The sequence below is a fragment of the Pseudomonas sp. SIMBA_067 genome, assembly GCF_046534675.1.
Lineage (GTDB): Bacteria > Pseudomonadota > Gammaproteobacteria > Pseudomonadales > Pseudomonadaceae > Aquipseudomonas > Aquipseudomonas putida.
The window spans coordinates 1-57,671 of the sequence record NZ_JAWRYH010000016.1 but is presented as its reverse complement, the minus strand read 5'-3'; the positions used below and the strand labels follow the sequence as shown (position 1 = coordinate 57,671).

The following is a 57,671-nucleotide window of genomic DNA, read 5'->3' as shown; positions in this document are numbered from 1 at the left end:
TGGGAGTTTCCGAATATGAAGGCCAACCGTGCGAGGGTCGGCAAAGCCGAGGCATTGCAGCAAGCGCAGGTTGCCCATTACCGCGGTGCGGCGCTGAGCGCGCTCAAGGACGTGCGCCAGGCCCTTGCCCGCTATGACGGTGAGCGGCAGCGGTTGCAGGCGCTGGATGCCGCCCTGACGCACAGCCAGCGCGGTTATGCCATGGCCCAGGGCAACTACCGCGCCGGTACCGTGGACGGGCTGGCCTTGCTCGACAGCGAGCGAGAACTGATCCGCCTGCGGGCCAGCCACGTAGAAGCCCGAGGGCGCCTGGCGCAGGCGCAGGTCAACCTGTTCCGCGCCCTGGGCGGGCGGTGGTAGCTCAGGTAACAACAAATGGGGCTGCTTAGCGGCCCCAGAAATCAAGCATGGAAACCGAACATGAATGTCGCCGTAGAACAAACCGCACCAGCCGAAACTGAACAGCGGGCCAAAGCCAGATCCCGTCGCCGACTGGCCTACACCGCCAGCGGCAGCCTGGCAGCAATCGTCCTGCTGGCCTTCACCAGCTACTGGCTCACCACCGGCCGCTACCTGGAAACCACCGACGATGCCTACGTCCGCGCCGACTGGGTGGCCCTGAGCCCACGCGTGGCCGGTTACGTGGCCGAGGTCGCAGTGGCTGACGACCAGCCCGTGAGAGCCGGCGATGTACTGGTACGCCTGCAAAGCCGCGATTACCGCGCCCGCCTTGACCAGGCCCAGGCAGGTGTGGCCGAGGCGCAGGCGACACTGGTGGCCGCCCAGGCCCGCCAGCAGGTGGCCAGCGAGCGTATCAACCAGCAACAACAAGCCATCCTGCAGGCTGAAGCTGCCATGCGCAGTGCCACTGCCGAGCAGCGGCGCAGTGACTTGGACATGCAACGCTACCGTGGCCTTGTGCGAGACGACGCCGCGACCGTGCAGCGCCTGGAAACCGCCAGCGCCCATGCCACCCAGGCGCAAGCCGCGCTGCAAGGTGCCCAGGCCGCGCTGCGCCAACAACGGTCACAACTGGCCATGGCCAAGGCCCGGTCAGCCCAGGCTGACGCCGAACTGCAACAGCGCGCGGCAGCGTTGACCCGCGCGCAGGCCCGCCAACAGTTGGCCGAGCAGGACGAACAGGACACCGTGATCCGCGCACCGATCACGGGCGTGGTCGGCCAACGCCGCGTACGCGCCGGCCAGTACGTGGTGCCGGGCCAGCCACTGCTGGCCGTGGTGCCCCTGCAGCAGGCCTATGTGGTGGCCAACTTCAAGGAAACCCAGTTGGCCAACATGCGCCCGGGGCAGCCTGTAGAAATCCGCGTCGACAGCTTCGCCAGCCAGCCACTGCGCGGCCATGTGGCCAGCTTCTCGCCGGCCTCTGGCAATGTCTTCGCATTGCTGCCGTCGGACAATGCCACCGGCAACTTCACCAAGATTGTCCAGCGCTTCCCGGTGCGCATTCTGCTGGACACACCGCTGGATAGCCCGCAGGTACTGCCCGGCATGTCGGTGGTGAGCACGGTCGACACCCGCCCCGCTGAGGTGGCCGATGCGCACTGAACAAACGGTCACGCTGCGCGCCTGGGTAGCGGTGCTCGGCGGTTTGCTCGGCTGCTTCATGGCCGGCATGAACGTGCATGTCACCAGCGCCGCTTTGCCGGAAATCCGCGGCTCGCTGGGTGCCAGCTTCGAGGAAGGCTCATGGATTTCCACCGCCTACCTGGTGGCGGAAATCGTGATGATTCCGCTGACGGCCTGGCTGGTGGAGGTGTTCTCGCTGCGCCGGGTGATGTGGACCGGCTCACTCATATTCCTGATAGCTTCGGTGGCCTGTTCCTGGGCGCCCAATCTGGAGGCGATGATTGCCATCCGGGTGATCCAGGGTGCTGCGGGCGCGGTGCTGATTCCCCTGTCGTTCCAGCTGATCATCACCGAACTGCCGGCCAGCAAGATGGCCATGGGCATGGCGCTGTTCAGCCTGGCCAACAGCGTGGCGCAGGCGGCCGGGCCCTCGATTGGTGGCTGGCTGACCGATGCCTATTCGTGGCGCTGGATCTTTTATCTGCAACTGTTCCCCGGCATTGCACTGCTGTTCGCCATCGCCTGGTCGATCGAGGCCAAGCCCATGAAGCTTGAGCTGCTACGCAAAGGTGACTGGCTGGGTATCGCCGCCATGGTGATCGGCCTGGGTGGCTTGCAGATCGTGCTGGAAGAAGGCGGCCGGCTGGACTGGTTCGGCTCGCCATTCATCGTTGCCATGAGCGGGGTCGCCGCCATTGCCCTGGTGGTGTTCGTGGTGACCCAGCTGTTCGGCCAGCGCGCGTTCATCAACCTGCGCTTGCTCGGGCGCTACAACTTCGGCGTCGCCAGCGTGGCCATGTTCATATTTGGCGCCGCCACGTTCGGCCTGGTATTTCTGGTGCCCAACTACCTGTCGCAGCTGCAGGGTTTCAGCGCGCACGATGTCGGCGTGGCGCTGATCGCCTATGGCGTGGTGCAGCTGCTGCTGGCGCCGTTGATGCCCCGGCTGATGGGCTGGACCAGCGCCAAGTTCATGGTCGCCAGCGGCTTTCTGATCATGGCCCTGGGCTGCTGGCTGGGGGCTAGCCTGAGCGCTGACAGTGCCGACAACGTGATCATCCCGTCCACGGTGGTGCGCGGTATTGGCCAGCCATTCATCATGGTGGCGTTGTCGGTGCTGGCGGTGGCCGGGCTGGACAAGCGTGAAGCCGGCTCGGCCTCGGCGGTGTTCTCCATGCTGCGCAACCTGGGGGGTGCCATCGGCACGGCCGGGTTGACGCAACTGGTGGCCACCCGTGAGCGCTTTCACAGTGAGCGTATTCACGAGCAGGTGACAGTGTTCGAGCCTGGCATGCAAGAGCGCATCAACCAGACAGTGCAGAGCTGGTTGCCGCACCAGCAGCAGCTGCTGGAGGGGTTGGCGGCGACCATTCGGCGGGAGGCTTACCTGATGGCTTACAGTGATGCGTTCTACCTGGCGTGCCTGGCGTTGGTCGGGTGTGCAGTAGCGGCATTGCTGTTACGGTCAAAACACCAATTGTGATGCCGACACATCTCCCTGTAGGAGCAGCCTTGTGCTGCGAAGAGGCCATTACTGCCAAAGAAACGTGTTGGCCATGCCGGCCTCTTCGCAGCACAAGGCTGCTCCTACAAGGGGCATGCGCTTAGAGTGCCGCACCCGGCGCGAGGCCCGGCACCGCACGCATTTCGGCGGTGCCGAACCTGTCCCTGCCGCTGCTACACTGCCAACCGATGAATTTGCGAGACAGACCAGAGGTATGAACCCGACGCGCTACTCCACCGTGGCAAAGGACTTGATGGAAGGCATCGCCAACGGCCGCTACCCGGTGGGCAGCCTGCTGCCGACCGAGTTCGAGCTGTGCGACCTTTACAATGTGAGCCGGCACACGGTGCGCGCCGCGATCGACCAGCTGCTCAACCAGGGGCTGGTGTCACGGCGCAAGCGCGTGGGCACCCGGGTAGAAGCCCGCAGCCCGCGCGGCGGCTACTCGCAGTCGCTGGCCAGCGTGGCCGACCTGGCCCACCTGGCCGAAACCCAGCAGCGGGAAATCCAGGACGTCCGCCATTTCGTCGCCGACCTGAGCGAAGCGGCGCGGCTGGGGCTGGTACCGGGCGAGCATTACTTCTGCGTGTCGAGCATTCGCGTCGACCGCCTGCACAATGCCGCGCCGCTGTGCTGGACCGATGTGTACGCCCAGCGCGACTATGCCGAGGTCATCGAACGGGCCCGCGAGCACCCCGACCAGCTGATTGCGGGGTTGATCGAGCAGCACTATGGCCGGGCGATCGCGGTGGTCGACCAGCAGGTGCGGGCAGTGCTGCTGACCGCAGAAATGGCCCGGGCGCTGAAGGCCGAAGCGGGTTCACCGGGGTTGAAGATCATCCGCCATTACCGCGAGGAAAACGGTGATCTGATGGCGGTTTCCGAAACCGTGCACCCGGATGACCGCTTTACCCTGGTGACCCAGATGCGCCGGGATCGCTCGCCCACCTGATCCGTCCCAAAGGCGCGCGCAAATCCCTGTAGGAGCAGCCTTGTGCTGCGAAGAGGCCATTACTGCCAAAGAAATGTGTTGACCATGCCGGCCTCTTCGCAGCACAAGGCTGCTCCTACAGCGTCCCCAATTGCCTTTCGGCTTCGATCAACTGCTGCCCCCGCACCGTGGTCACCCGGTGATCGCGCGCCAGCCAGGCATAGATGGTCGGTAGCACGAACAAGGTAAACAAGGTCCCCACCAGCATCCCGCACACAATCACCACCCCCAGTCCGAAGCGGCTGTTGGCCCCGGCGCCGCTGGCGAACAGCAGTGGCAGCACGCCGAAGGTCATCGCTGCGGTGGTCATCAGCACCGGCCGCAAACGTATCTGCGCAGCACGAACAATGGCGGCAGCACGGTCGAGGTTGTCGCGCACCTGGATCTCGTTGGCGAACTCCACCATCAGGATGCCGTGCTTGCTGATCAGGCCGATCAGCGTCACCAGCCCAATCTGCGTGTAGATGTTCAACGTGGCCCAGCCCAGCGCCAGCGGCAGCAGTGCACCGCAGATCGACAGTGGCACGGTTACCAGGATGATCAGCGGGTCGACCAGGCTTTCGTACTGTGCCGCCAGCACCAGGTAGATCACCACCAGCGCAGCAAGAAACGCCCACATCAAGGCAAAGCCCTCCTGCACATACTGGCGCGATTCCGATTGCCAGTCGTGGCTGAAGCCCGGCGGCAGTTCACCGGTGAGCTGTTCGAGAAAGGCCACGGCGTTACCCATCGACACCCCCGGCGCCGGGATGGCCTGCAGGGTACTGGCGTTCTGCTGATCGAATTGCAGCAGGCGGTTGGGCGCCACTTCGATTTCCAGGTGCACCACCGTGGCCAGCGGCACCAGGCTGCCATCTTCGGCGCGCACGTATTGACGGTTCAGCGCCGCAGGGCTCAGGCGCTGGTCCTGGATACTCTGAGGGATCACGTCGTAGGAACGCCCGAACAGGGCAAAGCGGTTGAGGTACTGCTCGCCCACCAGCACACCCAGCGACTCGCCAATGGCCTGCATGCTGATGCCCAGGCTAGCCGCCTTGGCCCGGTCGACGCGCACCTTGACCACCGGGTTGTTGTAGTCGAGGTCGCTGTCCACCACGGCGAACAGGCCGCTGTCGCGGGCGCGCTGCTTGAGCACCTCCATGGTCTGGTACAGCTCGGGATAATCCCGGGCGCTGCGCAGCACCATCTGCACCGGCAGGCCGCCACTGGAGCCCGGCAGCGAAGCGACCTGGAAGGCAAAGATACTGCTGCCTTCGATATCCGCCACGGCCTGCTGCAACTGCGCCTGCACCTGTGCGGCGGACCGCTCGCGCGCCTCCCAGGCGCTGAGGTTGATACCCCCGAAACTGGCGGCCGGGCCGTCGGTGCCGTTGATGATCCAGGTGTCGGTGGTTTCGGCGATGGACTTCATCACCTGGTCAAGCTTCAGCGCAAAGCGTTCCGCATATTCGAGGCTGGCATGCTGCGGCGACTTGATGGCGGTCAGCACCGCTGCCTGGTCCTCGGGCGGCGCCAGCTCGCGTTGGGGCAGCAGGTAAAGCCAGGGCAGGCTCAAACACACCAGCAGCGCCACGCCACCGCCGATCCAGCGATGTGACAAGGTGTAGGCCAGCACCCGCCCATAGGTACCCGTCAACGCAGCAAACAACCGATCCGCCCTATTGGCCATCGCGCCATGCTGCTGCCCGGGTTGCAACAGTAACGAGCTCATCACCGGCGACAGGGTTAGCGCCACGATGCCGGATACGATCACCGCGCCCGCCAAAGTCAGGGCGAATTCGCGGAACAGCGTACCGGTCAGCCCGCCCATCAGCCCGATCGGCGCATACACCGCTGCCAGGGTCAGGGTCATGGCGATCACCGGCCCGGCAATTTCCCGTGCCCCGGCCAATGCTGCAGCGACCGGCGACCTGCCCTCTTCGATATGCCGGTGCACGTTCTCCACCACCACGATGGCATCGTCCACCACCAGGCCGATGGCCAGCACCATCGCCAGCAAGGTCAGCAGGTTGAGGCTGAAGCCAAACAGCAGCATCAGGCCTGCGGCACCGAGCATCGACAGCGGGATGGCGACCACCGCGATCAGCACGCTGCGCAACGAACCCAGGCACAGCCAGATCACCAGCACCACGATCAGCATCGCCTCCACCAGGGTGCGCAGCACCTCATGGATCGAAGCATCGATGAAGCGCGCCGTCTCGTAGGCCAGCGCCACCTTCACCCCGGGCGGCAGGGTCTGCTGGATCTGCGGCAGCAGTTGGCGAATGCCCTCGACGATCACCAGCGGGTTACCGGTCGGCGTGGGGAACAGCCCCAGGTGCACGGCCGGCTTGCCGTCCATGGTGGCGCTGGTCTGGGTGGCAGCCGCACTCAGCTCGACAGTGCCGACATCGCGCAGGCGCACCAGGTCGGTGCCATCGTTGCGGATGATCAGCTCACGGAAGTCCTCGACCCGGGACAGGTCGGTGTCCACCTGGATATCGGCCAGCACATACTGCCCACGCACCTGGCCCGGCGTCGCCTGGTAGTTGTTGGCCCGCACCGCCTGCGCCACGTCCGCTGCGGTCACCCCGCGCCCGGCCATCTGATCGCTGTCCAGCCACAGGCGCATGGCCAGGCGCTGCCCGCCGAACGACTGCACCTTGGCCACGCCGTCGATGCCTGAGAACTGCGGTTCCACCACCCGCGACAGGTAATCGCTCAGCTCCGGTATCGACAGGCTGTCACTGGCAAAACCCACATAGGCCACGGCGGTGGAGTCGCCTGCCGACAGCTCCACCACCGGGTCGTAGGCCTTTTCCGGCAGGCGGTAGCGCACCTGGTTGACCTTGGCCATGGTCTCGGCCAGCGCCTGGGTCGAATCGCGGTTGAGCACCATGCGCAAGGTGATCAGGCTGCGCCCCTGCTGCGACGACGAGGACAGGTAGTCGATGCCCTCCACCGACGACACCGCCTGGGTGATCGGCTGGGTCACGAAGCCCTGCATCAGCTCGGCCGAGGCGCCGGGGTACTCGGTGCTGATGGTAATGGTCGAGCTTGCCAGCAACGGGTACTGACGGATCGGCAACTTGCCCATGGCAAACAGCCCCATCAGGATGATCAGGCTGCTGACCACCAGCGCCAGCACCGGGCGGCGCACGAAGAGGTCGGTAAACTTCATGGCTGCCCCCCTCCGAGGTTGGCCTGCAAGCTGTCCTGCGCCACCGGCTCGACCGACATGCCGTCGCTCAGTTTCAACTGGCCAGACACCACCACCCGGTCACCGGGCGCCAAGCCGGACGTAACCTCCACCCGCCCCTGCCAGCGCTCACCAGTGGTTACCCGTACCCTGCTGACCCGGGTACCATGCGCCGCGTCCTGAGTGGCAACGAATACTGTCTGGCCATAGGCGGCGTAGGTGATCGCCGTTTCTGGCACAGCCAATACAGTCGAAGGCTGCACAGCATCCAGGCGCACGCCAGCGTACATGCCCGGCTGCAACTGCCCGTCCGGGTTTGGCAAGGCTGCCTGCACCTGCACCAGGCGCGCCTTGCTGACCACCGGATCGACCGCCACCACCCGGGCCTGGAAGCCTCGCCCGCGCACGGCGTCCACCGTCAGTGCCAGCACTTGCCCGGCATGCACTTCGGGGGCGGCCTGCTCGCCCAAGGCGAAATTCACATGCAACTGGCTGATGTCGGCCAGGCTGACGATGGCCTCGCCGGCGCCCAGATACTGGCCCTGATGCACCCGGCGAATACCCAACTTGCCGGCAAACGGTGCGCGAATGGCCTTCTGCGCAATCAGCGCCTCGACATGCTGCAGCTCACCGCTGGCCACGTCCACGGCGGTGGCGGCGTTGTCCAGCAGCTCTTGCGACACGGCATTCATCGCCCGCAGCTTGCGGCTGCGCTGCAGCACCACTTGCGCGTTACGCAATTTCGCCCGCAACTGCACCCGCTGGGCCTGCTCCGGCGCGTCGTTGAGCTGCACCAGCAACTGCCCGGCAGTGACCGCCTGCCCCGACTCGAAGGCGATGCGGGTAATGCGCCCCGCCGTCTCGGCCGCCACCTGCACCTGGTTGACCGCTTCCAGCTCCCCCGAAGCAAAGTTCTGCCGCGCCAGCTGCACCTGCTCGGCCGTGGCCAGCGCCACCTTGGTCGCCGGCCACGCCGCCGCAGCGGGCGGCGCCGACCCACTACCCACCAACGCATAGGCAGCGGCCAGCACACCGGCAACAGCGCCGGCCCAGGCCAGTAACGTCCTTTTGTTCATGCACAGCTCCGATCAGAGGAAAGCGGTTGCGGGGAAGATCGGGCAGGACTATAAGAGCTCAACTTAACTTGAGGTCAACAGGCATGGCAGCGGACAACACGCGGATGCTCACAGTGGGTGAAGTGGCCAGACGCAGCGGCGTGGCGGTGTCTGCGCTGCACTTCTACGAGACCAAGGGGCTGATCGCCAGCGTCCGCACGGCTGGCAACCAGCGGCGCTATCCCTCGCTGGTGCTGCGTACACTGGCGATCATCAAGGTGGCGCAGCGCACGGGTATTCCGCTGGAGGAAATCAAGCAGGCATTTAGCCGCTATGCGCCCAACAGCAAGCTTACGGCGGCGCAATGGGGCGAGATGTCTACCGCCTGGCGCGAAGACCTGAACGCCCGCATCCGCACGCTACAGGCGCTGCGCGACAGCCTGGACAACTGCATTGGTTGCGGTTGCCTGTCACTGGAAGACTGCCCGCTGCGCAACCCCGAGGATGTGCTGGGCAAGGAAGGTACCGGGGCGCGGATCCTCGAGAACAAAGCCCGCTAGCCTCGCGCTCTCGAGCCATGTGCAACCCTTCGCAAAAGCGCGTGGCCTGCAGGTTGCAAGCAGACGCTTGGAACCATTGCGGCCCTTCACCGCCCTAACCCTGTGCTGTTAACCCAAAGCCGATCACAGGAAGGAACTAAGCCATCATGAAACGTGAACAGATCGAAGGTGTTGCAGAGAACCTCGCAGGCAAGGCACAAAGCGCTGTAGGCCGTCTGGTCGAAGACCCGGCGCTGGAAGCCGAAGGCGATGCGCGTCAGGCCGCAGGCCAGGTGACCAAGACCTACGGCGACACCCTGGATACGGTGTCTTCGTTCGTCAAGGAAAAGCCCTTCGCCGCACTGGCCATCACCGCCGCCGTCACACTGGTGGTTTCTCGCCTGCTGCGCCGCTGAACCACGGCGCCTCAGGCGGCTCAGGGCCGGAGATATCGTCCGGCCTGTGCCATCACCAGATGGCAATATCGTAGGTCAGGTACAGGCGATTGCTGTCTCGGCCGCGGGCGAAATCTGATCGATACACATAGTTTCGCAGCTTCACGCCCAACCCTTTCAGCGGTCCGCCCTGCACCACGTAGGCAATCTCGGCGTCACGCTCCCACTCCTTGATGCCCTCGCCAGCTGAACGGCCATTGTCCCCACTCAGGTACCGCGTCATGAAGGTCAGCCCCGGTACCCCGGCCACAGCGAAGTTGTACCCGTAGCTGGCCATCCATGTTTTCTCTTCCTCCTCGATGAATTTGCCGATGCCGACGTTGCTGAACGAATACACGGTCGCACCGCTGATGTACGGCAAGCCGGCTTCGCCATCGAGCACCTGGTAACCGGCACCCACAGAATGACCGGAATGCGCATACGCCACCTGGCCGCTGAACATGTGGTTGTCGATGCCGCCGCCGTAGGCCGCCCCGCTGTCGCGGCTTTTGAAGTAGCGCAGGTCGGTGGTCAGTACCCCGCCGGCCAACGGCAGGTCATGGACCAGCCCGGCAAAATCCTGGCGATAGAAGTTCGCCAGCTGGCCATGGTAGACACTCAGGCGCAATTGTTTGCTCACGGCATAATCGGCACCTGCAAAGCTGAAGTCACCCGATTTGCCGCCCCCATATCCGTCCAGATAGATACCGGTGCTGTCGGACGAGTCACGCTGCTTGAAGCGGTCCAGGTGCCCCGCCGTCAGGGCCAGCCCATCGATATCCGTGCTGGTCAGCTGCGTGCCCTGGTACGTCTGCGGCAACAGCCGTGCATCGTTGTAGACCAGCACGGGTGTCTTTGGCAGCAAGGTACCGTGCTTGACCACAGTCTGGCCCAGGCGTGCCTTGGCCGTGGCCCCAGCACTGGCAAACTCCTGCGCCGCACGGCCATCGTCGTGCACCGGCAGAAGCCCCGTGCCACTGCGCCCACGACCGGAATCGAGGCGCAAGCCTAGCAGCCCCAGCGCATCGAGCCCCACGCCCACCGTACCTTCGGTAAACCCTGACTGGTAGTCGAGCAGAAAGCCTTGCGCCCATTCCACCCGTTCGCTTTTGGCGGTGGCGGCAGCGCGGGCGCTCATACCGTGCTCGTCACGGAAATTCTCGTTGAAATACACATTGCGCAACTGCAGCTTGAGCTTGCTGTCGTCGACAAAACCGGAAGCGCCGGCAACAGGCAGCCAGCCGCAAAGCAGGCCACAGGTGGCCCCACGGAACACAGCTTGGGACATGATCTGTACTCTATTGTTATTTTCTGAGTGAGCGGGAGCCCGGGCGCCTGGCAACGCCCGGTAATGCTTAGACGAAGAAGGACAAGGCGCCCGTTAACAACGCCAGTGCTGTGATCACCAACGAGGTGAGCACGGCCCATTTCACGGTGGCCTTCTGGAAGTCACCGATATCGCGGTCGACCATGCCCACCAGCAACAAGGTGGAAGCCACCAGAGGGCTCATCAGGTGCACAGGCTGCCCCAGCACCGAGGCGCGGGCAATTTCCACCGGGTCGATGCCGTACGCGGCAGCGGCGTTTGCCAGGATCGGCACAACGCCGAAGTAGTACGCGTCGTTGGACAGCACGAAGGTAAGCGGCATGCTGGTCAGCGCCACCACCAGCGGGAACCAGTGGCTCCAGCTTTCCGGAATCCAGTCCACCAGGGTCTGCGCCAACGCATCGACCATCTTGGTACCCGAGAAAATACCGGCGAATATGCCTGCGGCGAACACCAGCAGCACCACGGTCATGGCGTTGCCCGAATGGGCGAGGATGCGCTCTTTCTGCACGTCCAACTGCGGATAGTTGATCATCAGTGCCGCGACGAAACCGATCATGAACAGGATGGCCGCGTGCATCAGCCCCAGCACCAGCGCGGTCATCACGGCGATCACCAGCACCAGGTTCACATAGGCAAGGCGCGGGCGCTTGTGTGGGCTGTCACCGAGGATTTCCTTGATGTAGCAGTTGCCCCCTCCGGACTCCAGCGCAATATTGCCGATACGCCGGCGCTCGGTGCGGCCAAGCAAGTAGGCAGTGAACACTACCCACAATGCCCCGCCGATGACGGTGGGCAACATCGGAATGAAGTATTCGGTCGCATCCAGCCCGAGGGCGGCAATGGCGCGGGTGGCGGGGCCGCCCCAAGGGCTCATGCCACTCATGATACTCAACGACAGCATCGACACGGTGGCCAGGATCATCGGGTTCATGCCGATACGCTTGTACAGCGGCAGCATGGCGGCGCAGGTAATCATGTAGGTCGTGGTGCCATCACCGTCCAGCGCCACCAGCAGCGACAGCAGTGCGGTGCCGATGGCGATCTTGACCGGGTCGCCGTTTACCCGCTTGAGGATCTTGCGGATCAGCGGGTCGAACAGGCCAGCGTCGATCATCAAGCCGAAGAACAAGATGGCAAACAACAGAAGCGCGGCAGACGGTGCGACCATTTTCAGCCCATCGAGCATCATCTTGCCCAGGTCTGGCGCGAAGCCGCCAACCAGGGCGAAAACAATCGGAACGACGGTCAGTGCAACGATTGGGGACAGGCGTTTACTCATGATCAGGTAGGTGAACGTCACCACCATGATCAGGCCCAAGAGTGCGAGCATGGTTTGTTCTCTTGTTTTTATAGTCTATGTGGCCACCTGCAGCGCAGACAGCCCCCAACCCCACCCGGCAGTGCCTGGTGGGGGCCTTGTCAAAAGCGTGAAGGGGTCGGTGTTCAGCCGTGGCGGCGCGGTTCGGCGACCCAGTCGGCAGGTTCAACCACGGTGCTGGCCACCGGCTCGCCGTTCAGGCGGCTATGAAGCGTCTGGCGGTCACAGGCATTTTCCGACAGCGAAACCACCACCGTAGCCACTGCGTTGCTGGCAAGACTCGTCAGTGCACGGGCTTCCGACATGAAGCGATCGACGCCGATCAGCAGGGCCAGGCCGGCCAGGGGAATGTCGTGGATAACGGTAAGGGTCGAGGCCAAGGCCACAAAACCGCTGCCGGTGACACCTGCCGCGCCTTTGGAAGACAACAGCATGATGGCCAGCATGGTCACCACCTGGCCCAGGCTCAGGTCGATGTTGCAGGCCTGTGCGATGAAAACGGCTGCCAATGACAGGTAGATGGCAGTACCGTCAAGGTTGAAAGAATAGCCGGTGGGCAGCACCAGGCCGACCACGCCTTTCTTGCAGCCAAGCTTCTCGAGCTTCTCGAGCATGCGCGGCAACACAGGCTCGGTGGAGGACGTGCCAAGCACCACCAGGAACTCTTCGCGGAAATAGCGCAGAAGCTTCCACAGGCTGAAGCCATGGGCCCGGCAGATACCACCGAGCACCACCAGAACGAAGAATGCGCAGGCGATGTACAACGTCCCCACCAGCTTGGCCAGCGCGCCGAGGGAAGTAATACCGTACTGGCCTACGGTGAATGCCAGTGCGCCGAAAGCGCCGATCGGGGCAAAGCGCATCAGGTAGCCGAAGATGCGGAACACCATGGTCGAAGCCGATTCCAGCACATCCAGTACCGGCTTGCCCTTTTCGCCCATCGACGACAGCGCGAAACCGCTGAGCACGGCGATGAACAGTACCGGCAAGACCTCTCCCTTGTTGAAGGCACCGACGAAGGTGTCCGGGATGATGTGCATGAAGAAGTCCACCACGCTCAGCTTGGCGGCCGAGGCGGTGTACTGGCTCAGGCCCGCAGTACTCAGGGTGGCAGGGTCGATGTTCATGCCACTCCCTGGCTTGAACAGGTATACCGCCGCCAGTCCGATCACCAGGCTCACCACCGTCAGGCCCAGGAACAGCAGCAACGTCTTGCTCATCAGGCGCCCCAGCGAACGCTTGTCGGTCATCCCCGCGATGCCGGTGACGATGGTGCAGAACACCACCGGCGCAATCATCATCTTGATCAGCTTGATAAACGCATCACCCAGCGGCTTGAGGGCCACGGCCTGTTGCGCCCAGAAGTGGCCGACTACCACGCCCAGCAGTACGGCGCAGAGGATCTGGAAATACAGCGATTTGGCGAGTTTCATGGGGCATCACCATTGTTGAAATTGTGCGGATGCGCTTGTTACGAATGTGCGGATCTGGATCGACGCCTCGGGCTACCCGGCCAACCTGCGGAATGTAGGGGCGTAGACGAACCCTGAGAAGAGCCGCCGGGCGGTTCGTACTACCGAGGCCTGGATCGTCTGGCCATCGGCACCGCTGCGCGTCAGGGCGATATCGATGCCGCCACTGGGGTGCTCGAGGCGGACTTCGGTCAGCTGCTGCGCGTCTTCGCCCAGCAGGTCGGCAATCACCGTGCCGGGGCTGACGCAGGCAGTCGCCAGCCCCACTGCGCCAGTGATCGCCAGGGCGCGATGGCAGTTGTGCGGCATGAAATAGCGAACCTGCAGCGTGCCGTCATAGCGAGGCTTGGACACCAGCACTGGCTTGGGGATGACCATGCCACTGACATCGCCCAGGCCCATGGCCTTGCCGGCCTTCAAGCGCAATGCTTCAAGGCGTTCGAGCAGTTCGCTGTTGGCGTCCAGCTGGGCCGGGGTTTCCGAGCCGGTGACACCCAGCTGGCTGGCCTCCACCACCATCATCGGCATGGCCATATCGATGCAGGTCACCGGGACACCATCGATCAGGTCCTTGGCCTGGCCGGTAGGAAACAGCTTGCCAGTCTTGCTGCCGACTGCGTCCAGGAAAGTGAGGTGCACCGGGGCGGCAGTGCCGGGTACGCCGTCGATGGCGGTACGGCCTTCGTAGCGCACAATACCGCCTGGGGTTTCTACCAGCGAATTGACGAAGGTACCGGTGTTCAGGTTGCGAATACGGACCAGGGTCTTCCCTTCCTTGCCTTTGACCAACCCCTGTTCGATGGCGAACGGGCCAACGGCACACAGCATGTTGCCGCAGTTGGGGGCAGTGTCGACCCGCCGCTGTGCAACCATCACCTGCACGAACAGGTAGTCGACGTCGGCGTCGGCGTGCAAAGACGGGCTGATGATCGCCACCTTGCTGGTCTGCGGGCTGCCGCCACCGATGCCATCGATTTCAAGCTCGTGGCCGGAGCCCATCAGGTTGATCAGCAACTCGTCACGTTCGACTACATTGGCAGGCAGGTCCCAGGCGTGGAAGAACGGCCCTTTAGAGGTACCACCGCGCATGAGTACGCAAGGAATTCGCTGCATGATTTTGCACCCTTGTTGATCAATGGACATCATTGATGCTGTGAGCAAAAGAGTGACAGGCATGGATAAATCAATCCAATGCAAATATCGTAGCCATTATTGCGATTCAAACATTAATCATGCACGTCCACAGTAGCGGGCTTTCTTATGGAATATGAGCTGCAAGACATCAGATCTTTCGTGAAAATCGCCGAACTCGGTAGTTTCCACGAGGCCGCCGAGGCGCTTCACCTGTCCCAGCCGGCATTGAGTCGGCGGATCAAGAAGCTTGAGGAAGGCCTGGGCACCTCGCTACTGGAGCGCACCACCCGCCGGGTCAGCCTGACCAGCGTGGGGCGCGACTTCCTGCCCAAGGCCAGGCGCCTGCTGGATGATTTTGAAGACTCCATCCTCAGCATCCGCGAGCTGGCCGAGCGCCAGACCGGCCAGGTCACACTCGCCTGCATCCCCACCGCAGCGTTCTACTTCCTGCCGTCGGTGATCCGCGATTACAACGAGCAGTACCCGAAAATCCGCATTCGCCTGCTGGACCTTAGTGCCAACGACGGGCTCGAAGCCGTGTTGCGCGGCGAGGCCGACTTCGGCATCAACATGATGAGCGGCCAGCACCCGGACATCGAGTTTGTCACGCTGGTGCAGGAGCACTTTGTACTGGCCTGCCGGCGTGACCACCCACTGGCGAACCGCGCCTCCGTTACCTGGACAGAGCTGGCGGATTACCGCCTGATCGGCGTCGGCCGCCTGAGCGGCAACCGCATGCTGCTGGACCATGCGTTGTCCGGGCTCAACCTGCGGCCCAAATGGTTCTACGAAGTGCAACACCTGTCGACGTCGCTGGGCATGGTCGAGGCCGGGCTGGGCGTGTCGGCCATGCCCAGCCTGGCCATGCCCAACGCTGATCACCCAACGCTGGTGAGCGTGCCGTTGATCGAGCCGCAAGTCACACGCACCCTGGGGCTGGTGTACCGGCGCGGCGCGTCGTTGTCGCCTGCGGCGGAGAAGTTCGTTTCGATCCTGCTGCAGCAGTGGCCCAACCGTTGAGTCGCCGCTGCGCAGGCAGGCGAGGTCAGGCGTCCTTGCCGAGTACCAGGTGGTCAAAATGCTCGATGTGCTCATCCAGGTTGTCTTCGAGCATCATCCGGTACTGCTCGCAGAAGTACTTCAGAATCTCCTCCCGGGCTGCCGCCAGTTCCGCGCCGCTCTTGAAGCTGCGGGCGCTCATCCAGGCGCTGAAACGCGTTGCGCCGAAGGTCAGCGAGGCACTCACCTTGCCCAGGTCTTCGAATTTTTCAATCTGCTGGTTGGCCAGGTCGATGTGCGCATCGGCGCGGTCATAAAAGGCCTGATCGGTAGCTTGGGTCATTGCGGTTCACCTTGTAACGGAAGCCCAAGCCTTGCATGGCGGCGCGCATACGTGCAAGGCTGAAAAAGGATCACCCATAACGAAAAGGAAGCAAAGCACCTTATGCTTGGAATCACACGTATCCATCGCTATTTGCGCCCACTGCCTGCAAAACCGACTGCAGCCAGTGGGCGTGACCTCAAGGCCAAACCAGCCGCCCGCCTCGCCTCAAAGGTTGCAAACCTCCTCTGCACTCCCCGCTCCGCCCCACCTTACTTCTGCGTTACCCCTGAGCGCCCCCCTGTCGACCGTGTGCCCCCGACCTGACTGCCACCGCTGCAGCTCACACACCGAATTCGCCTGTTACAGGCGGGATGTCTGACGCAACAACAAGGGGCAACACCCAATGCTTTTCTTTCACGGTAAACGCATTTTCAGCGCCATCTTCGATATGGATGGCACCCTCTTCGACACCGAGCGCCTGCGCTTCAAGACACTGAAACAAGCCTCTCTGGAGATCTTCGGCACAGCGCTGAGCGAGGACACATTGATAGGCTCGCTTGGCCTGAGCGCGACCAAGGCCGAAGCCCTTGCCAAGGCACATAACGGTGAAGACTTCCCCTACGCCGAGATCCGCAAACGTGCGGATGAACTTGAGCTGGAGTACGTGCGCAATCACGGCGTACCCATCAAGGCCGGCTTGCTGGAAGTGCTCGAGCGCCTGCGCAAGTCGGGCTTGACCATGGCAGTGGCCACCTCCAGCCGCCGTGCCATTGCCGAGGAATACCTGATCAATGCCAATGTGCTGAAGTATTTCGACATCACTGTCTGTGGCGATGAAGTCAGCCAGGGCAAACCCCATCCCGAGATTTTCCTGAAAGCCGCCCGCGCGCTCAATTGCGAACCCGATCAGTGCTTCATGGTCGAGGATTCAGAGAACGGCATGCTGTCGGCCATCCGTGCCGAAGGCCAGGCGATCCTGATCGAAGACATCAAGTCGCCCGCTGCCGAGATCAAGGCTGGCGCGCTCAAAGCCTACCGCAGCATGCATGAGTTTCTCGCCGACCTTAGCGAGTGCGTACCTGACTTGGGCATGCCGGCATTGAGCGAGCCATTCCCGGCTTCGTTGAACCAGTTCAGCGTGGGCATTCATGGCTTCGGCGCCATCGGCGGTGGTTACCTGACACAGGTGTTTTCCCATTGGGATGGCTACACCCGGCCCCGTGAAATCATCGCCGCGACCCGCTCGCGCATGCTGCGCGAAAGCGTCAATGCCTTCGGCCGTTACAGCGTGCGCTACGGGGCCACTTCGTTCGACCAGACCCTCGACAATGTGCGCATGATCGACCTGGACGATGACGACGCAGTCATCGGCATGTACACCACGGCCGAAATTATCGGCCTGAGCCTGCCCGAGCAGGCCATCCGCAACCAGGCGAAGGTGATTGCCAAGGGGCTGCTGCAACGTTTCGAACGACGTGGCCGTGAGCTGACGTTGCTGATCGTGCTGAACAAGGTGGGCGGCGCCGCGTTTGTGCGCCGCCATGTGCAGGCAGAGCTGGCATTGCTGTGTCCGCCGGCAATTGGCAAGCAGGTGCTGGAAAAGACCCATTTCGCCGAAACAGTCGTCAGCCGCATCGTCTCCAAGCTCAGCAACGACGCACTGGTGCGTCAACTGCGCATCAAGTCGCAGATGTTCCAGAACAGCCTGGAAGACGAACCGGCAGTCGCCACCAAGGCATCGACGCCCGTGCCTGAATACGAGCGACTGATCGGGCGCTTCAGGCCTTTTGCCCAGCCCAGCAGTGCGATGAGCCAGCTGCACCTGATCCTGTTCAACAGCGAACCCGACATGCCGCTGTATGTAGAGCACGGCAGCGAGCTGCTCGAACGCCTGCGCCAGGTGAAGACGGTGCCTGACATCACCCAGATCCAGGTCATCAAGAACCGCCTGTGGAACGGCCCACATGCCATCGTTGCCTGGTACGCGAGCCTGCTGGGCCATGACTCGGTGGGCCAGGGTATGGGCGACGCGCGTGTCAGCGAACTGGCCGAACGGCTGATTCGCCAGGAAGTCGGGCCGGCACTGGTGGCGGAGTACCCGCACATGGCAGAAGTGGTCAGCCGTTTTGCCGATACCTTCCTGGAGCGCTGTGCAACTTCGTTCAAAGACCCTTGTGCCCGGGTGGGGCGCGACCCGTTGCGCAAGCTTCAGCGCAACGAACGCATCCTCAGCAGCATCGACCTTGCACGCAAGCATGGTATTGAAACCCCGTCGCTGGCGTTTGGCGCGGCACTGGCCATTCACCATGCCCTGCACTGCAAAGACGACAAGGCGCTGGAAGCACAGGCCATCAGGCGGGTTTACAGGGAAAACGACGCCAGTGTGGAGGCCGTGCTTACTCATGAAGTTGATTGCAACGGCAAGCGTTTTCCAGGGCTGGACCCGATCAGGGACACGCAGCTGATCACTGCCATTTCAGATGCTTTCCGGCAGTACCCGCCAAGGGATGTGGCAAGCAGGCTGGGCGACCTTTGCATAGGCGCATGAGGTACTGCATTAGCCTGAAGCCTGCGCGGTGAATGGCACCGGCTCCGCCGGTGTTCGCGGCTAAAGCCGCGCCCACAGTGATCGCGCCAGCTTTCAAGTGTTGTGCAAGACAGTTGTCCCCACAGGTACTGCCTGAAGCCTGCGCGACTACCCGCGAAGGATTTGCTATCAGAACGTACCACGCATGCCTGCCGGCCTTCACCGTGGGAATGACACAACGCTTGCAAATGACACAAGGTGTCATTAATATCGCCATGTGTCCTGGCAGCGCCACTACGACGATCAGCCAGTACCCGCCCTTTTCCACGCAGGTACCGCCCATGACGACCACCATGCACACCCCCAAGGACCAGTTGGTCAAACTCGCCCAGCAGCAGATGCTGACGGCCCTGGCCGACAACACCTACACGGCCCGGCAAAAACTTGCCCTTACCTGCCGCATCCTGTTCGACGGCGGCCACGACTCTGGCCTTGCCGGGCAGATCACCGCACGTGCGCAGGAGCCTGGCACCTACTACACCCAGCAACTGGGCCTGGGCTTCGATGAAATCGCCGCCTCCAACCTGCTGGTGGTGGACGAAGACCTCACCGTGCTGCAAGGCCGCGGCATGGCCAACCCGGCCAACCGTTTCCACAGCTGGCTGTACCGCGCCCGCCCCGATGTCAACTGCATCATCCACACCCACCCGCTGCACAGCGCCGCCCTGTCGATGCTGGAGGTGCCGCTGGCCATCTCGCACATGGACCTGTGCCCGCTATTTGACGATTGCGCATTCCTCAAGGAATGGCCAGGGGTGCCGGTGGGCAACGAGGAAGGTGAAATCATCGCGAAGGCGATCGGTGACAAGCGTGCGATCCTGCTTTCGCACCACGGCCTGTTGATTGCCGGTGGCTCGATCGAGGAAGCCTGCGTACTTGCCCTGCTGTTCGAGCGCGCAGCAAAGATGCAACTGCTGGCCATGGGCGCCGGTGACATCCGCCCCATCCCCGAAGCACTGGGCAAAGAAGCCCACGACTGGATCTCCACCCCCAAACGTCACGGCGCCGCGTTCAGCTACTACGCACGCCGGGCCTTGCGTGCCCACGGCGACTGCCTGGGCTGATCGAAGCTGTACTCTTTCCTCAACAACGGCAGAGGTGCCTGGTCATGTCTACACCTGTAATTCGCGGCGTTATCGGTTACACCATCACTCCCTTCACGGCTGACGGCACGCTCGACCTGGATGCCCTGGGCACGTCCATCGATAGCCTGATCGCAAACGGCGTGCACGCCATCGCACCGCTGGGCAGCACTGGCGAGGGCGCCTACCTGTCCGACAGCGAATGGGAAACCGTGGTGCGCTTCAGCCAGGCACGCATTGCCGGGCGCGTGCCCAGTGTGGTCAGCGTTTCCGACCTGACCACCGCCCGTACCGTGCAGCGCGCGCGCCTGGCGCAAGCCTGCGGCGCCACGGCAGTGATGGTGCTGCCCATTTCCTACTGGAAGCTCACCGAAGCCGAAGTGATCGCCCACTACAAGGCCGTCGGCGCGGCCATCGACATCCCGATCATGCTCTACAACAACCCAGGCACCAGCGGCACTGACCTGTCGGTTGAACTGATCCTGCGCATCCTCGGCGAGGTGCCCAATGTGACCATGGTCAAGGAAAGCACTGGTGACATTCAGCGCATGCACCGCCTGTACAAGGCCACCGATGGCCAGGTGGCGTTCTACAACGGCTGCAACCCGCTGACCCTGGAGGCGCTGGTGGCCGGCGCCACAGGCTGGTGCACCGCCGCACCCAACCTGATCCCGGCACTGAACCTGGCGCTGTGGGATGCCGTGCAGCAAGGCGACCTGGCCGAAGCCCGCGCGCTGTTCTACCGCCAGTACGAGCTGCTGGAGTACATCACCCGCCGCGGCCTGCCCACCACCATCAAGGCCGGCCTGAAAATGCTCGGCCAGGATGTCGGCGCCCCACGCCTGCCCCTGCAGCCGCTGGATGCCCAGGGCAGCACTTACCTGAAAGGCCTGCTGGCCGAACTGGCCAATTAACCGTGAAACCCGCCCGGCGGCATAACGCTGCCGGGCATCGTTTTTTGCAGGATCAGCCTGGTGCTGCGCCTGTACCTGACTTTTGACCAGAGGCAACCATGGACGCGCCTGCACACACACCTTCAACGCCATTACGGCTGACAGACATCCTCCACCCCGTGGTGGCGGGGCTCGTTTCAGTCATCGTCAACTATGGCGGCACCTTCATCCTGGTGTTCCAGGCCGCCAAGGTTGCCGGGCTGAGCCCGGAGCTGACTTCATCCTGGGTCTGGGCCGTGTCGATCGGTGTCGGCCTCAGCGGCCTGGTGCTGTCCTGGTACAGCCGCGAACCGGTGATCACCGCCTGGTCCACGCCGGCAGCCGCATTTTTGGTCACGGCCCTGGCCACCGTGCCTTACAGCGAAGCCATCGGTGCCTACTTGTTGTCGGCCGCCGGCTTCGTGGTGCTAGGGCTGACCGGGTGCTTCGAGCGCCTGGTGCGGGTCATCCCCGGAGGCGTTGCGGCAGGATTGCTGGCGGGTATCCTGCTGCAGTTCGGCATCGGCGCCTTTGCCGGCCTGTCGGTCGACCCGGCCCTGGCAGGGCTGCTGATTGTGGCCTACGTGGCCTTCAAACGCTTCACCGCCCGCTACGCCGTGGTGGGCATTCTGATACTGGGGCTGGGCTACCTGCTGCTGCAGGGGCAAGCAGGCCTGGCGACGCTGCGCCTGGAGTTCGCCGCACCGGTGTTCACGGCGCCCACCTTCTCCCTCAACGCTGCCCTCAGCGTGGCCCTGCCCTTGTTCCTGATCACCCTCACCGGCCAGTACATGCCCGGCATGCTGGTGCTGCGCAACGACGGCTTCAAGACCAGCGCCAACCCGATTGTCGCGGTCACCGGCCTGGGCTCGTTGCTGATGGCGCCATTCGGCTCACACGCCTTCAACATCGCCGCCATCACCGCGGCCATCTGCACCGGCAAGGAAGCCCATGAAGACCCGGGCAAGCGCTGGGTGGCGGGGATTGCTGCCGGTGCCTGCTACATCCTCGTGGGGGTGTTCGGGGTCACCCTGGCGAGTGTATTCATGGCCCTGCCGGGTACCTTCATCACCACCCTGGCCGGCCTGGCCCTGCTGGGCACCATCGGAGGCAGCCTGGCCAGTGCAATGGCCGATGCCCGCTCGCGCGAAGCCGCACTGATCACCTTCCTGGCGGCGGCGGCCAACATCAGCCTGTTCGGCATTGGCGGAGCCTTCTGGGGGCTGGTCATTGGCCTGCTGGCCTATGCCGTGCTGAACGGGCGCCTGCCTCGCGTCAACCGCTCACCCCGGTAAAAGCTTGCCCCCCCTACCCTGCGCCATGTGCCCACGCCGTTCGACAGGTATCGACATGCCCCACGCTGGCCCCAAGCTACTTACACAGATTGCTGCAGTGCACCTCGTCAGCCATGTGCACATCATGCTGATCCCGGCATTGCTGCCCGTCCTCCCCGGCCTGCTGGGCGTGGGGTTTGTCGAGCTTGGCGTAGCCTTGGCGGTGTTCAACATCGTCTCTGCCCTGGTGCAGGCACCGCTGGGCTATGCCGTCGACCACTACGGCGCGCGCAAGGTGCTCAAGGCAGGGTTGTTGCTGGGCAGCCTCAGTTTCCTGCTGCTGGCGGTCAGCCCCGGCTATCCGGTGTTGCTGGTAACGATGGCCATGGCGGGCCTCGCCAATGGCGTTTACCACCCTGCCGATTACGCGTTGCTGGCCAACGGCATCGAGCAAGGCCGCCTGGGGCGCTCGTTTTCGATCCATACGTTCGCCGGTTTCCTCGGTTCGGCGGTAACGCCAGCGGTGTTTCTCGGCATTGCCGCCGCGTTCGGTACACAGGCAGCCTTGGCAGCGGGTGCAGTGGTGGGTGTTGCCGCTCTGCTGCTGATCTCGGTGCCAGGCAGCGGTGTCTATCAGGTATCCGGGCATGACCGCACAAGTGGCGCTGGGGCTGCCGCTGCGCCGGGCCGCGTGCGCTTGCTCACGCCGATGATCGGCGTGTTGACGGTGCTGTTCATCCTGCTGAACCTGAGTACCAGTGCCATCGAGAAGTTCTCCGTAGCCGCCCTGGTCCAGGGCCAAGGCCTGACCCTGGCCTGGGCGAACACGGCGCTCACGGCTTTTCTGCTGTGCAGTGCAGTGGGCGTTTTGTGCGGCGGGGCCTTGGCTGACCGCACCCGCCGCCATGGCCTGGTGGCCGCCATGGCCTTTGCCCTGGCGGCGGCGCTGACGACGCTGGTGGCGCTGGGGCTGGTGCAGGGCTGGGCATTGGTGGTGGTGCTCGGGGCCATCGGCTTGCTGACCGGGGTCATCGCACCATCGCGGGACATGCTGGTCAAGGCAGCAGCACCACGTGGTGCCGAGGGCAAAACCTTCGGGCTGGTCTCGACCGGCTTCAATATCGGCGGCGCCATCGGGCCGGTTGCGTTCGGCTGGATGCTCGACCAGCGCCTGCCTGAGGGCATCTTCATCGCTTCGGTGGTGTTCATGCTGCTGACCGTGCTGCTGACCCTGGCGCAGGAGGCATATTTCGCCAGTAAGCGTCGCCAGCTGGCTTAGACCCTAGGGCTGCTTTGCAGCCCATTCGCCGGCAAGCCAGCTCCCACAGGACTCCACACTTCTTGAGTGCGGCGCGATCCATGTGGGAGCCGGCTTGCCGGCGATGAGGCCGGTTCAGGTTGATAAAGCTACCGGTTCGGATGCACCACTCGACCGCCTGCCGCTGGCCGATTGATGAACAGCACATCCAGCACACTGTTACGCAACCCCTTCAGCGCATTCCAGTTCGCCGAAGCGTGCACATACCTGTCACGCAACAACCGCTGCTCATCCTCGGTCAGCCGCAGCTGCTCACATTCACCCAGGGCAAACGCATGCAACTTGCGGCTGATCTCCAGCAATTCAAACGGCAACCCATGCTCAGCCTGCCCGCCCAACGGCCCAAACGGCACCCCCGCACGCACCGCCAGCGCGCGCATGACACTCAGGTAAACCCGTGAAAGCTGCCCCGCCACCTGCCGCTCCCGGTACACCGCCGCATACACCTGCTTTTGCGCCTCATCCGGCCGCCCACCGGCAATCGCTTCTTCCCAGGTAATCACCCGCGCGCCAAGGCCGCCAAACGCCGACGCCACCAAGGCGCTGACTGTGCTGTACACGCGGGTCTGTTCAGCGCGGATGCGCAGCGGCACACGCTGTGACTGCGGTTTGCACAGCAGTACCTGCTCTTGCGTACTGTTCGGGTAACCACCACCAATATTCGAATGCACACCCGGCAACACGATGTCGTGACCACTGCTCACCAATGGGAAGTTGTGCCGCTGCTCATCCCCGGCCACCAATTGCACCACGTGCCGGGCAATACCCTCACCCAGGCCCAGGCGCAAGCCGCCATGGCGGTCGTCGGCAGGGTCGAAATCTCCCTGCAACGGCGCAACGATCGCCGCCACGGTGTCGAACAGGCCTATGAAATTGATCGTGATGCCGCAAGCGACGGCCAGCACCCGGCCCCCGTCAGCGTGCAGCAGATTCGCCAAGTGACGCACCGCGGCGGCACCGCGGCTGAAGCCGAACAGGTCGAACTCGACCCCCTCGAGTATTGCGAGCGGATGGGCGTGCGCCCAATCCAGCAGCTGGCCGGCGATACCCTCCAATGCCTCGGTGACTCGCGCTTCGACGCCGGTGCGCCCGCGCCCGGTGGCCGAGGCATACGCATGATCCTCAGCGCCCTCCAAGGTGCCCACCCCTTCGACATAACGGCTGAGAAACGCCATGGCGCCGTCGCCGCTCGGCCCCTCTGCCGGATAAAGCGCGTGCAACAGGGCCACATTGCTCAAGGCGTTGGTGTAACTGGCGCCCTTGCCGGCGTTCGACTCTGTGGGCATCACATTGTGCTGGTTATTACCGGTGCCATCGAAAAACACGCCAAATCTCAAGATCATCGTTGTGCGCCTGCTTGCGTCAAAAACACAAGCAGGCGCCAGGGCGCCGACGCTGAACATCAGCCTATGGCCAGCCATTTGCAGGACAATTCTGTACTTGCATGGCCCAAGGCTGGATAAATTTCCAAGCCGCCATTGGTCGCCACCCCCCCGGATGGATTAAAGTATCACCCCTTGCCAGGGCAGCTGCCTCCAGCCCCGCCTGCGGCCCCATACCAGGAACCGTCACCGATGGAACACCGTGAAGCGCTGACCGCGCTGCGCACCTTTCTTTCTTCGCAGATCCTAGGCCAGGAGAAACTGGTCGAACGGCTGTTGATCGTGCTGCTGGCCGACGGCCACATGCTGGTCGAAGGTGCCCCGGGCCTGGCCAAGACCAAGGCCATCAAAGAACTCGCCGAAGGCATCGAGGCGCAGTTCCATCGCATCCAGTTCACCCCAGACCTGCTCCCGGCCGACATCACCGGTACCGAAATCTACCGCCCGGAAACCGGCAGCTTCGTGTTCCAGCAGGGGCCGATCTTCCATAACCTGGTACTGGCCGACGAAATCAACCGCGCCCCGGCCAAGGTGCAGTCGGCACTGCTCGAAGCCATGGCCGAACGCCAGGTCAGCGTGGGCCGCAGCACCTACGACTTGTCGCCGCTGTTCCTGGTCATGGCCACGCAGAACCCGATCGAGCAGGAAGGTACCTACCCCCTGCCCGAAGCCCAGCTCGACCGCTTCCTGATGCACGTAAAAATCGGCTTCCCCGACGCAGCCGTGGAGCGGCGTATCCTGGCGCAGGCCCGTGGCGAAGCGCTGGGCGGCGAAACCAAGCCCGAGCGCCGGGTCAGCCAGCAGGCCATCTTTGCCGCGCGCAAGGAAATCCTAGGCCTGTACATGGCCGACGCGGTGGAGGAATACCTGGTGCAGCTGGTGATGGCTACCCGCACCCCGGCCAAGTTCGACACCGAGCTGGCCGACTGGATCGCGTACGGCGCCAGCCCACGCGGTTCCATCTCGCTGGACCGCTGTGCGCGTGCCCACGCCTGGCTGGCCGGGCGTGACTTCGTCAGCCCAGAAGACATCCAGGCCGTGCTGTTCGACGTGCTGCGCCACCGCATCATCCTCTCGTTCGAGGCCGAGGCGGCGGGGATCGACCAGGACCGCGTGGTCCAGCGCATCCTCGACGTCGTCGCCGTTGCCTGAGCCCATGCCCACCGCGCAGCTGGCCGAACCCGGCATCCGCATCGGCCTTGCCGAACTGATCGACATGCGCCACCGCGTGCGCGAAATCCAGCTGTTTTCCAAGCCCGGTCAACGCAGCCCGCTGGTGGGCCTGCACCACTCCAAGCTGCGTGGACGCGGAGTGGACTTCGACCAGGTGCGCGTGTACCAGGCCGGCGACGATGTGCGCAACATCGACTGGCGGGTCACTGCACGCACTCAGGAACCGCACACCAAGCTGTTCCACGAAGAGCGCGAGCGGCCAATCTTCATCCTTGTCGAACAAAGCCAGCGGCTGTTCTTCGGTTCGGGCCTGCTGTTCAAGTCGGTACTGGCGGCCCAGGCCGCGGCCCTGTTCGGCTGGGCCGCACTGGGGCACAACGACCGCATCGGCGGGCTGGTATTCGGCGACAACGACCCCCACGAAATCAAGCCTCGGCGCAGCAAGCAGAGCCTGCTGCAACTGCTCAACCGCCTGGCCAAGGTCAACCAGTCGCTGCATACCGAAGCCGTGCCGCAGGCTGACAGCCTTGGCCTGGCCTTGCGCCGGGCCCGCGAAGTACTGCGCCCGGGCAGCCTGGCCATTGTCATCTGTGACGAGCGTTCGTTGAGCGCACAGTGCGAACAGCACCTGGCCATGCTCTCGCGTCACTGCGACCTGCTGCTATTGCCCGTATCCGATCCGCTCGACCACGCCCTGCCCGCCGCCGGCCTGTTACGCTTCGCCCAGCGCGGTGCGCAGCTGGAGCTCGACACCCTGGACGCCAACCTGCGCCAGGCTTATCGCAAGCAGGCCGAGGCACGCATCGAGCGCTGGGAGCTGATGGCCCAGAAGCTGCGCGTCGTGCTGATGCCACTTAGCACCCAAAGCGACATGATCGAGCAGTTGCGCGAATACCTGAACGCCCAGCGGCCAAGGAGCGCGTCATGAACCCGCTCGACCAGTTGCATCCGCTGATCGACCCTACGCCTGTCGGCCTGTGGCCGCCGGCACCCGGCTGGTGGCTGCTGCTGGCCGTGCTGCCATTGCTGGGTTGGGGGCTGTGGCGGCTGCGCCGCTGGCGCCCGGGCAAACGCCGCATCGTGCGCGCCGAACAACCCCTGGACCCGGTGCGTGTGGAAGCCCTGGCCGAGCTGGCACGCCTGCCGCGCCCGTACGACGGCGCCCCGGCCGGCGCCTGGCTGCAACAGATCAATGCCCTGCTCAAACGCCTGTGCCGCAGCCATTATCCGGGTGCCAACAGCCACACCCTCAACGGCCGCCAGTGGCTGGCATTTCTCGACAACCGCTGCCCGGCCGCCGGCCTGACCCGCTGGATGGTGCTGGTCGAGGGCGCCTACAAGCCCGAGTGCAAGCTCGACGACAAGGCCATTGTCGGGCTCAGCCAGGCCGTCGAAACCTGGATCCGCAAGCATGTTTGAACTGGCCTGGCCGTGGGTCTTCGCCCTGTTGCCGCTGCCTTGGCTGGCGCGCCTGCTGTTGCCAGCCGCCGACAGCGGGGAGCCGGTGCTCAAGGTAGGCTTCCTCAACGAACTGGAAAGCCTGGCCGGGCGCCGCGCACGCCTCAACTTGCCCACCTGGCGCCAGCAGGCGCCGTTCGTGGTCATCTGGCTGTTGCTGCTATGCGCCGCCGCCCGCCCGCAATGGCTGGGCGAACCGGTACCGGTAGCTGCCAGTGGCCGCGACCTGCTGGTGGCGGTGGACGTGTCCGGGTCGATGGACTTCCCCGACATGCAGTGGCAAAACGAAGAGATCAGCCGCCTCGACCTGGTCAAGGCACTGATGGGCGACTTTCTGCAAGACCGTGAAGGCGACCGCGTGGGCCTGATCCTGTTCGGCAGCCAGGCGTACCTGCAGGCGCCACTCACCTTCGACCGGCGCACCGTGCGCACATTCCTGATCGAGGCGCAGATCGGCATCGCCGGTAAAAACACCGCTATCGGCGACGCCATCGGCCTGGCGGTCAAGCGCCTGCGCCAACGGCCGGCCCAAAGCCGGGTGCTGGTGCTGATCACCGACGGCGCCAACAACGGCGGGCAAATCCACCCGCTGACCGCTGCTCGCCTGGCCGCCCAGGAAGGGGTACGCATCTACACCATCGGCATTGGCGCCAACCCCGACGCCAGTGGCACCCCCGGCCTGCTTGGCCTCAATCCCAGCCTGGACCTGGATGAGGCCTCACTCAAGGAAATCGCCGACATCACCCACGGTGCCTATTTCCGTGCCCATGACGGTGCCGAGCTGGACGCCATCGGCGACGCCCTCGATCAGTTGGAGCCAGTAGCACAGCAACCGACCCAGGCACGCACGGCCCAGGCCCTGTACGCCTGGCCCCTGGCCCTGGCCCTGCTGCTCAGCGTGCTGCTGGTGGTGGCCGTGCAATGGCCCGACAACCTGCTGCAACGGCTGATGCGCAAGCCGCGGTTCCTGCAGCCACACCCGGAATGGCGCCAGCGCCTGAAGCGCCTGCGTCTGAGGAGGCGGCGATGATCGATCTTTGGCCCCAATGGCTGCGCCCGCTGTGGTTGCTGGCCGTGCCCCTGCTCGGCTGGCTGCTGTACAAGCTGTGGCACAGGCGCAAGCGCGCCGGGCGCTGGCAGATGATCTTGCCGCCCGCCTTCCATGGCGTATTGCTGGGCGGTGGCAGCGGCAGCACCAGCAAGCTGCCGTGGATAGCACTGGGCCTGGCCTGGGCGCTGGTGGTCCTGGCCCTGCTCGGGCCCAGCTGGCAACGCGTGGAAGAAAGCCGCCAACGCCCGGCCGACCCGCTGGTGATCTTGCTGGAGCTGACCCCACAGATGCTCGCCGAAGACAGCCCGCCCAACCGCCTGGAGCAGGCCCGGCGCAAGGTCCTCGACCTGCTCGAACACCGCCGCGACAGCCAGACCGCGCTGGTGGTGTACGCCGGCTCGGCGCACACCCTGGTGCCGCTGTCCGATGACCTGGCCACCACCCGGAACCTGCTGGAGTCCATCGACCCGTCGATCATGCCAAAACCCGGCCAGCGCGCCGACCTGGCCGTGCAAAAGGGCCTGGCCCTGCTGGCCCAGAGTGGCCTGGGCCAAGGCCGCTTGCTGCTGATCGGCTCGTCGCTGAGCGCCCCGGAACGCCAAGGCATCAGCCAGGCACTCGGCCGCCAGGGCCCGAGCCTGCTGATGCTGGGTATCGGCAGCCGCGAAGGCGCCCCGGTGCGCCGGGCCAGCGGCGAATACCTCAAGGACGACCAGGGCGGTATCTTGCTGCCTCGGCTGGACAGCGCCAGCCTCAAGGGCTTCATCAGCGGCACTGGCGGGCGCTACCGGCATGCCCGCATCGACGACCTCGACCTGCGCGGCCTTGGCCTGTTCGACAACCCCCGCACCGCGCGCAATGACGGCCAGACCCTGCAACTGGACAGCTGGGCCGATCAGGGTTACTGGCTGCTGATCCCGTTGTTGCTGCTGGCCGCCTGCGCCGGCCGTCGTGGCTGGCTGTTCTGCCTGCCACTGCTGCTGGCCTTGCCACAGCCCAGCCAGGCCTTCGAGTTCAACGACCTGTGGCTGCGCCCCGACCAGCAAGGCCAGCGCCTGCTGGAGCAAAACCGCCCGGCCAGCGCCGCACGCCACTTCCAGGACCCGCAGTGGCGCGGCATGGCCCTGTACCAGGCTGGCGACTATGCAGGTGCCGCCGAGGCGTTTTCCCAAGGCGATACCGCCGCCGCCCACTACAATCGAGGCAATGCCCTTGCCCGCAGCGGTGAACTGGAAGCCGCCCTGGACGCCTACGAGCAAGCCCTGGAGCGCCAGCCAGACCTGCAACCCGCGCTGGACAACCAGGCGCTGGTGCAACAAATGCTGCAACAGCGCGAGGCCAAGGCTGAAGAGCAGCCGGCCAACGGCGATGCCCAAGGTACCCCCGGCAGCGAAACCGAGGGCAACAGCAGCTCGGCCAGCAGCCCCGCCCAAGGCACGCCCGGCAGCGACGAACAAGCCAACGCCGAACAGCCCGGTGAAAGCAGCAATAACAGCCAGGCCGCGCCCGGCAACCAGGCGGGTGCTGACGACGACGTCATCCAGCCGCCACAGCGCCCGGTATCGACCAACCTCGACACCGAACAGCGCCAGGCCCTGGAACAATGGCTGCGAGAGATCCCCGATAACCCGGCGGAGCTGCTGCGGCGCAAATTCTGGTATGAACAGCAATTGCATCAGGAAACCCCACGATGAGTCGCTTCGGCGTCTTTCTGCTCACCCTGCTATGGGCCGTGCTGGCCCAGGCCGAGCCGCTGCTGCAAGCCAGCGTTGACCGCACCCGCCTGGAAGCTGGCGAGAGCCTGGAGCTGACCCTGGAAAGCCAGGACGTCACCCAGTTCGGCAAGCCCGACCTGCAAGCCCTGGAAGGCGACTTTGAAGTGCGTGGCACGCGCCAGCTGAACAGCCTGCACACCCTCGACGGCGAAACCCGCGCAAGCACCCGCTGGATCATCACCCTGCTGCCACGGCGCAGCGGCAGCCTGCGTATTCCCGAACTGCAGCTGGGCCAGTCGCACAGCCAGGCCATCGAACTGCAAGTGCTGCAGGCCGATGCCAATCGCCAGGACAGCGCCTCGCAAGTGTTCATCGAAGCCACCCTGGACAGCAGCGACGTCTACGTCCAGGCCCAGGCCGTACTGACTCTGCGCATCTACCATTCGGTGGCGCTGTACGACGACAGCAACCTCAGCCCGCTGCAACTGGGGAACGCCAAGGTCGAGCCACTGGGCGAATCGCGCACGTATGAAAAGGAAATCAACGGCGTGCGCCATGGCGTGATCGAAACCCGCTATGCGGTGTACGCCCAGCAAAGTGGCAGCCTCGACATTCCACCGCTGACCTTTACCGCCACTGCCGCCGCCAGCAACGACGAAGCCTCACAGGCCAATGGCACGGCCCGCGCCGGCCGCCAGGTGCAGGTCAGTTCGCTGCCCTTGCGCCTGAACGTGCGGCCGATTCCCGCGGCCTGGCCCGCTGGCGTGCCGTGGCTGCCAGCCCGCAGCCTGACCCTGGAAGAGCACTGGAACCCCGACCCGGGCAGCCAGCAAGTGCAGATTGGCGACTCGCTGACGCGCAACATCACCTTGCGTGCCGAGGGCTTGTCCAGCACCCAACTGCCGCCGCTGCCCGCCACAGAAATCATCGGCCTGCGCCGCTACCCCGACCAGCCGCTGCTGCGCAACGAAATCAGCGAGCGCGGCATGACCGCCAACCGCGAAGAGCGCGAAGCCCTGGTGCCGACCCACGCAGGTGCGCTGACCTTGCCAGCGCTGGAAGTGGCCTGGTGGAACACCCGCGAAGACCATCTGGAACACAGCAGCCTGCCAGCGCGCACATTGAACGTGCAAGACAACCCGGCGCTGAGCGCAGACACCCCGGTGGGCGACAACAGCAGCGCCAGCACCCTGCTGTGGCCTTGGCAACTGGCCACACTGCTGTTCGCCCTGACCACCGTGCTGGGCTTCGCCCTGTGGTGGCGCGCCCGCTCGCGGCCGGCGGTGCTGCGCGCGGCGCAAAACGGGCCAAGCCCGCGCACATTGCTGGACGACCTCAAGCGTGCGTGCCAGGCAAACGACCCGCAGGCCACACGCCAGGCGCTGGATGCGTGGGCCCGGCAACAGCCGGAAACCCTGGCCGAGATGGCTGCGCGCTTCGTGCCGTTGTCGGATGCGCTGGATGGGTTGAACGGGGCGCTGTACAGCGAAACCGGGCAGTATTGGCAGGGTGAGGATTTGTGGCGGGCGATTGGCACCATTCCGCCGGCTGAGCAGGTGTTGCTGCCGACGAGTGACAGCGGCAGCTTGCCGCCGCTCTATCCCAAGTAGGCCACCAGGGTGTTCGCCACAAGGTTTTCAGCGCCTGTGGGATCGAGCGCCGCGCGGGCGGCGCTCGATCTCACAGGCGCCAAACATCTCCAGGCAGACACCTCTCAGCCCCAACCTTGGGTTACCATACCGCCCTTTCCCCGCTTGTCCGACTCGACACCAACAGGTCATCCATGCGTCTGTTTCATACCTCCGACTGGCACCTGGGCCAAAGCCTGCACGGCCAGGAACGCGACTTCGAACACGCCTGCTTCCTCGACTGGCTGCTCGGCCAGCTGCGCCTGCGCCAGCCCGATGCACTGCTGATTGCCGGCGACATCTTCGACACGGTCAACCCGCCGGTCAAAGCCCAGGAGCGCCTCTACGACTTCATCGTCCAGGCCCATGAGCAACAGCCCAAGCTGGATATCGTGATGATCGCCGGCAACCACGACTCCGGCTCGCGCATCGAGCTGCCCGCCGCATTGATGCGGCGCCTGCGCACCCATGCCCTGGGCCGTGTGCACTGGCTGGACGAAGGCCAGCTGGATGCCGAGCGCCTGTTGATCCCACTGACCAACGGCCGCGGCAAGGTCGCCGCATGGTGCCTGGCCCTGCCCTTCCTGCGCCCGGCCGAGGTCACCGGCCCGAGCCTGGGCGACGACTACCTGCAAGGCATCACCCAGGTCCACCAGCAACTGATCACCGCCGCGCAAGCCAAGCGCAAGAAAGACCAGGCGCTGATCGCCATCAGCCATGCGCACATGGCCGGTGGCTCGGTGTCGGAAGACTCGGAGCGCAGCCTGATCATCGGCAACGCCGAGGCACTGCCGGCCAAGCTGTTCGACAAGGCCATCAGCTATGTCGCCCTGGGCCACCTGCACAAACCGCAGAAGGTCAACCGCGAAGAACGCATCCGCTACAGCGGCTCGCCAATCCCGCTGTCGTTCGCCGAAATCAACTACCCGCACCAGGTGCTGGAAGTGGAGCTGGACGGCACCGAACTGGTCAGCGTCGAACCGCGCCCGGTACCGCGCGCGGTGGCCCTGCAACGGGTTGGCCCGGCACCCCTGGGCGAACTGCTGCAACAACTGGCCGACCTGCCCGTGATCGACCTGCTCGAAGACCCCAACCGCCAGCCCTGGCTGGAGGTGCGGGTGATACTGGACGAGCCGCAACCCGACCTGCGCCAGCAGATTGAAACTGCACTGGAAGGCAAGGCCGTGCGGCTGATCCGCATCAGCGCCGAATACGCCGGCCGCAATAACGCCGAAGACGATGACCTGGCCTTTGTCGAGCTTTCCCAGATGACCCCGCAAGACCTGTTCAGCCGCGCCTGGGAGCAGGCTTACGGCAACCCGGCAGATGAGCAGGCGCTGGCCGACTTTGCCCTGCTGTTGCAGGACGTGCAGCAGGAAGAGGAGCAGCCATGAAGATTCTCGCCATTCGCCTGAAGAACCTGGCATCGCTGGCCGGCCCGGTCGAAATCGACTTCACCGCAGAGCCCTTGGCCAGCGCTGGCCTGTTCGCCATCACCGGGCCAACGGGGGCCGGCAAAAGCACCCTGCTCGACGCCCTGTGCCTGGCGTTGTTTGGCACAGTGCCACGGCTGAACGACATCGGCCGCGAGGCCAAGGTGCCCGACGCCGACGGCGAAATCCCCACCTACGACCCGCGTAACCTGCTGCGCCGTGGCACCGGCAGTGGCTTTGCCGAGGTCGATTTCGTCGGCATCGACGGCCGCCGCTACCGCGCCCGCTGGGAAGCCAACCGCGCCCGCGACAAGGCCAACGGCAAGCTGCAACACAGCCGCCAGAGCTTCTACGACCTGGACAGCGAACAGGTGCTGGGCAGTGGCAAGAACGAATACAAGCAACTGGTCGAGGCCCGCCTTGGCCTGAACTTCGAGCAGTTCACCCGTGCGGTAATGCTGGCCCAGAGCGAGTTCGGCGCTTTCCTCAAGGCGGACGACAAAGAGCGCAGCGAGCTGCTGGAAAAACTCACCAATACCGCCATCTACACCCGCCTTGGCCAGCGTGCCTTCAGCAAGGCCCGTGAAGCCGGCGAGGCCCACAACGCCCTCAAGGACCGCGCCAGCCACCTGCTGCCGATGGCCGCCGAAGCCCGCACCGACCTTGACCAGCGCCTGGAGCAGGCGCAGCAGCAGTTCAAGGCCGACCAGGCTGGCGAGCGCCAACTGGAACAGCAACGCAACTGGCTGAATGAACAACGCCAGCTGCAGGCCCAACATGCCGAAGCCGGCACCGCGCTACAGGCCGCCGAACAAAGCTGGCAGCAACTGGCCGAACCGCGCCTGGACCTCGTTCGCCTGGAGCGCCTGGCCCCCCAGCGCCACCAGTTCCACCGCCAGCAGGCGCTGACTGCGCAACTGGCACCCGTGGCCGCGAAAATCGCTGAGCAACAGCAGCAGCAAGCCGAGCTGCAGGTGCGCACCCTTGAGCTCGAACAGGCGCTGGGCGCCGCACGCCAGGCGCTTGCCGACAGCCAGGCCCAGCATGGCGAAAACGCACCGCGCCTGCGCCAGGCCTTTGCCGCCCAGGACAACCTGGCGCGCCTGGACCAGGAACTGGCCGCGCAGCGCAGCACCAGCCAACAGGCTGAACAGCAGGTCGCCGACGGCCAGCAGCAGTTGCAGCAGCTTGAAGACAACCAGCAGCGCAGCCTGCAGCAACTGGCCCAGATCGACACCGCGCTGGCCGACAGCCAGCACCTGGCAGGCCTGGCAAATGCCTGGCACGCCTACCTGCCACAGCTGAAGCAGGTGATGCTGATCGGTGGGCGCCTGGCCAAAGGCCGTGAAGAACTGCCCGGCCTTCAGGCCCAAGCCAGCCAGGCCAATGCACACTTGCAGGCCGAGCGCGACGCCTACGACCTGCTGTTCCGCGAAGCCAAGGCCGAACCGCAGGCCCTTGCCGAGCAAATCGACCTGCTCGGTGGCATGCTGCAGGACAACCGCAAGCAGCAGCGCGCCGTCGAAGAACTGTCGCGCCTGCATGGCCGTGAACAAGAGCTGCGCCAGCAGCTGCATGCCGTGCGCGAACGGCAGCAGCAGGCCATGCAGCAACGCCAGCAACTGATTACCGAAGGCACCGCCGCCAAGGCCGAGCTGGAAGCCGCCGAGCAAGCGCTGAACCTTACCCGCCAGCTGCTGGAACGCCAGCGCCTGGCGCGCAATACCAGCGTCGAAGAACTGCGCGGCCAACTGCGCGATGGCGAACCGTGCCCCGTGTGCGGAAGCGCCGAACACCCGTTCCATCAACCCGAAGCGCTGCTGCAAAGCCTGGGTCGCCACGATCAGGCCGAAGTAGACGCCGCGCAGCAGCAGGTCGAAACCCTCGGCAGCAAGCTGGTAGAGCTGCGTACCCAGCTGGGTGTGATCAACGCCCAGCTCAAGGACTACCAACAACAGCAGCAGCAACTGGGCGAACAGCTGCAACCGTTGGTGGCCGAGGTACAGGCGCACAGCCTGTGGCCTGCCCTCGCCCCGCAGGACGACAAGGCCCGCAGCACCTGGCTCGACAGCCAACTGCGGCGTCTTGAAGAAGAAATCAGTCACGACCAAAAGCGCCAGAGCGCCCTGCTCACCCTGCAAAAAGATGCATCCCGCCTCAACCAGCAGTTGCAGGCCGCCCATGAAGCGCAACAACAGGCCCAGCGCCACCTGGAGCACCAGCACCAGGCCCTGGCCAACGACGAGCAGCAACTGCAGCAAGGCCTGAACGGCCTGACCGGCGTGCTGCCTGAGGAAGCCGTCAAGGCCCTTAACGACGACCCGGCCAATGCTTTCCTCGCCCTGGACCAGCAGATTGCCCAACGCTTGCAACAACTGGAGCAACGCAAGGACGAACAGGAAGAACAACAAGCCCGCCAGGCCCAGTTGGACAAGCTACGCGACCAACAACAAGCGCGTGTGCAAGGCCAGCAGCAATTGCAGCAGAATCTGGCCGCCCTCGACGCGCAACGCCAGCAAGCGCAGGCCTCGCTCGGCGAACTGCTCGGCGAACATGCCAGCGCCGAAGCCTGGCAACAACACATGGACTGCGCGCTGGAACATGCCCGCGCCCTCGACGCCGACACCGCACAACGCCTGCAAGACCTGCGCACCCAGGGTGTGCAACTGGCCAGTGAGCTCAAGGCCAACGCCCAGCAGCAACAGGCGCTGGACGCCGAGTGCCAGCAGTTACAAGGGCAGATCGCCCAGTGGCGCAGCGAGCACCCGGAACTGGATGACGCAGGCCTGGATCGCCTGCTGGCCATGGACGATGCGCACGTCAGTGAACTGCGCCAGCACCTGCAAAACGCCGAGAAATCCATCGAACAAGGTCGCGTACTGCTGCAGGAACGTGAACAACGCCTGCAACAACACGCCGCACAAATGACCGTGGACACCTCGGCCGAAGCCTTGGAGCAAGCCCTGACCGAGCTGCGCGAGCGCCTGGCCGGCCACGAGCAGCAGTGCGCCGAACTGCGTGCTCAGCAGGCCGACGACCAGCGTCGCCAGCAGGCACACCAGGCGTTGGCGGCAGAAATCGAACAGGCCCATCAGCAATGGCAACGCTGGGCCCGCTTGAACGCCCTGATCGGCTCGGCCTCGGGTGATGTGTTCCGCAAGATCGCCCAGGGTTACAACCTCGACCTGCTGCTGCACCACGCCAACACCCAGCTGCGCCAGCTGGCCCGCCGCTACCGCCTCAAGCGCGGCGGCAGCGCCCTCGGCCTGCTGGTGCTGGACACCGAGATGGGGGACGAACTGCGCTCGGTGCACTCGCTGTCGGGCGGGGAAACCTTCCTGGTCTCGCTGGCCCTGGCCCTGGGCCTGGCTTCGATGGCCTCCAGCACGCTGCGCATCGAATCGCTGTTCATCGACGAAGGCTTCGGCAGCCTCGACCCCGAGTCGCTGCAACTGGCCATGGACGCCCTCGACGGCTTGCAGGCTCAGGGCCGAAAAGTGGCGGTGATTTCCCACGTGCAGGAAATGCACGAGCGCATCCCGGTGCAGATCCAGGTGCGTCGCCAAGGCAATGGCCTGAGTGACGTGGAGGTGTGCGGGTGATCCTCTACTCGTTCCGCCGCTGCCCCTGGGCCATGCGCGCGCGCCTGGCCTTGCGTTATGCCGGGTGCGAGGTGGAAATCTGTGAGGTGGCGATGAAGAACAAGCCGCCAGCACTGCTGGCCTTGTCGCCCAAGGGCACAGTGCCAGTGCTGGATACCGGTGCTGGCGTGCTGGAGGAGAGCCTGGACATCATGCGCTGGGCGCTGACGCAAAACGACCCGCAAGACTGGCGACTACAGGCCGACCCTGCGGCGGCGCAGCAGGCTGAAGCGCTGATTGCGCGCAATGACAGCACATTCAAGGCGCAGGTGAACCTGTACAAGTATGCCGAACGCTACCCGGAGCACTCCCGCGAGCATTACCGCCAGCAGGCTGAAACCTGGCTGGCGGAGCTCGAAGGCCTGCTGGCCGGCCGGCCCTACCTGCTGGCCGACCACCCGAGCATTGCCGATGCCGCGTTGCTGCCCCTGATGCGCCAGTTTGCCGGGGTCGAACCGCAGTGGTTCGCCGAGGCGGCTTATCCGCGGGTGCGGAGCTGGCTGGAGTGGTGGTTGGCTTCGGAGCTGTTCAGGTCAGTCATGGCCAAATGAGTTCACGCGATCCCTCGTAGGAGACCGCACAAGGCTCAGTGCTGCTGTTTGCCACTCAACGCCGCATGGAAATTGGCACTCTGGCGCAGGTACTGCTCGGTGTAGCTGTGGGTGGCAGAAGCCTTGCTGCTGTCGGCATGGGCATGCGCCGGCAGTACGACCGATGCGGAAATGGCGGATGCGGCAATAACCGGGAAGAGATTGAAGTTCATCTGGGCTGACCTCGACGGCGGTGGTTTGACGGTGGCCCGTTTGGGCCTTGAGTCAAACTTACGCCGCCGAGGCCGCACGCAAAAATTCATTGCGGCAGTACCGATTATCACGCTGATCGATATCACTCGATGAACTTGAGGTCCGACGGTGCATCCTGCTTCAGCGTCTGCACCGTCTCCAGCAGCTTGCCACTGCGCGGATCGCGACGTATCACCACGATCTGGTTGCTCTTCTGGTTGGCCACCAGCAGGAAGTTGTCACTCGGGGCCAGGGCAAACTCCCGAGGGTGATCGCCTTCTACCGGGCGACGCTGCAGGAACGTCAACTGACCATCCTGCTTGCCCACGCTGAACGCCACAATTTCATTGGCCGTGCCACGGTTGCTCACGTACAGGAAGCGCCCGTCCGCCGACAGGTGCAAGCCACCTGCTGCCTTCGCTGCGGCCTCCTGGCGCTCGGTCAGGGGTAAGCGCTGGCGTTCAACCAGGTTGCCGTCCTGCACATCGAACATCACCACCTCGGCATTCATTTCCAGGGTGAGGTAGGCGTGCCGGCCCTTGGCGTCGAACAGCAGGTGACGCGGCCCGCTGCCCGGCGGCAAGGCCACGGACGCAGGTATCGCCGCTGTCAGCGGGTGGTCCGCACTGGCACCGTCGTAGCGGTAGATGAACACCTTGTCGGCACCCAGGTCGCTGGCATACAGGTGCTGGCCATCCGGCGACAGCACCAGCGAATGCACGTGGGCACCGGCCTGGCGCTCAGGGTTGACCCCGCTCGCCTTATGCCGGGCCTGTTGCACCACGGGCTTGAGCGTGCCGTCCTTGGCCACCGGGATCACCACCAGGCTGCCACCGGGGTCAGGGTTGACCGCGTAGTTGGCCACGAACAGGTAGCGCTGGTCACGGCTGAGGCTGGCGTGGGTGGGCTCGTCGCCCTGGGTGGCCACTTGGTTGAGCGGCTTGATTTCGCCTTTGCTGCTGATGCTGAAACTGCTGGCATGGCCCTGCGGGGTCTCATTCACCGCAAACAGCTGACGCTGGTCGGCCGACAGCACCAGCCACGAAGGGCTGACGCTTTTCACCACCTGCAGGGGTGAGGGGCCGATCTGGCCGGCCTTGTCGTCAAACTGGTAGCGGTAGATACCCTGGCTGGCGCCGTCGGTGTAGCTGCCCACCAGCAAGGTTGCGGCGTGGGCGGGGATTGTCAGGCTCATCAGGCTAGCGGTCAGCAGGCTCGTCCAGGTCCGGTTCATCTTGGTCATCATCCGGGGCGCGAAAGGCACTCATACAGACTAGCCGATGCTCGCCATTGGCATCGTTGAGTTGCCATTCATCGCCGGTGGCGATAGCGGCGGCGACTTGTTCGGGGGTGAAGGACCAGCGGCGAAGCTGGCGGCCGTCCATGCATTCGACAGTGAGGCCGGATGCGTCGGCGGTGAAATCGAAGGCGTGCAGGCCGTCGATCAGGAGCATGTCGCAGGACTGCAGGGCGGTGGCGAGGGGGGACATGGGGGTACCTGTGGGAGATGTGGCGGCATTATAACCCTGGGGCTGCTTTGCAGCCCATTCGCAGCACAAGGCTGCTCCTACAGGGGATCGCGTAACCCTTGTAGGAGCAGCCTTGTGCTGCGAATGGGCCGCAAAGCGGCCCCTTGCGATTCAATGGGCGAAAATGGACCCACCTTCCTTGCCCACCATCTTCTCCGGTTTTATCAGGAACCGTGCCAGCGCCGGCAGCAGCCACAGCGCGCCAAACATGTTCCACAGCAGCATGAAGGTCAGCATCAGCCCCATATCAGCCTGGAACTTGATTGCCGAGAAGATCCAGGTGCACACGCCGATGGCCAGGCACAAGCCAGTGAACAACACGGCTTTACCCGTCGAACGCAGGGTCTGGTAATAGGCCTCCTGCAACGGCAGCCCGGCACGCAGGAAGCTTTCCAGCCGGCTGTAGATGTAGATGCCGTAATCCACGCCAATCCCCACGCCCAGCGCCACTACCGGCAAGGTCGCCACCTTCACCCCGATGCCCATGTAGGCCATCAGCGCATTGCCCAGCACCGAGGTCAGTACCAGCGGCAGGACGATGCAGAGGGTGGCGGCGAACGAGCGGAAGGTGATCAGGCACATCACTGCCACACAGATGTACACCAGGATCAGGATGGTCAGCTCGGCCGACTTGATCACCTCGTTGGTCGCTGCCTCGATCCCGGCGTTGCCCGCCGCCAGCAGGAACTGCAGGCCTTCCTTGTTGTGGCTGTCGGCAAACGCCTTGGCCGCAGCAGTAACCCGCTCCAGGGTCTCGGCCTTATGGTCGTTGAGGAACACCAACACCGGCGCCAGCGAGCAGTCACCGTTGTACAGGCCGTCGGCACGGGCGATGGAGTTGTTGAGGATGTCCGGGTTGCGCGACAGGGTTTCCCATTTCAGGCTGCCCTCGTTCATGCCCTTGATCACCTGCTTGGACACGGTCACCAGGGAAATCGCCGACTGCACACCCGGGGTGTTCTGCATGGTCCACATCAGCTCGTCGATCGGCGCCATGGTCGAGTGGACCGAGCACTGCTCCGGCGGGGTCTTGACCATGATCACCAGCACGTCGGAACTGGTCGAGTAGTTGCTGATGATGAAGCTGTTGTCCTGGTTATAGCGCGAGTCGGGGCGCAGCTCCGGCGCGCCCTGGTCGAGGTCGCCGATCTTCAGGTTCTGGCTGTACCACAGGCCGCCGGCGAAGGCGACCAGCGCCAGGGTTACAGACACCGGCGCCACCTTGGCACTGGCGAAGTTCGACAACAGGCGCCAGAACGGGTGCTCGCGGGTGGCGTCCTTCTTGCTGCGCTCGATGGCCTTCTTGCTGATGCCAACGTAGGAAATAGCCACCGGCAACAGGATCAGGTTGGTGAATACGATCACCGCCACGCCGATGGACGCACCGATGGCCAGCTCTCGGATCACCCCGATATCGATGATCAGCAGGGTGATGAAGCCCACCGCGTCTGCGAGGATGGCGATCATGCCCGGCAGGAACAGCTGGCGGAAGGTGCGCCTGGCCGCCGTGAGGGCGTTGTCGGCGTCACTCGACTGCAAGGCGATGCCGTTGATCTTCTGCACCCCGTGGGAAATGCCGATGGCGAAGATCAGGAACGGTACCAACATCGAGTAAGGGTCCAGGCCAAAGCCCACCGCATGCATAAGCCCAAGCTGCCAGACCACCGCCACCAGGGTGGTGATGAGCACGGCGATGGTGCTGCGGATGCACCAGGTGAACCAGTACAACAGCACCCAGGTAATGGCCAGGGCGACGCCGAAGAACATCGCCACCATCACCAGGCCGTCGATGAGGTCGCCGACCTTCTTGGCGAAGCCGACAATGTGGATTTTCACATTGGGGTTCTGCGCCTGGAACTTGTCGCGGATCTTCTCTTCCAGCAGGTGCGAGAACTGCTGGTAGTCCAGCTTGACCTGCTTGCCTGGGTCCTGCGGGTCGGGGTAGCTCTCCAGCAGCGGCACGTCGACGATGCTGGACTTGAAATTGTTACCCACCAGGCGCCCCACCTGGCCAGACTTGAGCACGTTGTCGCGCAGGGTATCGAGGCTGTCCTGCGAACCGTTGTAGGTGTTGGGGATTACCTCGCCACCGGAAAAGCCCTCTTCGGTCACCTCGCTCCAGCGCACGCTGGGGCTCCACAGCGACTTCAGCCCGGCACGGTCGACGCCTGGGATGTAGAACACCTCGTCGTGGACCTGGCGCAGGGTCTCCATGTAGTCCTTGTCGAAGATGTCGCCGTTCACCGCTTCGACCGAAATGCGTACGGTGTTGCCGAGGTTGGCCAGGTCGTTGCGGTGCTCCATCATCTGCTCGATGAACGGGTGCTGCAGCGGGATCATCTTCTCGAAGCTGGTGGACGGGCGAATCTGCGTGGCCTGCCAGAACAGGAAAATGCTCACCAGCACGCACAGCGCGATGACCACGGGGCGGTTGTTGAAGATCAGGCGTTCGAGCAGCGTGGCCTTGTCCTGGTGGTGCGGGTGCATGGTAATGCTCTCCCTGCTGGTCATTGGCTCGCCCCCTCGGCACCCTGGGCATCCGCCAGGTGTACACCGCCCTGCCCTACCAGCAGCAGGCCGCCATTGGCCAGGCCGCTGACGCCAGCCAAGGCGATGCGGTCGGCGCGGTTGTACACGCTGAAGGTCTGACCGCCATCGGCGCTGCGCAGCACGCTGCCGCCGTTGCCGACCAGCACCAGGGTGCCATCATCGAGAAGCGTAGCGCTTGCCAGACCGAATTCGAGGTTACCGCGCGCGGCCTTGAGTTCGATCGGCTGCCAGCTGTCGCCAAAATCGGTGGAACGGAACAGGTTGCCGCGCAGGCCATACGCCAGCAGGGCGTTCGGCTGGGCGGTGCCGATCACGCCGAACAGCGAGCCCTCGTAAGGGCCCTGGACTTTGGACCAGGTCTGGCCGTTGTCGGCGGAGCGGAACATGCCACCCTGCTCGCCCACGATGAACAGGCCGGCGTCACGCACCCGGGCGATACCGTTCAGGTGCAACTGGTCAGGGTTGTCCAGGCGCTCGGCCACGTCCTGCCAGTACTGCCCGCCGTCTGTGGTTTCCAGCAAGGCGCCGTAGGCACCCACGGCAAAGCCGTGCTGGGCGTCAAGGAAGGCAACATCGAGCAAGGGCGCTTCGCGGGCGAGGTCTTCGAACTGCTTGCTCCAGGTGGCCCCGCCGTCGTTGCTGGCGAGGATCTGCGCATCATGGCCGACCGCCCAGCCGCGCTTGTCATCGAGGAAGAACACGGCGGTGAGCAACTGCCGGGTGGGGACCCGGGCCTGGGTCCAGGTGCTGCCCTGGTCGTCGGAGAACAGAATGTGGCCGCGATCACCCACCACCACCAGGCGCTTGCCGGCATGGGTGGCGTCGATCAACAGGCTTTGGCTGGCCTTGGCGGATTCGGTGGAGTATTCGTCGGCGGCGGCGGCCTGGGCACTGTCGGCCCACACCCCCAAAGCCAGTGCCAGCACTGCGCTGGCCGCCCATGGCCAGGCACCACGCCTGGCTGGCGCCCATAGCGGTTCCCTCATGACTGCCCCCTTGTTGTGTTCTTGTTGGTGGGTCAATGCATTGCAGGTACTGCGAAAAGCCTGATCTAGAGGCCTGCAATAGCTTGAGGGGATCGTAGCGGGGATGTTGGCGGGGATACAACGGGCGGGGTGTTATGTTTTGTTATCCGGGAATGCAGGGGGCCGCTTCGCGGCCCCATGATCTACCAGGCTTACGCCAGGCTCTTGCTCACCACTTCATACACATCACTGGACAGCTCACCCGAAGCCAGGATCCGCTCCAGCTCGCCCTTCATCAGGGCCTGGCGCGCAGCGTCATACTTGCGCCAGCGGGTCAGCGGCGCCAGTTGCCGCGAGGCAATCTGCGGGTTAAGCGCATTCAGCTCGATCACCAGGTCCGCCAGGAAGCGATAGCCCGAACCATCGGCGGCATGGAAGTTGACTAGGTTCTGCCCGGCAAAGGCACCCACCAGCGCACGTACCTTGTTCGGATTCTTCAGGGTGAACGCCGGGTGCTGCATCAACGCCTTGACCCGCGCCAGCCCGCCCGGCAGCGCGCTGGCCGCCTGCACGCTGAACCACTGGTCCATGACCAGCGGGTTGTCCTTGAAGTGCTCGGCAAAGGCTTCCAGGGCCTTGGCCCGCTCGGCTTCGAACGGCGAGTTGACCAGCACCGCCAGGGCCGTGAGGCGTTCGGTCATGTTGTCGCACTGATCGAACTGCTCCAGGGTCGCTTCCAGCACCTGCGGCTTGCCGCTCTGCATCAGGTACGACAGGGCGATGTTCTGCAGGCTACGGCGGGCGAAGTGCTCGGCAGAGGCCACATAAGCGGTGCTGCGCGACACTTCACGGTTGGCCTGGTAGCGCGCCCACAGGGCGTCGAACAGCTGTGCGGCGATCTGCTGGCGGGCGAACTCACGGGCAGCGTGGATGGCATCGACGTCGGCCACCTGGCTGATTTCGGTGAGGTAGGCCTCGCCCGGCAGCGAAAGCATTTCGGCAACCATGGCGGCGTCCAGCGACTCGTTGCCCAGCACGGTGCCCAGGGCAGTGATCAGGCGCTGGTCGAGTTTCAGGGCTTCGCCGCGTTGATGCTGGCCGATCAGTTCTTGCAGTACCTGCACCGACAGCTGCTGGCCCGCTTCCCAGCGGTTGAAACCGTCGCTGTCGTGCTGCATCAGGAACATCAGCTGGTCGCGGTTGTAAGGGAAGCTGAGCTTCACCGGGGCGCTGAAGCCGCGCAGCAGCGAGGGCAACGGCTTGGCCTGGATACCCTCGAAGGTGAACGTCTGCTCGCCCTCGGTCACCGACAGCACACGGCTGGTACCGCCCGCAGCCGGTTCACCGGCCAGACGCAGCGGCAGGTCATTGCCTTCGGCGTCCAGCAGGCCCAGCTCGACCGGGATCACGAACGGGAGCTTTTCGGCCTTGTCCGGGGTTTGCGGGCAGCTCTGGCGGAAGGCCAGGCTGTAGGTCTGCGCAGCAGCGTCATAGGCTTCGCTGACTTCCAGGCGCGGGGTACCGGCCTGGCTGTACCAGCGCTTGAACTGGGTGAAGTCGACACCGTTGGCGTCTTCCATGGCCTTGATGAAGTCATCGGTGGTCACCGCCTGGCCATCATGGCGTTCGAAGTACAGGTCGCTGCCTTTGCGGAAGCCTTCGTTACCTAGCAGGGTACGGACCATGCGTACCACTTCGGCGCCCTTCTCGTACACGGTCAGGGTGTAGAAGTTGGAGATTTCGATGAAGCTGTCCGGGCGCACGGGGTGGGCCATGGGGCCGGCGTCTTCGGCGAACTGGTGGGTGCGCAGGTAGGCGACGTCTTCGATGCGCTTGACCGTGCGCGAGTTCATGTCGGCGCTGAACTCGGCATCGCGGAACACCGTGAAGCCTTCTTTCAGCGACAGCTGGAACCAGTCACGGCAGGTGACACGGTTACCCGACCAGTTGTGGAAGTACTCGTGGGCGACCACGCCTTCGACGCGCTGGTGCGCGGCATCGGTGGCGGTTTCGGCACGGGCCAGCACACAGCTGGAATTGAAGATGTTCAGGCCCTTGTTTTCCATGGCGCCCATGTTGAAGTCGTTGACCGCAACAATCATGAAGATGTCCAGGTCGTACTCGCGGCCGTAGACTTCTTCGTCCCAGCGCATGGACTTCTTCAGGCTGACCATCGCGTGGTCGCACTTGTCGAGGTTTTCGGGCTCGACATAGATGCGCAGCATCACATCGCGGCCAGACTGGCGTGTGAAGTTGTCCTCGACGCACCACAAGTCACCGGCCACCAGCGCGAACAGGTAGGCCGGCTTCTTGAACGGGTCTTCCCAGGTGGCCCAGTGGCGGCCGTCCTCGGCCGGCCCGCTGCCCGTTGGGTTGCCGTTCGACAACAGCACCGGGTAGCGATGCTGCTCGGCAATCACCGTGGTGGTGAAGGTGCTCATCACGTCCGGGCGGTCGAGGTAGTAGGTGATCTTGCGGAAGCCCTCGGCCTCGCACTGGGTGCAGAACATCTTGCCCGACTTGTACAGGCCTTCCAGCGCGGTGTTGCTCTCGGGGTGGATCTTTACGCTGGTGTCGAGGGTGAACTGCTCGGCCTTGGGGTGCAGCGTCAGGCTGTCGGCTTCGAGCTGGTAGTCGCCCGCCTGCAGTTCCTGGTCGTCCAGCGCGGCGCGCAGCAGTTCCAGCTGCTGGCCGTCGAGCACCAGCGGCGGCAGGCCGGCACCGCGTGCCGGGTTGCGGCGCATCACCAGTTGCGCGTGAACCAGGGTGTGGTCCTCGAACAGCTCGAAGGTCAGGTGCGTCTCGTCGATCAGGTACTCGGGCGCCTGGTAATCCTTCAGGTAGATCACTTGCGGTTGTTCGGTACGCATGTGCAGGTCCTTTTTACTGGAGCACGGCCAACTGGTAGGCCGTGTACTTGCGAATATTGATCACACCGGTGTCGAAGATCAGGTACTGGCCCTTGATGCCCAGCAGCGTGCCTTCGGCCACCGGGTCCTTGTCGAGGTTGAAGCTGACGATCTTTTTCGGGTAGGCCTCGACCGGGTACTTCATCTGCACCACTTCGGCGTCGGCCAGCGGCTGGATCGCCTGCAGGCCAAAGCGCCCGTGCAACTCACGCAGGCCATCGGCGCAGGCGTCGAAGATCTGATCGCGGATAGCCGGCAAGTCGAGCACCTCGGCATCGCCTTTGAGCAGCGCGCGCCAGTTGGTGCGGTCCGGCACCTGGCTGCGCAGCACGTCTTCGACCAGGCCTGACTGCTGACGGGTAGCCACACGCATGATCGGCAGGGCCTGGCTGGCGCCCTGGTCGAGCCAGCGGGTGGGCAGCTGAGTGGCGCGGGTGATGCCCACCTTGATCCCTGACGAATTGGCCAGGTAGACCACGTGGTCGGTCATGCAGAACTGTTCGCCCCACGACGGCTCGCGACAGGTGCCAGCGTCGTAGTGGCATTTTTCCGGGGCCATGATGCACACATCGCACTGGGCCAGCTTGGTCATGCACGGGTAGCAGTACCCCTGGCTGAAGCTGGTCTTGGTGCGTTTGCCGCAGTGGTTGCAGTGAATGGCGCCGAGGTATTCCAGGCGCAGGCGCTGGCCGATCAGCGGGTTGACCGGCACCTGCGTGTCATCCAGGCGGAAGCTGTATTGCACCACGGGTGCCTGCAGGCTTACCGCCATTTTGCTCAACGAGCCACGAGCGAGTTCGATCAATGTACCGAGTCCGATTTGAACAGAATGTTGGCGATCGGCGCAGACTTCGATGCGCATTCCTGCGGGCCCATGTAGCCGGTGCGCTGGTCTTCGGGCAGGTTCTGGATCTCCCAGGCGATCACGGCTTGCAGCGACAGCTCTTTTTGCTCGGCGGTGAGCTTGCGGCCATCGGACCATTTGCCGATTTCCACGGCCAGTTTCAGGCTCTCGTAGATTTCCGGTGTGATGTTTTCAATCATTTGCGCGAAAGTGGACATAGTGTCTCCTGATTCAAGCCGACAGTTTACGCCGGGCCAGCGCCCCACCCAAGAGCCCGGTCAGGCATCCGATGAGCAACCCGCCAACATGGGCGGCGTTGGCGATCTGGCCGAGGCCCAGCGTGCCGACCACACCGGTCAGGCATACCACCAGCCAGATCAGCATCATCACCAGCACGCCCTTTGGCAGGTTGAAGTAACGATTGGGCGCCAGCCACTGATACAGCCAGATATGCCCGAGCAAACCGTACAGCACGCCAGACAGCCCGCCGAACAGGCTCGGCCCGCTGGTGTAGTGCTGGGCCAGGTTGGACACCAGGCTGAACAGCAGGGTCAGGCCCAGCAGCATCCAGGGGCCCTGGCGCAGTTCGATTCGCTTGCCCAGCTCCCAGTACCACAGGCTGTTCATGGCCAGGTGCAGCACACCGAAGTGCAGCAGCATGGGCGATACCAGGCGCCACCACTGGCCTTCGTCCAGAACTTGCGCCAGCGAGCTGAAATACAGGTAGTCGCCCTGGACGCGGAAGTCGAGGAAGGTGAACCAGCTGATGGTGGTGAAGTTGTCGCCCAGGCTGGTGAGGCCGGCGACGATGAAACACAACAGCAGGGTTAGGGTGGTGACCTTGCAGGCTTTGGCCTGTTCTACCAGGGAGGGCTGTGTGGGGCTATTCGCGGGCATGCTCGCTTGCACCGGTTCCTCTGCCACCTGGATGTCGGCATTGCCGTCGGGGTAGCGTTGGTAGAGTTGCAGCACGTCTTCGACCAGGGTGTCAGGCGCCCAGAGCACCTGGGCATCGCCGTCCTCGCTCACCCGGTACGGCACCTGCAGGCGCTGCAGCAGGTGGATGAAGCCGCTGAGGTCGACCGACAGCGGCAGGCGCATCACTTCGATAATGTTCATTGGTTGGCCTGTGGGCGGTCGACGTCGACCCAGACGAACTTGTGCGGGTCGATGCGGGTTTCATCATCCAGCCGATAGGCGGCCAGCTTGCCGTAGAGCACGGCGCTGTAGTCCAGGCAGGCCAGGTTGGCGCGGATCGGCGCCGGCCGGCCGCTGCGCCAGTAGTGGCCAACGAACAGCAACGGCTCGTCTTCGGCATAACGCAGCAAGGCGTTCTTCTGGCTGTGGCTGAGCGGGGTACTGGCCACCTCTTCGGGCAGGGCATCGGGCTGGAACACGATGTCGCCGTAGGTTTGCGGGTCTTCTTCCCAGAACTTGGTGCGGAAGAAGGCACGGGTCAGGCCGTCGCCGCCGGTCAGGGTCAGGCCGTCCGGCAGGCGCATGTCGGTGCCGCGCAGCAGGCGGTTGCACACCGTGTCGGCGAAACTGCCACTCACCGCCGAGGCCTGGATGAAGTGCTCATCAATGCGCCCGTCAGGGTATTGCTGGCGCAGCGGCTCGATCAACCGCGGGTCCCAGCAGGCGTGCACCAGGCGGAAGCGCCCGGCGTCGATGAACAGCGGCAGCTGGTAGAACCAGTTGACGAAGTCGTGCCAGTCGCCGGGGTGGTGGGCGAACTGGGTGAGGGTTTCGTCGATCAGCCGGGCGTGGCGTGGCGTGTGCTCGCGCACATAGGCCTTGCCGCTGCCGGGCAGCGCCGGGGTGACCCAGCCCAGGGCGTTGTATTCGTGGTTGCCCATGATGCAGAACGCCTGGCCGGCCTCGACCATGTCATGGACGATGTGCAGCGCCTCGCGAATGCGTGGCCCGCGGTCGACGATATCGCCCAGGAACAGCGCCAGGCGCCTTGGGTGGCGCCACACGCCGGCCACACGCTTGTAACCGAGGGCGTCGAGCAGGCGTTCAAGGGTCAGTGCACAGCCGTGCACGTCACCAATGATGTCGAAACTTCGCGCCGGATCGAGCATCAGTCGTCCCTGCTCCCCAGACGGCTGCCCCAACCCAGTTTGGTGCGGCAGACCTCGTAGTAATTGTGGTCCAGCGGGTGGATAAGGCGCAGCTTCTGCGGTTTCTTGCTCACCGTGATGGTGTCGCCGGGGGCGCAGGTAAAGTGGTTCTGGCCGTCACAGGACACCTGCGGGTAGATCTGCAGGTCCTTGGACACCACGATCTTCAGCTCGCTGTTGCCGTCGACCACGATCGGCCGGCCCGACAGGGTGTGCGGGTACATTGGCACGATGACGATGGCGTCGAGCTTGGGGTGCATGATCGGGCCACCGGCCGACAGCGCGTAGGCGGTGGAACCGGTGGGGGTGGCGACGATCAGGCCGTCGGCCTTCTGGCTGCAGACGAACTGGCCGTCGATGTAGATCTCGAACTCGATCATGCGCGTGGACTTGCCCGGGTGCAGAACCACGTCGTTCAGCGCATCACCCTGGCCGATGGCTTCGTGGTGGCGACGCACCTCGGCCTGCAGCAGGAAGCGGTTTTCCACCAGGTAGTGGCCGTCGAGCACTTGCGCCACTTTCTCTTCCAGCTCGTCGGGGCGGATGTCGGTGAGGAAGCCCAAATTGCCACGGTTGATGCCCAGCACCGGAATGTTGTGCCGGGCCAGGGCGCGGGCGGCGCCCAGCAGGCTGCCGTCGCCGCCGACCACGATGACCAGGTCACAGACCTCGCCCAGCAGCTTGCGGGTGGAGGTTTGCAGGCCATGGCCGGGCAGTACTTCGGCAATGGTGTCTTCGAGAATCACATGCAAGTGGCGCTCGAGGAGGAATTTTTTCAGTCGGCGAATGGTGTCGAGCACCTGCGAGCTGCCAAGGCGACCGATGATACCGATATTGCGAAATTGCTCCATGGGGCTCCTGCGGGGCTCTGCGACGGGTGACGATGGACCGATTATGGGCGAAACCACCGGGCAGCGGCAAACCGGCTATGCTCGCTGGATGACTCCATTCGCCCTGCTCAACGACCTGCCCCGGCAGCTACGCCGCCCCGCCGTGCGCGACCTGGCCTGGGCCCTGCTGTCGCCGCCCCTGCTCAGCGCCCCGCCCTGCCCCCAGCGCCACCCGCTGACGGGCAGCCTCTGGGCGGAGCAGCCGCAGCGCCTCGAGGGCTGGTTGCGGGCGCTGGATGCCGACGATCGCCCGTTGCGCGATTGGCTGGCAAAGCTCGGCAGCCGGCGGCTGGGGCTTTACTACGAACGGCTGTGGCAATTTGCCCTGGGCCAGGCACCCGGCATCGAGCTGCTGGCGGCCAACCTGGCAATCCGTGACGGTGGGCACACCCTGGGCGAGCTGGACGTGGTGCTGCGCGACCGCGACGGTGTGCACCACCTTGAGCTGGCGATCAAGTTGTACCTGGGGCCGCAAGACGCCGGGCACGACCCGCATGCCTGGCTGGGGCCTGGGTGCCATGACCGGCTGGAGACCAAGCTTGCGCACCTGACCGGGCACCAGTTGCCCATGTCGAACGGCGCGCACAGCCGCGAGCTGTTGGCACGGTTGGGGGTTGAGCAGGTGCAGGCACACGTGTGGCTGGGTGGCTACCTGTTCTATCCGTGGCCTGGGCATGCCGAACCACCTGCGGGCGCCAACCCGCAGCACTTGCGCGGGCGCTGGGTGCGCCGGCGGGACTGGGTCATGGCAGAGGGTGAGCATTGGCAGCCATTGCAGCGGCATGCCTGGCTGGCACCTGCGCGGGTCGAGGCAGGCGACGGCTGGACGGTGGAGCAGTTTGCGGCCTGGTTGCACATGCTTGAGCGGCAGGCGCCGGCGCAGTTGCTGGTGAGGTTGGAGCCTGATGCTGATGGTGCCTGGCAGGAGGTGGAGCGGGTGTTTCTGGTGGCTGACAGTTGGCCATTTTCAGCGCAGGCATGATGTTGCCTGACCCGGCCTCTTCGCAGCACAAGGCTGCTCCTACAGGGACCGTACAGGTCTTGAGAGCCGTGCTGCCCGTGTAGGAGCAGCCTTGTGCTGCGAAGAGGCCGGCACAGGCAACACAATTTTCACAGACCTAGCGCAAAGATTTGTTTCTGGTAACCACTACAGTGGTACCTGAGCGCCAGCAAGAGCGCCATTTTGACCTGATGACGAGGACCGATCATGGTTTCATCCACCCCCGCGACCCATTACGCGCGCCTGTCCATTGCCCTGCATTGGCTGATGCTGGTGCTGCTGGCCGCTGTCTATGCACTCATCGAATTGCGCGGCCTGTTCCCCAAGGACAGTGCCGAACGCAACCTGATGAAGGACCTGCACTTCATGCTCGGGCTCAGCGTGTTCGTGCTGGTCTGGCTGCGCCTGGCCATGCGCCTGAGCCGCCCTACCCCGCCCATCGTGCCCAAGCCGCCGGCCTGGCAGACCGGCCTTGCGCACCTGATGCACCTGGCGCTGTACCTGCTGATGATCGGCCTGCCGCTGGCCGGCTGGCTGATCCTCAGCGCCGCCGACAAACCGGTGCCGTTCTTCGGCCTGGAACTGCCGCACCTGATCGGTCCGGACCCGGACCAGGCCAAGTTCATCAAAGGCTGGCATGAACGCGTGGGCAGCTGGGGCTACTGGCTGATCGGCCTGCACGCGGTGGCCGGGCTGTACCACCACTATGTGCAGCGCGACAACACGCTGCTGCGCATGCTGCCCTACAAGTAACCTCGCCGGCCCTGCAGGCCACCGGTGTGTACCACGATCAGGCGGGTGCCGGGCGCGAACAGCCCGACCTCGACCTGATCACGCAAGGCCAGCAGAGCCTTGCCGGTGTAGAGGGCTTCAAGCGGTACACCGCTGTGCAGCTCGCACTCTGCGACGAATCCCAGCAGCTCATCGTCGAATTTGCCGAAACCGCCACGGCAAGCGTCGTGTAGCTGGTAGCCGTGCGCACCGGCCAATGCTGCCACCGCGTCCGGCACACCATGATCCCTGGGCACAGCCAGCGCGCCATGGACGGCATGTGCACCCGCCTCGGCCAGTACCAGGCCGGCCAAGGTAGTACCTGTTCCGGCAGCCAGCCACCAGGCATCGTAGCCCGACCAGCCCAGTGCCGTGATCTGCGCGCGTGCCTGTTCCATGATCAGGCCACAGCCCTGTGCACCGGCCGGCCCGCCGCCGCCTTCCGGAATGCAATGCCAGCCTGGGTAGCGTGCCTGCCAGGGCCCCCAGAATCCGGGTTCGTTGCGCGCGCGGTAGCCGCCGTAGCCCAGCCAGTGCAGCTCCATGCCCAGCGCCTGAAGGTCACGCACCGTAGGTGTTTCCTGAGCGTGACCCCGCAGCAGGCCGGCGGTGGCGAAGCCGAAGCGCTTGCCGGCGGCGGCCAGGGCGTGCAGGTGGTTGGAGTGGTTGCCGCCGAGGCTGATCAGGCCCGGGGCTTTGCTGACGCTGGCTTGCTGCAGGTGATGGCGAAGCTTGAACCACTTGTTGCCGCTGATCAGTGGGTCGATCAGGTCCAGCCGCAGGATGGCGGCCTCGACATTGGCAATTGCCAGCCAAGGCAGGCTCAGGGGTTGCAGGGGCGCTTGAGGGAAGTCGAAAAGCATCGTGCGAGTTTACCAGCGAAATCCTGGGGCCGCTGTGCGGCCCCAGCAACCTCAGAGCTCAGCCGCCAACCTTGAACCTTGGTTGATCGCCCGTTTGGCATCCAGCTCGGCCGCCACATCGGCCCCGCCAATCAGGTGCACCGACTGCCCCGCCGCCACCAGGCCGTCCTGCAACTCACGCAGCGGGTCCTGCCCGGCGCAGATCACCACGTTGTCCACCGGCAGCACCTGCGGCTCGCCGTCCGCCACGCGGATGTGCAAACCGGCATCGTCGATACCCAGGTACTCGACGCTGTTCAGCATCTGCACCCGCTTGTTCTTCAACCCGGTGCGGTGAATCCAGCCGGTCGTCTTGCCCAGGCCATCACCCACCTTGGACTTCTTGCGCTGCAACAGGTAGACCTGGCGCGCCGGGGCATGCGGCTCGGCCTTGACCCCGGCCACACCACCACGCGCCTCAAGCTGGGTATCGATGCCCCACTCCTTCCAGAACGCCTCACGGTCCTGGCTGGTGGCCACGCCCTCGTGCACCAGGTACTCGGACACATCGAAACCGATGCCACCCGCACCAATCACCGCAACCGCCTTGCCCACCGGCTTGCGCTCAAGCAGCACGTCCAGGTAGCTGAGCACCTTGGCATGCTCGACACCTGGGATGTCCGGGGTACGCGGTGCGATGCCAGTGGCCAGGATGATTTCGTCGTAGCCGCCGCTCACCAACGCCTGTACGTCGACACGGGTATTCAGGCGCAGGTCCACGCCCGTGTTTTTCACCTTGTTGCGGAAATAGCGCAGGGTTTCGAAGAACTCCTCCTTGCCCGGCACCCGCTTGGCCACGTTGAACTGGCCGCCGATTTCGCTGGCGGCGTCAAACAGCGTCACCGCATGGCCACGCTCGGCTGCCACGGTGGCCGCAGCCAAACCGGCGGGGCCGGCGCCAACCACGGCAATGCGCTTCACTGCCCGTACTGGCAGGTAGTTGAGCTCGGTTTCGTGGCAGGCACGCGGGTTGACCAGGCAGCTGGTCAGCTTGCCGCCAAAAGTATGGTCCAGGCAGGCCTGGTTGCATCCGATGCAGGTATTGATCTCGTCGGCGCGGCCAGCCGCTGCCTTGTTGACGAAGTCCGGGTCGGCCAGGAACGGCCGGGCCATCGAGACCATGTCGGCATCGCCTTCGGCCAATACGGCTTCGGCCACTTCCGGCGTATTGATACGGTTGGTGGTGATCAACGGAATGCTCACCACACCACGCAGCTTGGCGGTTACTTTGGTAAATGCCGCACGCGGGACCTTGGTGGCAATGGTCGGGATACGCGCTTCGTGCCAGCCGATGCCGGTGTTGATCAAGGTCGCGCCGGCCTGCTCGATGGCCTTGGCCAGCAGCTCGATCTCGTCCCAGGTGCTGCCACCCTCGACCAGGTCGAGCATCGACAGGCGGAAGATGATGATGAAATTCGGCCCTACCGCGCCGCGCACCCGGCTGACGATTTCCACCGCCAGGCGCATGCGGTTTTCGTAGCTGCCGCCCCAGCGGTCGGTGCGGTGGTTGGTATGGGCAGCCAGGAACTGATTGATGAAGTAGCCTTCCGAACCCATGATCTCGACGCCGTCGTAGCCGGCGCGCAGGGCCAGTGCCGCGCAATTGACGAAGTCGGCGATCTGTTTCTCGATGCCCTCCTCGTCCAGCTCTTTGGGCTTGAACGGGTTGATCGGCGCCTGGATTGCGCTAGGTGCCACCTGCCGTGGGCTGTAGGCGTAGCGCCCGGCATGCAGGATCTGCAGGCACACCTTGCCACCGGCGGCGTGCACGGCTTCGGTGACGATGCGGTGCTTGTCGGCTTCTTCCTCGGTGCTGAGCTTGGCCGCGCCGGAATACACCCCGCCTTCATCGTTGGGCGCAATGCCGCCCGTGACCATCAGGCCGACGCCGCCCCGGGCGCGTTCGGCAAAGTACGCGGCCATGCGCTCGAAGCCGCCGGGGCGCTCTTCGAGGCCGGTGTGCATCGAGCCCATCAAGGTGCGGTTGCGCAGAGTGGTGAAGCCCAGGTCCAGCGGAGCGAGCAGGTGCGGGTAGCGGTCGGCGGCCATGGAAGGTCCCCTGGTGGCGTGATCACGGTATGCGGGCACCTCACTGGTCGGCGGGGCCCGTCGTTTGTCTGTCAGCGACATTAAACAGCCGTTTGAATTGGCTCAATGATCGAAACTGACAAGTTATTGATCCTGACGAACAGCAGGACTACGCTAGGGAACCCTCGTTTCTTAAGGCGTCGTCCTGTTTCATGCGAAAACTCTTGGCAAGCGCCCTGGCGCTGGTGATGATCGCTTCCCTCTGCGGCTACGGTTTCTGGACCCAACAGCGCCCGGAAGGCCACTACCTTTCCGACCTGCGCATCGAGCTGGCACTCAACCATGGCGTACCGGGCGAGCACGGCAACCTGCTGGGCGTCGAGCCGCTGCTGTACCCAGGCGACTACCAGAACCTGCAACGCCTTCACCGCAAGCTGGCAGCCTATCTGGAGCAGGCCCGCGCCCAGGGCCTGGTGAGCCCGCGCACGGTGGTGGTGCTGCCGGAGCACATCGGTACCTGGCTATGGGCTCGCGGGGAAAAGAACGAGCTGTATCAGGTCACGCAAAGCCGCGAGGCCTTGCAATGGCTGGAGCTGAGCAACCCGCTGCGTTACGGCCTGGCCATGCTGGGTGCCGACGGCGACGATTGGCGCGCGGATGCACACCTGCGCATGAAGGCCGAGCAGATGGCCGCGGACTACCAACAGCTGTTCGGCGGGCTGGCCAAAGAGTTTGGCGTCACCCTGGTGGCTGGCTCCATCGTGCTGCCTGCGCCTTACGTGAAACAGGGCGTGCTGCACGCCGGCAGTGGCCCGCTGTTCAATAGCAGCCTGGTGTTTGCCGGTGATGGCTCACTGCTGGGCCAGCCACAGCGCCAGCAATTCCCCGACAGTGAAATGCGCCGCTATGTCCACGATGGCCGCCAACAACCCCTGCAAGTGGTGCAAACCCCTGCCGGGCGCCTGGGTGTACTGGTGGGCAGTGACAGCTGGTACCCGGAAAACCATCAGCAACTGGCACAACAAGCGGTACAACTGATCGCCAACCCGGTATTCCTCAGCGGCAAGGGCAGTTGGGAAGCGCCATGGCGTGGCAATCGCCACCAGGAGGCCAGCGCCGGGCTGCCCCTGCAACGTGGCGAGGTCAGCGAACAGAGCGCCTGGCAACGCCTGACCGAGGCCGCAGGGGCCAGCGTCAGCAGCATGAGCGTGTTCATGCGCGGGCAGTTCTGGGAACAGGCCAGCGACGGCCAGGGCTTTGCCCGCCAGTCGGGTGAGTTGCTGGCGGGTACCCCCAGCCATGGCGCTCGCCTGCTGAACTTGTGGCTATAGGCCCATGGCCCGCCCCCGTGTACGCCTGGGCGACCTTTCGGTAGGCTTTGTCCAGCCGCTGACCGATGCCCTGCGCGAACTGGGTCACGAGCCTGAGCCTCTGCTGCGCCGCTATGGCCTGGATGCACCCCGCCTCGCAGAGGCCGGCGCGCGCTTGTCGATCCCCCGTTACATGCACCTGGGCCACGCCGCCATCGAGCTGTGCGGTGACGCCGCGCTGGGCCTGCACATGGGGCGCCTGAGCCGACTGGCGCATGCCGGCCTGGCCGGGGTCACCGCCGCCCAGGCGCCGACCTTGGGCGATGCGGCGCGCACCCTGCTGCGCTTCGAGCCACTGTATGCGGCCAACTACCGTGGCCATTCCAGCTTCGAGGAAGATGCCCAGGGCGCCTGGTTGCGCTTCTACTCCATCAGCCCCTACAACGCCTACAACCGCTTCGTGGTGGATTCACTGCTTGCCGGCTGGCTGGCGCAGCTGGCCGATCTGGCTGGCACAACGGTGCAGGCCGAGCGCCTGGACATCGAATTTTCCGCGCCTCCCTATGCGGCGCGCTATCAGCCGCTGTGCAGCGCACCCGTACAGTTCGCGGCCGAGGGCAACCAGCTGCGTCTGAGCCGCGCCACACTGCAGCTGGCCAACCCCAGGCACTGCCCAAGCACCTGGCAGCACCTGCTGCAGCTGTGTGAGGCGCAAATGCAACAGCTTACGCGGGTGCGCAGCCTGGGTGAGCGCATTACTCATCTGCTGGGCCCGCTGCTCAATGGCGGCCGTGAACCGGACCTGGAAGAAGTGGCGCTGCACTTGCAGTTGCCCACCTGGACCCTGCGCCGCAAGCTGGCCGAGGAAGGCACGCGCTTTCGCGACTTGCTCAATGAAACGCGGCGCGACCTGGCCGAGACCTATATCCGTGACACGGAGCTGGCCTTTGGCGAGATTGCCTATCTGTTGGGGTTTGCTTCGGCCGAGGCCTTCCAGCGCGCGTTCAAGCGCTGGACGGGCCTTACGCCGGGGGAGTTCCGCCGCAGCCAGCGGCGGGCGGGCTAAAGCTCGGTAGCGTCTTCAGCCGGTTCCGGGGTGTCCAGTTCGTAAGCCTGGGTTTCGAGTAGTTCTTCCTGGTATTCATCCATCGCCCTGCGTCCTCTTTGCTCGTTATGTCTTCGTAGGTATCACCTTCAGCCTAGGCAGGTGGGATGAAGAGATGATGACAAGCTTATGAGTGATAAACGTAGCAGGTGTTCAGGAAGTTATCGCGGGGTGTCTGTAACAGGGAATGTTGAAAGCCTGTACCGGCCTCTTCGCGGGCTTGCCCGCTCCCACAGGTCCTTCACAAGCTCTGAAACTTGCGCATTACCTGTGGGAGCGGGCAAGCCCGCGAAAGGGCCGGTACGGGCGCCCCGTCAAAGGGAAGGCGACGCGGCCTCGGCAGGCTGGGCTTCCTGCTGCACCTGAATCGGCGCTGCTTCGGCCGGCGGCGCGACCGGCTGCGAGCCCTGGCTGTCATTCACCACCGGTGCCGCTGCTGCTTCACTGGCCGGGGCAACGGCCGCAGCCGCTGGTGCAACTTGCGCCACAGGTACGGCTTCCGGAGCCGGGGCAGGTGCCACCGGGTTCGCAGCTGCCTGCTCCGGCAGCCCCAGTTCCACCGCGGGTTTCTGTACCTTGGGCGCCTCGACCTTGGCCTCTTCGACCTTCTTCGGCTTCGGTTTGGGCAGGTAGCTCTCTACCAGGGCGAAATACCGGTCATAGAACTGCGCCGCCGTCACCGTTTCGCTGGCCACCTTGACCATCGAGTCGTCGCTGGAGCCGATCGGCATCGATACCGAACCCAGCACGCCCACGCCCAGGCTGGCGGAGGTGTTGGACTTTTTCAGGGCGTAACGGTCCTGCAGGGCGTTGGCGAACATGGTCGAACGCTGCTCGTCGCTCACATCCGGCGCGCAGGTCACGTTGAAGCTGATCTGCAGGTGGTTCTCGCTGTTCTGCTGGAAGCTCTTGTTGCCCACCACCTGGTTGGTGCCGCTGTTGGTGATGATGTAGCCCTGGCTGAGCAAGGCACGCCGGGCGGCCTCGCAGGAGCCGGCATCGCTCACCGGAAAACTGCGCGAGAAGGTACCCGAGTCATCGAAGTTCTCGTGCTCGTACACGGCGGTTTTTTTCGAGGAACAACCGGCCACCCCCGCCAGCACCAGGGCCAGCCCGAGCGCACCAAAGACGGAAGATCTGGTCATTGCGAATTCCGGGTAAGTCGAGAAGGTGCCTATTGTGCAACACAGCAGGCAGGCACAGGAACCACTGGTCGGTGAAGAGTCTGTCAGGTTGGTGTAAATCTGGGTAAAGCCGGGGGTTTCCAGCCGTAGAAACAAAAAAAGCGACCCCAAGGTCGCTTTTTTCGTGCTTCAAGGCGTTCAAGGGGCCTTGAGGCTAAGATGGCGCAGCGGACGGGACTCGAACCCGCGACCCCCGGCGTGACAGGCCGGTATTCTAACCGACTGAACTACCGCTG

Annotated in this window: 47 protein-coding genes (1 of these 47 running past the window's edge); 25 read left to right on the top strand and 22 right to left on the bottom strand. The window is 64.4% G+C overall.

The window, feature by feature from the left end; all coding sequences use genetic code 11:
- The 4 genes from SB765_RS25760 to SB765_RS25745 all read left to right on the top strand — a co-directional run.
- Positions 1-360 carry the final stretch of an efflux transporter outer membrane subunit gene (locus SB765_RS25760; RefSeq protein WP_410932140.1) on the top strand. It extends 1,056 nt beyond the left edge of the window, so the window shows 360 of its 1,416 coding nt (coding positions 1,057-1,416); the start codon falls outside the window, past its left edge; the stop codon is at positions 358-360.
- Positions 361-420: 60 nt separating this feature from the next.
- The gene (locus SB765_RS25755; protein ID WP_410932139.1) at positions 421-1,566 is read left to right on the top strand and encodes an HlyD family secretion protein; all 1,146 of its coding nucleotides are present in this window, start codon (positions 421-423) and stop codon (positions 1,564-1,566) included.
- Positions 1,556-3,070 (top strand): DHA2 family efflux MFS transporter permease subunit, encoded by a 1,515-nt coding sequence (locus SB765_RS25750; RefSeq protein ID WP_410932138.1) that lies wholly within the window; start codon positions 1,556-1,558, stop codon positions 3,068-3,070. The genes SB765_RS25755 and SB765_RS25750 overlap by 11 nt, the downstream gene beginning before the upstream one ends.
- A gap of 235 nt (positions 3,071-3,305) precedes the next feature.
- Entirely contained in the window at positions 3,306-4,043 is a 738-nt protein-coding gene (locus SB765_RS25745; protein WP_410932137.1) for a GntR family transcriptional regulator, read from the top strand.
- A gap of 115 nt (positions 4,044-4,158) precedes the next feature.
- On the opposite strand, the gene SB765_RS25740 is transcribed toward SB765_RS25745, so the two are convergent.
- Both SB765_RS25740 and SB765_RS25735 read right to left on the bottom strand, forming a co-directional pair.
- Positions 4,159-7,242: a MexW/MexI family multidrug efflux RND transporter permease subunit gene (locus SB765_RS25740; protein ID WP_410932136.1), complete on the bottom strand. Its 3,084-nt coding sequence runs from the start codon at positions 7,240-7,242 to the stop codon at positions 4,159-4,161.
- Positions 7,239-8,336: an efflux RND transporter periplasmic adaptor subunit gene (locus SB765_RS25735; protein ID WP_410932135.1), complete on the bottom strand. Its 1,098-nt coding sequence runs from the start codon at positions 8,334-8,336 to the stop codon at positions 7,239-7,241. The genes SB765_RS25740 and SB765_RS25735 overlap by 4 nt, the downstream gene beginning before the upstream one ends.
- 83 nt (positions 8,337-8,419) lie before the next feature.
- On the opposite strand from SB765_RS25735, the gene soxR reads away from it, so the two are divergent.
- Both soxR and SB765_RS25725 read left to right on the top strand, forming a co-directional pair.
- Complete coding sequence (soxR, locus tag SB765_RS25730; RefSeq protein WP_341798002.1) at positions 8,420-8,875, top strand: redox-sensitive transcriptional activator SoxR; 456 nt, start codon at positions 8,420-8,422, stop codon at positions 8,873-8,875.
- A 146-nt stretch (positions 8,876-9,021) separates the two neighbouring features.
- The gene (locus tag SB765_RS25725; protein WP_016485569.1) at positions 9,022-9,270 is read left to right on the top strand and encodes a CsbD family protein; all 249 of its coding nucleotides are present in this window, start codon (positions 9,022-9,024) and stop codon (positions 9,268-9,270) included.
- A 52-nt stretch (positions 9,271-9,322) separates the two neighbouring features.
- On the opposite strand, the gene SB765_RS25720 is transcribed toward SB765_RS25725, so the two are convergent.
- From SB765_RS25720 to SB765_RS25705, 4 genes are all read right to left on the bottom strand, one after another.
- Positions 9,323-10,576 carry an OprD family porin gene (locus SB765_RS25720; RefSeq protein WP_410932134.1) on the bottom strand — a complete coding sequence of 418 codons (1,254 nt, stop codon included), beginning with the start codon at positions 10,574-10,576 and terminating at the stop codon, positions 9,323-9,325.
- A gap of 67 nt (positions 10,577-10,643) precedes the next feature.
- Complete coding sequence (locus SB765_RS25715; RefSeq protein ID WP_410912561.1) at positions 10,644-11,948, bottom strand: CitMHS family transporter; 1,305 nt, start codon at positions 11,946-11,948, stop codon at positions 10,644-10,646.
- Positions 11,949-12,061: 113 nt separating this feature from the next.
- Positions 12,062-13,369: a dicarboxylate/amino acid:cation symporter gene (locus SB765_RS25710; RefSeq protein ID WP_410912559.1), complete on the bottom strand. Its 1,308-nt coding sequence runs from the start codon at positions 13,367-13,369 to the stop codon at positions 12,062-12,064.
- Positions 13,370-13,441: 72 nt separating this feature from the next.
- Positions 13,442-14,521 carry a 4-oxalomesaconate tautomerase gene (locus tag SB765_RS25705; RefSeq protein WP_341797996.1) on the bottom strand — a complete coding sequence of 360 codons (1,080 nt, stop codon included), beginning with the start codon at positions 14,519-14,521 and terminating at the stop codon, positions 13,442-13,444.
- 147 nt (positions 14,522-14,668) lie between these two features.
- On the opposite strand from SB765_RS25705, the gene SB765_RS25700 reads away from it, so the two are divergent.
- On the top strand, positions 14,669-15,562 hold the full coding sequence (locus tag SB765_RS25700; protein WP_016500822.1) for a LysR family transcriptional regulator: 894 nt from the start codon (positions 14,669-14,671) through the stop codon (positions 15,560-15,562).
- A 25-nt stretch (positions 15,563-15,587) separates the two neighbouring features.
- Here SB765_RS25700 and SB765_RS25695 read toward each other — a convergent pair whose 3' ends face one another.
- On the bottom strand, positions 15,588-15,884 hold the full coding sequence (locus SB765_RS25695; protein ID WP_016500823.1) for a DUF3144 domain-containing protein: 297 nt from the start codon (positions 15,882-15,884) through the stop codon (positions 15,588-15,590).
- Between the two features lie 385 nt (positions 15,885-16,269).
- On the opposite strand from SB765_RS25695, the gene mtlD reads away from it, so the two are divergent.
- The 5 genes from mtlD (at position 16,270) to SB765_RS25670 (ending at position 23,020) form a co-directional block, all read left to right on the top strand.
- The gene (gene mtlD / locus SB765_RS25690; RefSeq protein WP_410932133.1) at positions 16,270-18,414 is read left to right on the top strand and encodes a bifunctional mannitol-1-phosphate dehydrogenase/phosphatase; all 2,145 of its coding nucleotides are present in this window, start codon (positions 16,270-16,272) and stop codon (positions 18,412-18,414) included.
- Positions 18,415-18,734: 320 nt separating this feature from the next.
- The gene (locus SB765_RS25685) at positions 18,735-19,517 is read left to right on the top strand and encodes an aldolase (RefSeq protein ID WP_012271240.1); all 783 of its coding nucleotides are present in this window, start codon (positions 18,735-18,737) and stop codon (positions 19,515-19,517) included.
- A 44-nt stretch (positions 19,518-19,561) separates the two neighbouring features.
- Positions 19,562-20,449, top strand: a complete 888-nt coding sequence (locus tag SB765_RS25680; RefSeq protein ID WP_410932132.1) for a dihydrodipicolinate synthase family protein — start codon at positions 19,562-19,564, stop codon at positions 20,447-20,449.
- A gap of 98 nt (positions 20,450-20,547) precedes the next feature.
- Complete coding sequence (locus SB765_RS25675) at positions 20,548-21,762, top strand: benzoate/H(+) symporter BenE family transporter (RefSeq protein ID WP_284399910.1); 1,215 nt, start codon at positions 20,548-20,550, stop codon at positions 21,760-21,762.
- Between the two features lie 55 nt (positions 21,763-21,817).
- Positions 21,818-23,020, top strand: a complete 1,203-nt coding sequence (locus SB765_RS25670) for an MFS transporter (RefSeq protein ID WP_410932131.1) — start codon at positions 21,818-21,820, stop codon at positions 23,018-23,020.
- 128 nt (positions 23,021-23,148) lie between these two features.
- Here the strand turns inward: SB765_RS25670 and SB765_RS25665 are convergent, their stop codons facing one another.
- Complete coding sequence (locus SB765_RS25665; RefSeq protein WP_410932130.1) at positions 23,149-24,402, bottom strand: T6SS phospholipase effector Tle1-like catalytic domain-containing protein; 1,254 nt, start codon at positions 24,400-24,402, stop codon at positions 23,149-23,151.
- 231 nt (positions 24,403-24,633) lie between these two features.
- On the opposite strand from SB765_RS25665, the gene SB765_RS25660 reads away from it, so the two are divergent.
- From SB765_RS25660 to SB765_RS25620, 9 genes are all read left to right on the top strand, one after another.
- Positions 24,634-25,593 carry an AAA family ATPase gene (locus tag SB765_RS25660; protein ID WP_016500830.1) on the top strand — a complete coding sequence of 320 codons (960 nt, stop codon included), beginning with the start codon at positions 24,634-24,636 and terminating at the stop codon, positions 25,591-25,593.
- Positions 25,594-25,597: 4 nt separating this feature from the next.
- Entirely contained in the window at positions 25,598-26,542 is a 945-nt protein-coding gene (locus tag SB765_RS25655) for a DUF58 domain-containing protein (protein ID WP_016500831.1), read from the top strand.
- On the top strand, positions 26,539-27,033 hold the full coding sequence (locus SB765_RS25650) for a DUF4381 domain-containing protein (protein WP_016500832.1): 495 nt from the start codon (positions 26,539-26,541) through the stop codon (positions 27,031-27,033). Before SB765_RS25655 ends, SB765_RS25650 begins: the two co-directional genes overlap by 4 nt.
- Positions 27,026-28,102 (top strand): vWA domain-containing protein, encoded by a 1,077-nt coding sequence (locus tag SB765_RS25645; RefSeq protein ID WP_410932129.1) that lies wholly within the window; start codon positions 27,026-27,028, stop codon positions 28,100-28,102. The genes SB765_RS25650 and SB765_RS25645 overlap by 8 nt, the downstream gene beginning before the upstream one ends.
- On the top strand, positions 28,099-29,817 hold the full coding sequence (locus SB765_RS25640) for a vWA domain-containing protein (RefSeq protein WP_341797990.1): 1,719 nt from the start codon (positions 28,099-28,101) through the stop codon (positions 29,815-29,817). The genes SB765_RS25645 and SB765_RS25640 overlap by 4 nt, the downstream gene beginning before the upstream one ends.
- The gene (locus SB765_RS25635; RefSeq protein ID WP_410932128.1) at positions 29,814-31,448 is read left to right on the top strand and encodes a BatD family protein; all 1,635 of its coding nucleotides are present in this window, start codon (positions 29,814-29,816) and stop codon (positions 31,446-31,448) included. Before SB765_RS25640 ends, SB765_RS25635 begins: the two co-directional genes overlap by 4 nt.
- A 173-nt stretch (positions 31,449-31,621) precedes the next feature.
- Entirely contained in the window at positions 31,622-32,860 is a 1,239-nt protein-coding gene (locus SB765_RS25630) for an exonuclease SbcCD subunit D C-terminal domain-containing protein (RefSeq protein ID WP_049277543.1), read from the top strand.
- Positions 32,857-36,501 carry an AAA family ATPase gene (locus SB765_RS25625; RefSeq protein WP_410932127.1) on the top strand — a complete coding sequence of 1,215 codons (3,645 nt, stop codon included), beginning with the start codon at positions 32,857-32,859 and terminating at the stop codon, positions 36,499-36,501. Before SB765_RS25630 ends, SB765_RS25625 begins: the two co-directional genes overlap by 4 nt.
- Positions 36,498-37,091: a glutathione S-transferase gene (locus tag SB765_RS25620; RefSeq protein WP_410932126.1), complete on the top strand. Its 594-nt coding sequence runs from the start codon at positions 36,498-36,500 to the stop codon at positions 37,089-37,091. The genes SB765_RS25625 and SB765_RS25620 overlap by 4 nt, the downstream gene beginning before the upstream one ends.
- 35 nt (positions 37,092-37,126) lie before the next feature.
- On the opposite strand, the gene SB765_RS25615 is transcribed toward SB765_RS25620, so the two are convergent.
- The 11 genes from SB765_RS25615 to SB765_RS25565 all read right to left on the bottom strand — a co-directional run bounded on the left by SB765_RS25615 (position 37,127) and on the right by SB765_RS25565 (position 49,096).
- Entirely contained in the window at positions 37,127-37,303 is a 177-nt protein-coding gene (locus SB765_RS25615; RefSeq protein ID WP_016500839.1) for a hypothetical protein, read from the bottom strand.
- Positions 37,304-37,425: 122 nt separating this feature from the next.
- Entirely contained in the window at positions 37,426-38,556 is a 1,131-nt protein-coding gene (locus tag SB765_RS25610) for a lactonase family protein (RefSeq protein WP_410932125.1), read from the bottom strand.
- Positions 38,522-38,812, bottom strand: coding sequence for a DUF5629 family protein (locus SB765_RS25605; RefSeq protein ID WP_004577427.1), 291 nt, complete (start codon positions 38,810-38,812; stop codon positions 38,522-38,524). Before SB765_RS25605 ends, SB765_RS25610 begins: the two co-directional genes overlap by 35 nt.
- Positions 38,813-38,962: 150 nt before the next feature.
- On the bottom strand, positions 38,963-41,338 hold the full coding sequence (locus SB765_RS25600) for an efflux RND transporter permease subunit (protein WP_063425058.1): 2,376 nt from the start codon (positions 41,336-41,338) through the stop codon (positions 38,963-38,965).
- 20 nt (positions 41,339-41,358) lie between these two features.
- Entirely contained in the window at positions 41,359-42,387 is a 1,029-nt protein-coding gene (locus SB765_RS25595; RefSeq protein WP_410932124.1) for a WD40/YVTN/BNR-like repeat-containing protein, read from the bottom strand.
- 191 nt (positions 42,388-42,578) lie between these two features.
- Complete coding sequence (gene pepN, locus SB765_RS25590; protein ID WP_410932123.1) at positions 42,579-45,236, bottom strand: aminopeptidase N; 2,658 nt, start codon at positions 45,234-45,236, stop codon at positions 42,579-42,581.
- Between the two features lie 13 nt (positions 45,237-45,249).
- Positions 45,250-46,080 (bottom strand): DUF2797 domain-containing protein, encoded by an 831-nt coding sequence (locus tag SB765_RS25585; RefSeq protein ID WP_341797983.1) that lies wholly within the window; start codon positions 46,078-46,080, stop codon positions 45,250-45,252.
- On the bottom strand, positions 46,077-46,337 hold the full coding sequence (locus SB765_RS25580) for a YeaC family protein (protein ID WP_016500845.1): 261 nt from the start codon (positions 46,335-46,337) through the stop codon (positions 46,077-46,079). The genes SB765_RS25585 and SB765_RS25580 overlap by 4 nt, the downstream gene beginning before the upstream one ends.
- Positions 46,338-46,350: 13 nt before the next feature.
- The gene (locus SB765_RS25575; protein ID WP_410932122.1) at positions 46,351-47,238 is read right to left on the bottom strand and encodes a rhomboid family intramembrane serine protease; all 888 of its coding nucleotides are present in this window, start codon (positions 47,236-47,238) and stop codon (positions 46,351-46,353) included.
- Positions 47,235-48,209: a metallophosphoesterase gene (locus SB765_RS25570; protein WP_169725181.1), complete on the bottom strand. Its 975-nt coding sequence runs from the start codon at positions 48,207-48,209 to the stop codon at positions 47,235-47,237. Before SB765_RS25570 ends, SB765_RS25575 begins: the two co-directional genes overlap by 4 nt.
- A complete protein-coding gene (locus tag SB765_RS25565; RefSeq protein ID WP_341797981.1) occupies positions 48,206-49,096 on the bottom strand; it encodes an NAD(+) kinase in 891 nt (296 codons plus the stop codon). The genes SB765_RS25570 and SB765_RS25565 overlap by 4 nt, the downstream gene beginning before the upstream one ends.
- A gap of 43 nt (positions 49,097-49,139) precedes the next feature.
- Between SB765_RS25565 and SB765_RS25560 the strand changes: the two genes are divergently transcribed.
- Both SB765_RS25560 and SB765_RS25555 read left to right on the top strand, forming a co-directional pair.
- Positions 49,140-50,117: a DUF1853 family protein gene (locus SB765_RS25560; protein ID WP_341797980.1), complete on the top strand. Its 978-nt coding sequence runs from the start codon at positions 49,140-49,142 to the stop codon at positions 50,115-50,117.
- Positions 50,118-50,342: 225 nt separating this feature from the next.
- Positions 50,343-50,888 (top strand): cytochrome b, encoded by a 546-nt coding sequence (locus tag SB765_RS25555; RefSeq protein WP_341797979.1) that lies wholly within the window; start codon positions 50,343-50,345, stop codon positions 50,886-50,888.
- On the opposite strand, the gene SB765_RS25550 is transcribed toward SB765_RS25555, so the two are convergent.
- The gene (locus SB765_RS25550; protein WP_410932121.1) at positions 50,879-51,769 is read right to left on the bottom strand and encodes a 1-aminocyclopropane-1-carboxylate deaminase/D-cysteine desulfhydrase; all 891 of its coding nucleotides are present in this window, start codon (positions 51,767-51,769) and stop codon (positions 50,879-50,881) included. The two genes, SB765_RS25555 and SB765_RS25550, sit on opposite strands and share 10 nt — an antisense overlap.
- A 51-nt stretch (positions 51,770-51,820) precedes the next feature.
- The gene (locus SB765_RS25545; protein WP_341797977.1) at positions 51,821-53,857 is read right to left on the bottom strand and encodes an NADPH-dependent 2,4-dienoyl-CoA reductase; all 2,037 of its coding nucleotides are present in this window, start codon (positions 53,855-53,857) and stop codon (positions 51,821-51,823) included.
- Between the two features lie 191 nt (positions 53,858-54,048).
- Here SB765_RS25545 and SB765_RS25540 point away from each other — a divergent pair, with 191 nt between their 5' ends.
- Entirely contained in the window at positions 54,049-55,167 is a 1,119-nt protein-coding gene (locus SB765_RS25540) for a nitrilase-related carbon-nitrogen hydrolase (RefSeq protein WP_341797976.1), read from the top strand.
- A 4-nt stretch (positions 55,168-55,171) separates the two neighbouring features.
- Entirely contained in the window at positions 55,172-56,212 is a 1,041-nt protein-coding gene (locus SB765_RS25535; protein WP_341797975.1) for an AraC family transcriptional regulator, read from the top strand.
- A gap of 353 nt (positions 56,213-56,565) precedes the next feature.
- On the opposite strand, the gene SB765_RS25530 is transcribed toward SB765_RS25535, so the two are convergent.
- Complete coding sequence (locus tag SB765_RS25530) at positions 56,566-57,396, bottom strand: DUF2242 domain-containing protein (RefSeq protein WP_341797974.1); 831 nt, start codon at positions 57,394-57,396, stop codon at positions 56,566-56,568.
- Positions 57,397-57,671 lie beyond the last annotated feature (275 nt).

What these genes read in the sequence shown, in the direction of transcription:
- SB765_RS25680 (WP_410932132.1), top strand. Translation starts at nt 19,562, where the DNA reads ATGTCTACACCTGTAATTCGCGGCGTTATCGGTTACACCATCACTCCC.
- SB765_RS25750 (WP_410932138.1), top strand. Translation starts at nt 1,556, where the DNA reads ATGCGCACTGAACAAACGGTCACGCTGCGCGCCTGGGTAGCGGTGCTC.
- SB765_RS25715 (WP_410912561.1), bottom strand. Translation starts at nt 11,948, where the DNA reads ATGCTCGCACTCTTGGGCCTGATCATGGTGGTGACGTTCACCTACCTG.
- SB765_RS25745 (WP_410932137.1), top strand. Translation starts at nt 3,306, where the DNA reads ATGAACCCGACGCGCTACTCCACCGTGGCAAAGGACTTGATGGAAGGC.
- SB765_RS25675 (WP_284399910.1), top strand. Translation starts at nt 20,548, where the DNA reads ATGGACGCGCCTGCACACACACCTTCAACGCCATTACGGCTGACAGAC.
- SB765_RS25685 (WP_012271240.1), top strand. Translation starts at nt 18,735, where the DNA reads ATGACGACCACCATGCACACCCCCAAGGACCAGTTGGTCAAACTCGCC.
- SB765_RS25550 (WP_410932121.1), bottom strand. Translation starts at nt 51,769, where the DNA reads ATGCTTTTCGACTTCCCTCAAGCGCCCCTGCAACCCCTGAGCCTGCCT.
- SB765_RS25695 (WP_016500823.1), bottom strand. Translation starts at nt 15,884, where the DNA reads ATGACCCAAGCTACCGATCAGGCCTTTTATGACCGCGCCGATGCGCAC.
- SB765_RS25665 (WP_410932130.1), bottom strand. Translation starts at nt 24,402, where the DNA reads ATGATCTTGAGATTTGGCGTGTTTTTCGATGGCACCGGTAATAACCAG.
- SB765_RS25630 (WP_049277543.1), top strand. Translation starts at nt 31,622, where the DNA reads ATGCGTCTGTTTCATACCTCCGACTGGCACCTGGGCCAAAGCCTGCAC.
- mtlD (WP_410932133.1), top strand. Translation starts at nt 16,270, where the DNA reads ATGCTTTTCTTTCACGGTAAACGCATTTTCAGCGCCATCTTCGATATG.
- SB765_RS25575 (WP_410932122.1), bottom strand. Translation starts at nt 47,238, where the DNA reads ATGAACATTATCGAAGTGATGCGCCTGCCGCTGTCGGTCGACCTCAGC.
- SB765_RS25545 (WP_341797977.1), bottom strand. Translation starts at nt 53,857, where the DNA reads ATGGCCGCCGACCGCTACCCGCACCTGCTCGCTCCGCTGGACCTGGGC.
- SB765_RS25725 (WP_016485569.1), top strand. Translation starts at nt 9,022, where the DNA reads ATGAAACGTGAACAGATCGAAGGTGTTGCAGAGAACCTCGCAGGCAAG.
- SB765_RS25655 (WP_016500831.1), top strand. Translation starts at nt 25,598, where the DNA reads ATGCCCACCGCGCAGCTGGCCGAACCCGGCATCCGCATCGGCCTTGCC.
- SB765_RS25735 (WP_410932135.1), bottom strand. Translation starts at nt 8,336, where the DNA reads ATGAACAAAAGGACGTTACTGGCCTGGGCCGGCGCTGTTGCCGGTGTG.
- SB765_RS25710 (WP_410912559.1), bottom strand. Translation starts at nt 13,369, where the DNA reads ATGAAACTCGCCAAATCGCTGTATTTCCAGATCCTCTGCGCCGTACTG.
- SB765_RS25720 (WP_410932134.1), bottom strand. Translation starts at nt 10,576, where the DNA reads ATGTCCCAAGCTGTGTTCCGTGGGGCCACCTGTGGCCTGCTTTGCGGC.
- SB765_RS25605 (WP_004577427.1), bottom strand. Translation starts at nt 38,812, where the DNA reads ATGTCCCCCCTCGCCACCGCCCTGCAGTCCTGCGACATGCTCCTGATC.
- SB765_RS25640 (WP_341797990.1), top strand. Translation starts at nt 28,099, where the DNA reads ATGATCGATCTTTGGCCCCAATGGCTGCGCCCGCTGTGGTTGCTGGCC.
- SB765_RS25700 (WP_016500822.1), top strand. Translation starts at nt 14,669, where the DNA reads ATGGAATATGAGCTGCAAGACATCAGATCTTTCGTGAAAATCGCCGAA.
- SB765_RS25535 (WP_341797975.1), top strand. Translation starts at nt 55,172, where the DNA reads ATGGCCCGCCCCCGTGTACGCCTGGGCGACCTTTCGGTAGGCTTTGTC.
- SB765_RS25560 (WP_341797980.1), top strand. Translation starts at nt 49,140, where the DNA reads ATGGGCGAAACCACCGGGCAGCGGCAAACCGGCTATGCTCGCTGGATG.
- pepN (WP_410932123.1), bottom strand. Translation starts at nt 45,236, where the DNA reads ATGCGTACCGAACAACCGCAAGTGATCTACCTGAAGGATTACCAGGCG.
- soxR (WP_341798002.1), top strand. Translation starts at nt 8,420, where the DNA reads ATGGCAGCGGACAACACGCGGATGCTCACAGTGGGTGAAGTGGCCAGA.
- SB765_RS25540 (WP_341797976.1), top strand. Translation starts at nt 54,049, where the DNA reads ATGCGAAAACTCTTGGCAAGCGCCCTGGCGCTGGTGATGATCGCTTCC.
- SB765_RS25565 (WP_341797981.1), bottom strand. Translation starts at nt 49,096, where the DNA reads ATGGAGCAATTTCGCAATATCGGTATCATCGGTCGCCTTGGCAGCTCG.
- SB765_RS25555 (WP_341797979.1), top strand. Translation starts at nt 50,343, where the DNA reads ATGGTTTCATCCACCCCCGCGACCCATTACGCGCGCCTGTCCATTGCC.
- SB765_RS25615 (WP_016500839.1), bottom strand. Translation starts at nt 37,303, where the DNA reads ATGAACTTCAATCTCTTCCCGGTTATTGCCGCATCCGCCATTTCCGCA.
- SB765_RS25625 (WP_410932127.1), top strand. Translation starts at nt 32,857, where the DNA reads ATGAAGATTCTCGCCATTCGCCTGAAGAACCTGGCATCGCTGGCCGGC.
- SB765_RS25660 (WP_016500830.1), top strand. Translation starts at nt 24,634, where the DNA reads ATGGAACACCGTGAAGCGCTGACCGCGCTGCGCACCTTTCTTTCTTCG.
- SB765_RS25645 (WP_410932129.1), top strand. Translation starts at nt 27,026, where the DNA reads ATGTTTGAACTGGCCTGGCCGTGGGTCTTCGCCCTGTTGCCGCTGCCT.
- SB765_RS25740 (WP_410932136.1), bottom strand. Translation starts at nt 7,242, where the DNA reads ATGAAGTTTACCGACCTCTTCGTGCGCCGCCCGGTGCTGGCGCTGGTG.
- SB765_RS25635 (WP_410932128.1), top strand. Translation starts at nt 29,814, where the DNA reads ATGAGTCGCTTCGGCGTCTTTCTGCTCACCCTGCTATGGGCCGTGCTG.
- SB765_RS25595 (WP_410932124.1), bottom strand. Translation starts at nt 42,387, where the DNA reads ATGAGGGAACCGCTATGGGCGCCAGCCAGGCGTGGTGCCTGGCCATGG.
- SB765_RS25580 (WP_016500845.1), bottom strand. Translation starts at nt 46,337, where the DNA reads ATGTCCACTTTCGCGCAAATGATTGAAAACATCACACCGGAAATCTAC.
- SB765_RS25530 (WP_341797974.1), bottom strand. Translation starts at nt 57,396, where the DNA reads ATGACCAGATCTTCCGTCTTTGGTGCGCTCGGGCTGGCCCTGGTGCTG.
- SB765_RS25705 (WP_341797996.1), bottom strand. Translation starts at nt 14,521, where the DNA reads ATGCAGCGAATTCCTTGCGTACTCATGCGCGGTGGTACCTCTAAAGGG.
- SB765_RS25755 (WP_410932139.1), top strand. Translation starts at nt 421, where the DNA reads ATGAATGTCGCCGTAGAACAAACCGCACCAGCCGAAACTGAACAGCGG.
- SB765_RS25650 (WP_016500832.1), top strand. Translation starts at nt 26,539, where the DNA reads ATGAACCCGCTCGACCAGTTGCATCCGCTGATCGACCCTACGCCTGTC.
- SB765_RS25600 (WP_063425058.1), bottom strand. Translation starts at nt 41,338, where the DNA reads ATGCACCCGCACCACCAGGACAAGGCCACGCTGCTCGAACGCCTGATC.
- SB765_RS25670 (WP_410932131.1), top strand. Translation starts at nt 21,818, where the DNA reads ATGCCCCACGCTGGCCCCAAGCTACTTACACAGATTGCTGCAGTGCAC.
- SB765_RS25610 (WP_410932125.1), bottom strand. Translation starts at nt 38,556, where the DNA reads ATGAACCGGACCTGGACGAGCCTGCTGACCGCTAGCCTGATGAGCCTG.